The sequence below is a fragment of the Lysobacter soyae genome, from assembly GCF_019551435.1.
GTDB lineage: Bacteria > Pseudomonadota > Gammaproteobacteria > Xanthomonadales > Xanthomonadaceae > Solilutibacter > Solilutibacter soyae.
Genome location: NZ_CP080544.1, coordinates 1,828,647 through 1,885,209, shown reverse-complemented (window position 1 = coordinate 1,885,209; position 56,563 = coordinate 1,828,647). Strand labels below are relative to the sequence as shown.

Below are 56,563 nucleotides of genomic sequence, written 5' to 3'. Positions count from 1 at the left end.
TTGCTGGAAGCCGCCAACTACATTGAAACAATCGAGACACGACAAGGACTTCGTGTGTGCTGTCCAGAGGAGATCGCGTTCAATAACGGTTGGATCAGCGAATCCCAGTTGCTGGAGCTCGCCCGGCCGCTTGCCAAGAATGGCTACGGGCAATATTTGATGCAACTCCCCAACCGGGGTTATGTGCCGTGAAAGTGATCGAAACCGATTTGCCCGGATGCTTGGTGTTTGAGCCCCGCGTGTTCGGCGATGACCGCGGCTATTTCTACGAATCTTTCAACGCGGACAAGTTGTCCCCGCTGGGATTCGATTTGACTTGGAAACAAGGCAATGTGTCATCGTCCACGCGCGGTGTTCTGCGGGGGCTTCACTATCAGTGGCCCAAGCCCCAAGGTAAATTCGTCTCCGTTGTGCAGGGTGAAGTGTGGGACGTGGCGGTGGACATTCGCAGGGGCTCGCCTACTTTCGGCCAATGGACCTCTGAAATCCTGAGTGCAGCAAACAAGAAGCATTTCTGGATTCCGGAAGGGTTCGCGCACGGATTTGTCGTGTTGAGCGATTCCGCTGTATTCACCTATTTGTGTACTGAAACCTACGATGCACAAGCGGACGCCAGCATTGCTTGGAACGACCCCGAATTGGCGATCGATTGGCCACTTCAGGGCTCGGCGCCGGCATTGTCTGAAAAAGATGCCACTGCTCCTTTACTGCGCGACATTTCGACCGAGCGGCTCCCTCGTTTCCTTGGGTGAAGATCGGGTGCTTGCCACGCAAAGCCGCGACAATCGAAGATCTTAAAATCGATTCGCGAGTGGACCAAAGTACGAGGGCGTGTGCGGAAACGACTGCTAGAATCCGAAGTTTGAAGGCGGTCCTCTAGGTTAGACATGCAAACTTCCAAAGTGTTCGAAAATGCCAATGCCGCATTGCAAGGCGCAGTCGCTGATGGTCAGACGCTCGCAGTCGGCGGGTTTGGACTGTGCGGGATTCCTGAGGCCCTGATTACTGCCCTAAGGGATTCGGGCGTTAAGAATTTGACAGCAATCTCCAATAACGCGGGCGTAGACGGCTTTGGGCTCGGCCAACTATTGGAAACGCGCCAAATCAAGAAGATGATCTCCTCTTACGTGGGCGAAAACAAGGAATTCGAGCGCCAATATCTCGGCGGCGAACTGGAACTTGAATTCAACCCGCAAGGAACACTTGCCGAGCGGCTTCGCGCCGGGGGCGCCGGAATTCCGGCTTTCTTCACGGCAACGGGTTTTGGAACCGTGGTTGCGGAAGGCAAGGAAACCCGTGAAATCGACGGTCGCTGGTACGTGTTGGAAACTGCGCTGAAGGCTGACGTATCGCTCGTTAAAGCTTGGAAAGCCGACAAGGCTGGCAATCTCGTGTTCCGCAAAACCGCACGCAACTTCAATCCCGCCTGTGCGATGGCTGGCGATCTCTGCATTGCCGAAGTGGAGGAGTTGGTCGAGATCGGTGATATCGATCCCGACCATGTGCATTTGCCGGGTATTTTTGTCGACCGGATCATTGTCAACGCAACGCCGGAAAAACGCATCGAGCAGCGCACGCTGCGTGCCGAGGAGGCGCAATAATGGCTTGGACGCGTGAAGAGATGGCGCAGCGCGCTGCAAAGGAACTGACCGACGGCGCCTACGTCAATTTGGGTATCGGTTTGCCCACGATGGTGGCGAATTACATTCCCGATGGTATGAACGTTTGGCTGCAAAGCGAAAACGGTCTGCTAGGCATCGGCCCGTTTCCGACCGAGGCAGAATTGGACGCGGATTTGATCAACGCGGGCAAACAAACGGTCACCGCGATGCCCGGCGCGAGCTTTTTCGGCAGTCATGATTCCTTCGCGATGATTCGCGGCGGGCACATCGACCTCGCCATTCTGGGTGCCATGGAAGTCACGGACAAAGGTGATCTCGCCAACTGGATGGTGCCCGGAAAGATGGTGAAAGGCATGGGCGGTGCCATGGATCTGGTCGCCGGCGTCAAGCGCGTTGTCGTTTTGATGGAACACACCACAAAGACGGGTTCGCCGAAAATTTTGCCGGAATGCACTTTGCCGCTCACCGGTGTGGGTGTGGTCAATCGCATCATCACCGAACTCGGCGTGTTCGACATTACGCCGAACGGCTTGGTGGCAACGGAGCTGGCGGAAGGCGTGAGTCTGGAAGAAGTAAAGCAAAAGACCGGGGTATCGCTGGTCGGCGCTTGAAATCCATGCAAACGTCAGTTGTTGTTTGTACACATAACGGCGAGGCGTTCCTACGGGAACAGTTGGACAGCATCTTGCGGCAAACCCGTCCGCCGTCGGAAATCATCATTTCCGATGACGGTTCGACGGACAGCAGCGTGTCAATCATTGAGGCCTTCGCAACGAAGGCCCAAGCTGCCGGGATTGCATGCCAAGTGGTTGCAAATGTGCGCGCACTCGGTGTTACGGGAAACTTTGAATCGGCCTGCCAGCGCGCCAATGGCGAAGTGATCTTTCTTGCCGACCAAGACGATGTTTGGCATACCGATAAGGTGGATCGACTTCTCAAGGTGCTGGCGCAAAATGAGGTCGTCTTGGTGAGCTCAAATGCGGAGATCATCGACGCGGCCGGGCAAAAAACAAACGAAACCCTATTTTCCCGTTTGCGCATTTCCCCAGCGGAACTTTCTTTGCTGCGGAATGGTGATTTGAGCAATTTGATTCTTTACAGGACAGCTTTCACGGGTGCGACTTTCGCATTCAAGAAGTCACTTTTGAAACATGCCTTACCGTTCGACCGGAAGCTTGTCCACGACGAATGGTTGGTGCAGGTGGCGTGGGTCGTTGGTGAGGTGCGTACTGTGCAAGAGTCCCTGATGGACTATCGCTTGCATGCATCCAATACCATTGGTTTGGATGCGCCTGCCGTGGAATCTATTGACGACACTTTTGGGGCTAGGCTGGGAAGTCACTTACAGCGGATCATTGGGAAATTGACACCGCTTGTCGAACGCTTTGAGAACAGCGCGGATGGCGTCACCAACGCCAAACGTCTCCTGTTGAGACGTAAACAACTTGAGCTTGCTTTGGCGAGAGGGCGTTATCCGAAATCGCTGCCTCGTCGTTTGCACGCAGTGTTCAATAACTGGAAATCAAAGCTCTATGCAGTCGAGCCGTCACCGATGCGGACGGCGATGTTGGATATTTTCAGAAACCCCCAAGCGAAGTCGGTGTCATGATCATTCGACTGGTGGACGCGGATTCCGGGAGCACTGCGGAGGTTTCCACGTTTGGCGCCCGTGTGCTGTCGTGGCAATGCCAAGGCCGCGAGCGGATCTTCATGCCTGATATTGGCAAGGACGATCCGCGCGCTGCGCCTCATGGTGGTGTTCCCGTCTTGTTTCCACAGTTCGGGTTTTTCGGGAACGGTCGAAAGCACGGTGTTGTACGGGACATCGACTGGGCCGTGGAGAAGCAGGCCGACGACTTTGTCTTGATGCATTGCCGTTTCGAGAATCCCGAAGCGTTTTCCAAAGCCGAAGTGCGCTTACGCGTCGAATTGGAACGCGATGCATTGGCGATGTACTTTTCGGTCATCAATGCGAGCAACACGGCCATGAGATTTACTTGTGGCTTGCATACCTACCTGCGCGTCGAGGATGTTTCTCAGGTGCGCGTTACGGGGCTAGAGCAGTCTGCTTGGCAAGACGCATTGAACGGACTGCAATCTGTAGCGGCTGCCAAACAAGCTCTGGAAGGGCCGGTCAATGTCGATCGCGTTTATGTCGGCACACCGGAGAAACTAACCTTGGCGGAGGCGCTGTCAGGCGTTTCTATCGAACAAACCGGTTTCGCCGACACGGTCGTTTGGAATCCCGGGCCAGAGTTGGCGTTGGGTCTGAGCGATCTTGGCGACGAAGAATGGCGCAACTTTTTGTGCATCGAGGCCGCACAAATTTCGCCACCCGTTGAACTGCCCGCTTGGGATACTTGGTACGGGCGTCAACGGTTGCAAATCAGGGACATCTAAAAGTCCTGTTTAAAGGTTCTGATAATTCGGCCCGGATCCGCCTTCCGGCGTGGTCCAAGTAATGATCTCGTAAGGATCTTTAATATCGCAGGTCTTGCAGTGCACACAGTTGGCTGCATTGATTTGCAGTCGCTTGCCGTGCGGTTGCGATTCGTCGCTGACCATTTCGTACACGGCCGCCGGACAGAAACGTGTGCACGGATTGTCGTATTCCTCGACACATCGTGTCGCGCAAATATCGGTATCGGCCACCTTCAGGTGAATCGGTTGGTCTTCATCGTGTGAGGTGGCGGCGAAGTAGACGCCTTGCAGACGGTCGCGCGGTGCGAGTGTGCGACTGACATAGTCACGCTTCGGCTCGGCGGTGCCCAAGCGATCCAAGGTGTTCCAATCGGCCTTTTGTTTGAGCGTCCAAGGGGAGGCGCCGCGGGTGACGGTTTCCCAGGCGGCATTGAACATGCCGAACCAGAAGCCTTTCTTGAAGCCCGGCTTGATATTCCGAACCTGCTTCAACTCTGCATAGATTTCCGAGTTGCGCAGTTTGGCATCGAAGCCGATCGCGTTTTCGCCGTTGGATTCGGCCAAATGCTTCGCTGCGAGCATGCCGCTTCGAATCGCTTGGTGCGTGCCTTTGACTTTCGGTACGTTCAAGAGGCCGGCGCAATCACCGATGAACAATGCGCCCGGCAATTCCGTCTTCGGCAACGATTGATAGCCGCCCGTAACAATTGCGCGCGCGCCCGCAGAGACGATGCTGCCGCCTTCAAGCAGCGAGGCTACGAGCGGATGGGCTTTCCATTGCTGGAATGCCTCCCAAGGTTTGTATTCGGGATCTTGATAATCCAAACCGCTGACATAGCCCAAGGCGACGCGTCCGCCTTCGAGGTGGTAGATGAAGCTGCCCGCATAAGTCGCGTTGTCTGCCGGCCAGCCCAAGGTATGGACGATCTTGCCCGGCGTGACACGCGAAGCGTCAACTTGCCAAAGTTCCTTGATACCAATCGAATAGCTTTGCGGGTCGCAATCGGCGTCGAGCTTGAATTGCTTCACCAATTGTTTGCTGATGCTGCCACGCGCACCTTCGGCCAAGACGGTGACCTTCGCATGGATGTCTATGCCGGCCGTATAGCTGGGTTTGTGCGAACCGTCTTTGGCGATGCCCATGTCACCGATGCGAACGCCGATCACTCGGCCGCTGTCATCCACCAAAGCCTCGGAAGCGGCGAATCCGGCAAACACTTCCACGCCGAGCGCTTCCGCCTGCGGTGCGAGCCAAGCGCACATCGCACCGAGGCTGACAATGAAATTGCCTTCGTTGTGCATGCCGGGCGGCAATGGCAACTTGCGCTGTCCCTGTTTCGACAGCAGCCAGAATTCGTCCTCTTTCGCGGGCACGCACACCGGCGGCGGATTGTCGCGCCAACCCGGTAACAGGGTGTCCAGCGGCCCGGGCTCAATCACGGCACCGGAAAGAATATGCGCGCCCACGGTGGCGCCTTTTTCCAGCACACAGACCGAAATGTCGGGCTTCAACTGTTTGAGGTGGATGGCGAACGAAAGGCCGGCCGGGCCTGCGCCCACCACAACCACGTCAAATTCCATCACGTCGCGTTCAATCGCATCCATCATTCAATCCGGCACTTGCTGAAGTGCCCATTGTAGCCAAGCACACCCCGCGGCGTAGTGCGCTAGGGGCTACTGCGGCGGGCGAAGGGTGGCGTCAGCGGGCGTTCTGCAGGGTCCAGCCGGCGATGTCAGCAGATGCTTTGGACAATGCGGTATCGAAGGCCGAGACCACTTGGGCAACGTCAGTGCCCGACGCCGGCGCGGTTGCGCGGAAGACGCGGTTCTCAATCACCCCACTGGCCTCGGCGCGCACCAACTTGGCCGAGATTTCGACGACGGCAACGGGTGTGGCGCCGCCGGAATAGTCAGCTTCGAAGTGGCGGAGATCCATCAACAATTCGTACTCACCCGGTATCCCAGAGCCACGTCGCACCGTCGTGCGCGTGGCCTCGCTGTCCTCCAGCAGTTGCACGACAGCCGATTGGACCAATTCGGGCGCAGAGTCGACCCAAGCCGCGCCGGCATACACCTGAATCTCATTCGCGTTGGGGCGCACGAGAATGCGCGGGCTGTCGATCAGACCCAAGGCGGTGGGACGACGCACGGAGATTTGTGCGTTGGTGTGCGACCAAGAGGGATCCGGTTTTACATTCAATTGCGGGTTGTACAAGGTGATCGCTTGTTTCTCGGGCAAGATCCCGCAGGCGGATACCAGCAACGCGACGGCGATCAGGCCGATGGATTTGAACGGGCTCATTTCGGGGTGAACTCCTTCGGTTGTTGTTGGCGACCCAGGATGTAGCCGGCCGGATTGCGATCGATACCATTGGAGATACGTCGCAAATCGCGAATCAAAACACGCAGCTCAGAGATCGCCGGACTGATCTGTTGCAAGCCGTCGCCGGTAAAGCTCTTGATCGGGCCGCGGTTTTCCGCAATCAGTGCGTTGGCGTTCTTGCCCGCGCTGTCGAACTCGCCGATGGCGTGATCGAGCTTGTCCAGTGTGGCGGGCATTTTTCCAATCACTTCACGATCCAAACGCACGACTGCGCCATCGACTGTGGACAGCGTGGTCTTGAGCTGCTCACTCGCTTGTCGAGCATTGATGAGCAGGGCGCGAATGTCTTCCTTCTGATCACCGATCGCGCCGGTCGCGGCGCGCAGGTTTTCCAAGGTGTCTTCGATGCGTTTGATATTTTCCTCGCTCAACAGTTTGTCCATCCGCGCCACCAGCTTGTTGGCGGTGTCGGCGATGTTTTGCAATGCCGAAGGTTCGGTCTGGATGACCGGCACTTCGCGCTGGTCCACCTTGACCAACATCGGGCTGCTCGGCATGCCGCCGGTCAGTTGGATGAAAGGGCTACCGGTGAGGCCGGCTTGCGACATTTTGGCCTTGGTATCGGTCTTCACAGGCACATCGGCGTTGAGTTTCAAACGCGCCAACACCCGTCGTGGATCAGTGGCATCCAGCTTGAGTTTCTCGACGGTACCGACCGAAATCCCGTTGTACTGCACCGAACTGCCTTCGGTAAGGCCGGTCACCGGCTCGGTGAAAATCACGTCGTAACGCTGCCAGGTGCGGTCTGACGCAAACTTCGCCGCCCACAATGCGAACAACAGTAGGAATATCGAGATGCCGAGCGTGAAGGCCCCGATCAATACGTAGTTGGCCTTGGTTTCCATGGTCAATCCTTCTTTTTGTCTTTCCGCGCGGTGCTTTGCGCAGCACGGGCCCGCGGGCCGTGGAAATATTCTTGCACCCACGGGTGATCGCAGCGTTCAACTTCTTCGATCGGTGCATTGACGAGAACGCGTTTCTCCGCCAGTACGGCGACGCGGTCGCAGATCCGATACAAGGTATCCAGGTCGTGGGTGATCAGGAAAACCGTGAGCCCCAAGGATTCCTGCAGCGTTTCAATCAATTCATCGAACGCCGATGCGCCGATGGGATCCAAGCCGGCGGTCGGCTCATCCAAGAACAGCAAGGGTGGATCGAGTGCCAATGCCCGTGCCAATCCGGCGCGTTTACGCATACCGCCGGATAACTGCGACGGCAGTTTGGAAACGGTTTCACCCGCAAGTCCGGAGAGCTTCACCTTCAAGAGGGCAAGCTCCTCACGCAAGCGATCGGGAATTTCCGGATGGTGTTCCTTCAGTGGAACTTCGACGTTCTCGCCGACCGTCAATGAGGAAAACAACGCGCCATCTTGGAACAGCACACCGGTGTGGGTCTCGATGCCGTGTCGATCCGCAGCGCGGCCGCTGCGCGGATCGAATCCTAGCACGCGTATCTCTCCTTCTTGCGGCGTTTGCAGTCCGAGAATCGAGCGCATCAGCACCGATTTGCCCGTGCCGGAACCACCGACAATGCCTTGGATCTCGCCGCGGCGAACCTCCAAGTCGAGCTTGTCGTGTACAAGCTGGTCGCCGAAGCGGTTGACCAAGCCTGACACTTTGATGATGGCGTCGTTTGTCGGCTGCATCAGAAACCCATGTACATGAACCACATCGCCGCCAAGGCATCGAGCACGATGACCAATGCGATGCATTGAACGACGGCGGAGGTCGTGCGCTCACCTACCGATTGCGCGGTGCCTTCCACCTGCAGGCCCTCCAAACAGCCGATCAAAGCAATGACCATGGCAAAAATCGGTGCCTTGCTCATGCCGACCAGAAAGTGCCGGATTTCCATGGTTTGTTCCATTCGTGCCAAGTAACCCTGTGCGGGAATATCAAGGCTGACCATGCCGACGACCAGGCCGCCCGCCAAGCCCGCCAACATGGCAAGGAAAGTGAGCAAAGGCAGCATCACCAACAGGGCGGAAACTCGCGGAATCACCAGCACGTCCACCGGGTCGAGTCCGATGGTTTGCATGGCATCCACTTCTTCGCGACTCTTCATGGCGCCGATTTGTGCCGTGAACGCACTGGCGGTACGACCGGCCAACACGATCGCCGTCAACAGCACAGCGAACTCGCGCAAGAAGGAGATGCTCACCAGTTCGACCACGAAAATTGTCGCGCCGAAATCACGCAAGACATTCGCGCCCAGAAATGCGATCACCGCGCCGACGAGGAAATTCAACACCACGACGAGCGGGACGGCATCCAAGCCGACCTGCTCCATGTGATACACCGCCGAGGTGGACCGGAAGCGGCGGGGATTGAACAACATGCGCCAGCCTTTGTGCAGCACTTCACCCAGAAAGCTGATGAGGGCAAGCACTTCACCGGCGTTGTCGAGCACGCCGCGTCCCAGCCGGTCGAGCGCGGCAATGAAGCCGAAATTGCGTTTGGCCGGCTGAGGGTCATCGCAGACGTCGGCTACGGATTCGATCAACGGCAAATGAATGTCACGCCATTCCACGGCGTCCAACGTCAAACCTTGCTTCGCCAGAAAACGCATCAATTGCATCACGCCGAGTGTGTCCAGCGATTGGATATCTCGCGCGTCGACGCGGGAGATTTTGTTGCGCGCACCGCTCAGTGCACGAACAATGTCGGCGGAATGCGCCAGGTCCCATTGCCCAACCAAACGCACACCCGTTTCTCCGCTATCGAGCGGCAAAAGGGCAGGGGCGCAATGTGGGTCCGGCGTCGGCTGCGAATTCATTGCTGCTAGCCTACCTTGCCGACGTCATGATGTAGTCGACAATGCGTTTGACGCCTCGCCGTGCCATCCTTTGATCATGCTGAACAACCCCGCCGCCGCACCGATTGATACACGCATCGAGTTCATCTGCGAACTCGCCGCGCGTTTGCACAGTTACGGTACGACCGCGCAACGATTGGAAAATGCGTTGATTGCGGTGGGACGCCAACTCGGAATCGAGTGTGAGCCTTGGTCGAATCCGACCGGCATCATTCTCTCTTTCCGGCCAATCGGCGGAAAAACCAAAGATCCCGAATCAACCCGGGTGATTCGTTTGGCTCTTGGCGAGAACGCACTCGGCAAGCTCGCTGAGACCGACCGGATTGCCGAAGAGGTGTTGAACGGCAACCTCGACATCGTCCAAGGGCACGCCCTATTGATGGCATTGGACGCCCCGGTGTCGCGCCGCACACGATGGACCCAAGTGATGGGTTTCGGTTTGGCCGCCTTCGGCGTGGCCTGTTTGTTCAGGCTGCCCTGGTTGGATATCGCAACCGCAGCGGTGGCAGGGTTGTCGATCGGTGCGATGTTCAATGTGGTCGATCTGAAGTGGGAAGGCCTGAAAGATTCGGAAGAAGTTATCGCTGCGGCCTTGGCGACGCTCATCACGGTCATGGTGGGGACATGGATCGCGCCGTTGAACTTCAACACCGTCATCATTGCGGCGGTGATCGTTTTGCTGCCGGGGATGGGTATTACCAATGCGGTCAATGAACTGACCAGCCAACATCTGGTTTCGGGCACCGCCCGTCTGGCGGGGTCGTTGACGGTCGTCTTGAAGCTGGCGATCGGCACCATGATCATCACGACAGTGACCGGATTGTTGGGAATGCATGCTCAAGTGCGGATGGATCGCTCACAGCCGCTTTGGGTTGAAGCGGTGGGCATTCTCACCGCGGCATTTTCATTTGCGATTTTGTTCCGCGCCCATACGCGCGACTATGCGTTGGTGATGATGTCGGCGAGCACGGGCTATCTCGTCTCGCGCTTGGTCGCGATGTCGCTGGGCAACGTGGCCGGTGTGTTCTTCGCCGCTTTGTGCATGACGATGCTGGGCAACTGCTACGCACGCGTCTTCAAACGCCCGGGTGCGCTGGTGCGTTTGCCGGGGATCATCATGTTGGTGCCCGGCAGCATCAGTTTTCGCGGCGTGATCAATCTGCTGCAGCAGCAAAGCGCCGATGCGGGAAAAATCGCCGCAGTGGATTTGCTGAACATTCTGCTTGCCCTGATTGCCGGCATCTTGCTCGGCAATCTGGTCGTCAGTGCGCGCAGGAGCTTATGAAAGGCCGGCGAGAAAATCGCGCTTGTTGCGCTCGCCCTGTGCGATCGGCGATTGCGGCACAAGGCGGTCGAACAGCGCCTCGCGGCTGAGGTTTTCCGGCTCGGCAGCGGCGCGGTGGCGATATTCAAAGGTGCCGGCTTCCAATCCCCGTCCTGAGACGACGATCCGGTGCGGCACACCGATCAGTTCCATGTCGGCGAACATCGCCCCGGGGCGCAAACCGCGGTCGTCCAACGCTGCATCCACACCGGCCTCGAGCAGCGACGCGTGCAGCGCTTCCGCCGCGGCCGTGATGCTCTCGTCGTTTTTCGGATTGATGACGCAAACAACCGCCTGCCAAGGCGCCATCGGTTCCGGCCAAATGATGCCGGCCTCGTCGTGCCCTTGTTCGATGGCGGCAGCCACGATGCGGGAAATCCCGATGCCGTAGCAGCCCATGTCGGGATGGACGGCTTTGCCTTGGGCGTCAAGCACGGTGCAACCCATGGCTTCCGAATACTTGTTGCCCAAGGCGAACACGTGTCCGACTTCGATGCCGCGCGCAATATGCAAGCGGCCTTGCCCGTCCGGAGACAGGTCGCCTTCCACAACATTGCGGATGTCGGCCACCTCTGCGTCGGGCAAGTCACGTCCCCAATTGACGCCGGCGATATGCTGACCTTCCACATTGGCGCCCACGACAAAATCATTCAGGCAGTCCACCGCGCAATCCGCAATCACCCGAATCGGCTTCACCGTGTTCAAGGGACCGAGGAAGCCCGGTGAGGCGCCGAGGTATTCACGGATTTCCGCTTCCGTGGCAAGGCGGTAGTCGGCCAAACCGGGTTGCTTCGCCAATTTGATTTCATTGACCATGTGGTCACCGCGCACCAGAGCCAGCACGAACTGCGGTGTCTCACCGGTGGTCATGATCGCAATCGATTTGGCGGTGCGCTGCAAGGGGATGCCCATCAAGGCGGCAACTTCTTCGCAGGTCTTTTGCGTGGGGGTATCGATGTGTCGCAAGGCTTCGCCGGCCGCGCCGCGCGCATGCGGCGCAATCGCTTCGGCCAATTCTGTATTCGCGGCGTAGTCCGAGCCATCCGAGAACGCGATGGCGTCTTCGCCCGAATCGGCAAGCACTTGGAACTCGTGGGATGCCGAGCCACCGATGGCGCCGGTGTCGGCGGCCACCGCACGGAACTTCAAGCCCAGGCGATTGAAGATGCGGACATAGGTGTCGTACATGTTGCGGTATTCGTCATTCAATGACGCCGCATCAAGGTGGAAGGAGTAGGCGTCCTTCATGATGAATTCGCGGGCGCGCATGACGCCGAAGCGCGGGCGGATTTCGTCGCGGAATTTCGTTTGGATCTGATAGAGATTGACCGGCAATTGCTTGTAGCTGCCGAGTTCGTTGCGCGCGAAATCCGTCACCGCTTCTTCCGCGGTCGGGCTATAGCAATACTCGGCTTCTTTCCGGTCTTTGATTTTTAGCAGCTGGCCGCCGAACTTCTCCCAACGACCGGTTTCGTCCCACAACTCCCGCGGCTGGATGGTCGGCATCGACATCTCGACGGCTCCCGCCGCGTTCATTTCCTCGCGCACGACGCGTTCAACTTTGCGCAACACGCGAAGTCCCAACGGACTCCAGGTGTAAAGACCGGCGGCGAGCTTGCGGATCATGCCCGCGCGCAGCATCAGTTTGTGGCTGGCGAGCTCGGCCTCGGCGGGGGTCTCTTTTTCAGTGCGAAGGTGGAACTTGGACAGGCGCATCGAGCGGTTTCTTGTGCGTGAAACCGCTTATTCTGCCATGGTCATGCCGGGCGGCATCAGCCGGCGGCGCAGTTGTTCTGCTTCATGAAGTTTTCGGTGTTGCCGATTTCGCGAGCCCGTTGGACCTCGTTCAAGGCAGCTTCGGGCTTGCCGTCGCCATTGCTGTCCATCATGACCTGCCGGCTGCGGTCGTTCAGCGCTTTCAGGTTGTTCCGCGCGGTGGTGCAGAGCGGGTTCTCGCCACTATTACTGGGTTTGGCGGCCGTCACGGCTGCGGCCGGTACCGCGGCGGGCGCTGCCACAGCGGACGGGGCGATGGTGCGCCGTTCGAACTTGCCCGATTTCGGCGGGGTGCTGCTGTAGTGGACGGCACCAGACTTGTCGCGCCACTTGTAGATCTCCTGTTGCGCCGACAGGTCGCCGGCCCAGAACGTGGCCAAGGCGCAGAAAAGGTAAATCGGGCGAATACGTGGCATAGAGGCGCTCCTGAATCGGGAATATTTCAGCAGAACGGGCGTGACCGCAGTATAAAAGCGCCGATACACTGTCCGCATGTCTGAATTCGAACCCGCCAAGCGCCGTCGCGCCGTCTATCTGTTGCCCAACCTGTTCACCACCGGTGGCATGTTTTGCGGCTTCTACGCCATCATCGCCGCCTCACAGCACAAGTTCGAACACGCTTGCGTGGCCATTTTCATCGCGGCCATTCTCGACGGCCTGGATGGCCGCGTGGCGCGACTGACCAATACCCAAAGCGAGTTCGGTGTGCAGTACGACTCGTTGGCCGACCTCGTTAGTTTCGGTATGGCGCCTGCCTTGCTGATTTACCACTGGTCGTTGATCAGCATGCAGTTGGATGGCAAAAGCTTCGGCAAGTTGGGCTGGTCAATCGCCTTTTTGTACGCCGCGTGTGCCGCACTCCGGTTGGCGCGCTTCAACAGTCAAGTCGGCGTTGTCGACAAACGCTGGTTCATCGGCTTGGCAAGTCCTGCGGCCGCCGCAGTAATCAGTAGCTTCGTTTGGGTCTGCTATGACGCAGGTTGGCCGGGCGAAAACATCCGGTATGTGGCATTGGTGCTCACCGCGCTGGTGGGTTTGCTGATGGTCAGTAACGTCCGTTACACGAGTTTCAAAGGCAGCGGCAAAGGCCCGCAGGCCGACCGCGTACCCGTTTACATGCCGGTGCTATTGATCTTGGCCATCATCGCGTTGGTGATCAATCAGCCGAACACCTTGTTGTTTGTCTTCGGGTTGTATTCGTTGTCGGGGCCGATGAATTGGTTGTTGAAGAAGGTCGGAATCAGTAAGTAATGACGCGCTGGAGTCAGACGCAGCGGCAGTACCTGGAGGCGATGGGGTATGCCGTGGTTGAGGTGGTGGGGAACAGGGCTGTGCCTGATATTGCGCCCTCTGAGGTGACGAAAGAATCGCCTCGGGAAAAGACTCAAGATGCGCCTCATCCGGCGCTGCGCGCCACCTTCTCCATCAAAGATGGAGAAGGGAAAGCTGTCCTTCTCCACAACGTGGAGAAGGTGCCCCCAGAGGGGGCGGATGAGGCGCTCTTCACCCCCAAACTCCGCCAATCCCTCTCCCGCGCTGCTAACATGCCCTTCGACACTCTCGCGCAACGCGTTTATCTGCCACCCGACCTCGGCACCAATCCGCATGCCAAGCGCGCGTTCTGGCATGTCCTGAAAGGCTTGCGCAGCTGGTGAGTGCGGCACGTCTGCCGTTCGATGCCGGATTGCGCCCGATGCGCGAAGCGGATCTGGATGGCGTCATGCGCGTGGAGAACCGGGGCTATCCGCATCCTTGGTCGCGCGGCACGATGCGCGATTGCTTGCACGCCGGTTATTCGGCATGGGTGATGGAGCAAGACGGCGAGCTCGTCGCGCACGCCGTCCTGAGTTTCGGGCCGGGTGAAGTGCACTTGCTCAACCTGTGTGTGGATCCGCAGGTGCAATCCAAGGGTTTGGGTCGCCAATTGCTGCGCGCGATGATGCGCATGGCGAAACTTCGCAATGTCGAGCAAATGTTGCTTGAGGTGCGACCGTCAAATACTGCGGCAGTCGCCTTGTATAACTCGGAAGGATTTAACGAAATCGGGCGGCGGCCGCGCTATTACCCGGCGGCCGATGGCGCCCGTGAGGACGCCATCGTGATGGCCATCGAGCTGTCAATTACTTCGCTTTAAGTCTCAGCCCAAGCGCGTCCGTTGTGCGGTCAGCGCCTCGAATTGTGCATTCCATTCGGCCAGCCGGGTGCGTTCTTGTTCGACCACGGCCGCGGGCGCGTTGGCAACAAAGGTTTCGCTGCTGAGCTTGGCTTCTGATTTGGCCCGCTCGATCGACACCTTCTTCAGCTCTTTTTCCAATCGCACGCGTTCGGCGTCCAGATTGACGAGACCTTCGAGGGGCACAAAGACATTCAAATCGCCCACGCGCGCCGCTGCGGATGCCGGGGGTTCCGATTGGATGACGTCGATCGATTCCAAGCGGGTCAGAAAACGCAGTTGGGCATCGAACCGCTGCAAGCGCGCCATCGTTTCGGCGCCGCCGTCGCGCGCGAGCAGCTTCACTTGCTTCGAAGGCGGTACACCCAGCTCGCTTCGGATGCGGCGGATCGCAACGACCATTTGCTTCAGCCATTCGATGTCTTGGCTGGCCTGTGCGTAGCCCGCGGCATCGATGTCAGCCGCTTGCGGGTACGGCTGCGTCATGATCGTCTCGCCGGCAATGCCAAGACGCGGCGCTACGGCCTGCCACAGTTCCTCGGTGACGAAGGGAATAACCGGATGTAGCAAACGCAGCACGGCCTCAATCACATAAAGCAGCGTGTGGCGTGTGCTGTTCGCGGCGGCTTCATCGTTGCCAGACAAGGCGGGTTTGGCCAATTCGAGGAACCAGTCGCAGAGCTCGTTCCAAGCGAATTCGTGCAGGGTTTGCGCCAGCAGGTCGAATCGGTAGTTGGCGAAATGTTCGGCGGCTTCGGCGCTGGTTTTTGCCAGTTGGGCGAGGATCCATTTTTCTGGGTCGGTGATGGGCCAGGTGGAGAGCGCCTCATCCGCCCCCTTCGGAGGCCCCTTCTCCACTGCGTGGAGAAGGGGAGCGGCATTGCCTTCCGTGTTCATCAACACAAACTTCGTCGCGTTCCAAAGCTTGTTGCAGAAGTTCTTGTAGCCTTCCGCGCGCGCCATGTCGAACTTGATGTCGCGGCCTTGACCTGCCAATGCCGTCATCGTGAAGCGCAATGCGTCGGCGCCGTAGGCGGCGATGCCATCGGGGAATTCTTTGCGCGTCGCTTTTTCGATCTTCGGTGCGTCGGTCGGCTTCATCAAACCGGTCGTGCGCTTGCCCACCAAGGCATCGGCACTGATGCCGTCGATGATGTCGAGCGGATCGATGATGTTGCCTTTCGACTTCGACATCTTCTGGCCGTCTTTGTCGCGCACCAGACCGGTGATGTAGACATCGCGGAACGGCACTTGGCCGGTCAGCGCGTCGGTCATCATGATCATGCGCGCCACCCAGAAGAAGATGATGTCGAAACCGGTGACCAACACCGACGTCGGCAGGAACTCCTCAAATCCCCGATCTGCTTGCAGTTCGGTTTTCGGCCAACCCATGGTGCTGAACGGGAACATGGCCGAAGAGAACCACGTTTCCAACACGTCCGGATCCTGACGCAGCTGCGGTCCTTTGCCCGGCGTCAAACCTGCTTGCGCGTAGGCCTCCGCCTCGGTGCGCGCAACGTAAACATTGCCGGCGTCATCAAACCAAGCGGGAATGCGATGGCCCCACCAAAGTTGGCGCGAGATGGTCCAGTCTTGGATGTTCTCCATCCAGTGGCGGTAGGTGTTGATCCAATTCGCCGGCACAAATTTCACCTGACCGGATTCGACCAGTTCCATGCCGCGACGTCCCAGATCATCCATCTTCACGAACCACTGGTCGGTCAGATAGGGTTCGATCACTTGTCCGCTGCGATCACCGAAGGGTTGCATGATCGGTTTCGAATCGACTACCGGCTGGCCGTCCGCATCGGTGACCGCCAAGCCTTCGGATGTGACGGTATCAATAACGCGTTTGCGTGCTTCGTAGCGATCGAGGCCGCGCAATTCGTCGGGCACCAAATTCACTTGCGACACGTCGCCAACGTCATCGCCGCGCGCCGCACGGATCGCAATCGCCGAACTCTCTGCGTAGGACAAGCCGTCCGCGCGCATGCGGGCATCGTCGTCCATCAATGCATACATGGGAATGCCGTGACGCTTGGCGACTTGGTAATCGTTGAAGTCGTGCGCACCGGTGATCTTTACCGCGCCTGAGCCGAAGGCCGGGTCGGGATATTCGTCGGCGATGATCGGAATCAGACGGCGATGCGCCTTCGGTCCCACTGGGATCTCACACAGCTTGCCGACGATCGGCGCATAGCGCGCGTCGTTCGGATGGACAGCCACGGCACCGTCACCCAACATGGTTTCCGGTCGCGTGGTGGCGATCGAGATGTAATCGCGCGTTTCCCGCAAGGTGACGTTGCCCTCCGCGTCACGTTCGATGTATTCGTAGGTTTCGCCACCGGCCAAGGGATATTTGAAATGCCACATGTGGCCCGGCACTTCGCGATTTTCGACTTCCAAATCGGAAATGGCCGTCTTCAAGACCGGGTCCCAGTTCACCAGGCGCTTGCCGCGATAGATCAAACCCTTCTCATGCAGACGCACAAAGGCTTCGGCCACGGCATCCACCGCCATCGGATCCATGGTAAAGGTGGTGCGGGTCCAATCGCCGCTGGCGCCCAAACGGCGCATCTGGCGCTCAATGGTGTCGCCTGATTGACCCTTCCACTCCCACACTTTTTCGATGAATTTTTCGCGGCCCAGGGAATCGCGGGTTTCGCCTTTGCCTTCACTCGCAAGATTGCGGCTCACCACCATTTCTGTCGCGATGCCGGCATGGTCGGTGCCGAGTTGCCACAAAGTGCGATAGCCGCGCATCCGGTGATAGCGGATCAATGCATCTTGCAATGTGTGCTGGAACGCATGACCCATGTGCAGCGTGCCGGTGACATTCGGGGGCGGCAACAAGATCGTGTAAGCAGGACCGTTGCCTTGCGGGGCGAACCAGCCGCCCGCCTCCCATCGCTGATAGATGGGGGTTTCGATGGATGCGGGATCGTAGCTTTGGGCCAGGGTTTTCATGAAAACTCGAATTACATGTCGTGGGAATTGAGGGTGTAGCCGCGCGCCTTGTATTCCTTCCATCGCGCGCGCAGAGGTGCGCGCATGTCGGGATCTGCCGGCACGACTTCCAACACGCGATCGAACGGGCCCGAGGCACAGGCATCACGCAGGTTGATGACCAGCGAACGCGGCGGGGGCGCCATCTCGGGTGTGGCGATCAAAACCGGAATCTCTTCGTCTTCGTCAGTCATTTCCGCATCAAAGATTTGGTGCGGCAGGAATGCGTCGGGGTCGAAGGACCAGAGCAAGTCGTCCAAGGCCTCGGCTTGTTGCACATCGCGCGCCAGAATCAGCACGGGCAAATCGGCGTCGACCGCTTTGCGGACCAATTCGCAAACCAACAGCAAAGGTTGCTCACGAAAACGCGGCTTGTCGATCAGGTAGAAGTCCGCGCGTGACATGCCTCAGTGCTTGCCGGATTCGTTCAAGAGCCATTGGCTCAGCATGCCGACCGGACGGCCGGTGGCCATCCCCAGCTTGCCTTCGCCGTTCGATACGCCAGCGATATCCAAATGCGCCCAGCGCTGACCTTCGGTGAAACGCGACAAGAAGCAACCGGCCGTGATCGCGCCGGCCCAGCGGCCGCCGATGTTGTAGATATCGGCGAAGGCGGAATCCAACGAACCTTGGTACTCATCCCACAACGGCAATTGCCAGCCGCGATCGAAGGTCGCTTCACCGGCGTCGATGATTTCACGCACCAAGTCGTCGTCCTTCTTGGTCATCAGGCCGGTCGCGAACTTGCCGAGTGCCACCACCATGGCGCCGGTCAACGTCGCCACATCGATCAGGGCTTTCGGTTCGAAACGCGTTGCGTAAGTGAGCGCATCACACAAAATCAAACGACCTTCGGCGTCGGTGTTGCCGACTTCGATGGTCTTGCCCGACATTGAAGTCAAAACATCAGAGGGACGATAAGCATTGCCATCCGGCATGTTTTCGACTGCCGCGACCACCGTGATGACGTTGATCGGCAATTGCATGCCGACCGCGGAGACGAAGGTGCCGAGCACGGTGGCGGCACCACACATGTCGTACTTCATTTCTTCGATGCCGCCTTGCGTCTTCAAATTGATGCCGCCGGTATCGAAAGTGATGCCTTTGCCGACCATCACATAAGGTTTGGCCTCACCGCCACCCTGCCATTTCAGGACAATCAACTTGGGGCGGTTGCGCGAACCGCGCGCAACGGCGAGCAAAGAGCCCATGCCGAGCGCTTCCATCTGCGCATCATCCAATACCTCACAACTGACGCCGTCGATCTTGTCGGCGTAGCTTTGCGCTTGTTCGGCCAAATAGGACGGGTTGCAAATGTTCGGCGGCAAGTTGCCGAGCTCACGCGTGAACGCCACGCCGCCGGCGATCGCGATGCCGCGGCTCAGTGCGACGCGGTCGTCGCCTTGCACCACGAATTTCTCAAGGCCGGACTCCTTGCGCTTCTTGTTGCCGGCGCCGAGCGTTGCCAGGTAGCGATAGCAAGCATGATCGGCGGCGATGATCGCTTGTTGGATTGCCCAAGCACTGTCGCGGCCCTTCGGCGCAGTTTCGCTCAGGGTGAACAGCGCCGATTTGATCGCGCCGTTGCGCAAAGCACGCGCCGCGTCGCCGACCGCTTTCAAGTATTGCGGGGTGCCATAGTTGTCGACATCGCCAAGGCCGACCACCAGCACGCGGGAGGCTTTGATGCCGGCCAAGTCGAACAATAGCGCGGTGCTGCCGGTCGCGCCCTTGAGGTCGCCGCGCTCAGCCAGCGCGGAAAGCTTGCCGCCCGAGGCGGCGTCCACAGCCTTGCCGCTCGCGGTGAACGACTTGTCGGAGAATATCCCCAGGATCAGACAATCGACGTCTGTTTCGGTGGCGGGGAGGGTGTTCAAGTCAAATTCAAGCGCCATCAGCAAGATTCCATGTTCGATTTCGTACAATTGCGCGAACGCAGGGACGCAGGCCACAGAAGGCCCGACGGGTCTGCCAGTTTAATTCATACGGGCCCCGTTCCCTCATGCTGAAGCTCGACCGCTACATCGCCAGCGAATTCCTGCAGTCGATTTTCGCTGCGCTCATCATCCTGACCATGGTGATGGTGGGTGGTGCGTTCATGGATGTCTTGAAGGACGTGACCAAAGGCACCATGCCGGCCGGAATGATGCTGGCGCAGCTGGGCCTGGTGATGCTGACTTGGCTGCCGCTCATTCTTCCGCTCGCGCTCATGCTCGGCATCTTGCTCGGGATGAGTCGTTTGTATCGGGATGCCGAAATGCCGGTCTTGGCGTCCATCGGGGTGGGACCCAAGCGTTTGCTGCGTCCGTTGATGATGGTGGTGCTGCCGTGCGTCGCGGTCGTCGCCTTGTGTGCGCTATGGCTGGGGCCTTGGGCCGAACGCTACTCGCGCGGCATGATTCAGGAAGCCAATCGCAACTTGCTGATCACCGGGCTCGAACCCGGTAAATTCGTTGCCATGCCCGGCAACGATGGCGTGGTGTATGTCGCCGGCATGTCGAACGGCGGTAGCGAATTCGATCACGTCTTCATTTATCGTGAGAAGAATGACCGCATCCACGTCACCACGGCGCCCAAGGGCACTTTGAAGGTTGAAGGTCCGAATTCGCGATTCTTGAGTCTCAAAGACGGGTTTGAAGTGGAAGGGCCGCTCGACAACACCCAGTTGAACTACCGCCTGTTGCAATACGAAACCAATGACGTGCGCATGCCGGATCGCGATGACGGCAAAGCCGATGCCGATCTGCGCCGCAAGCCGACCATGGAGTTGCTGAAAATTCCGGGCAAGGAATCCAATGCGCAAGTCCATTGGCGCTTGGCACCCGCATTTTTGGCGCTGGCGTTGGCGCTGCTCGCCGTGCCGCTGGCGCGGAGCCCGCCAAGACAGCAGCGCTACGGCAGGATCGTGGTCGGTTTTCTCGGCTACTTCATCGCGACTGATTTGATGATTCTCGGCACCCAGTGGTTGAGCCGCGGCAAGCTGCCGATGGCCGCGGGTCTGTGGTGGCTCACGCTCCCCCTCTTGGGACTCGCCATCTGGATGTATATGCGCGACGGCAAACTCGGCAAGGTGCGCGCATGATGCCGTTCCCGAAAATCCACGACGTTTATATCGCGCGCGCGATTCTCGGTGCGGTGCTGCTCACTTGGCTGGTGTTGTTGGGCATGGATTTCATGGTCGGCGGCTTAGTCAAAGAAATGCAGCAGGTGGGGCAGGGCAAGTACACCGCTGCCGATGCCTTTGTTACCGTGCTCTACACCTTGCCGTCGCGCGCTTATTTGTTGTTCCCGACGGCTGCCGTCATCGGTTCGCTCATGGGGCTCGGACAACTTGCGGCAAGTTCGGAATTGACCGTGCTGCGCGCCGTGGGTTTGTCGCGCCGTCGCATCAGTGTGGCCGTGGCCGGCACCTTGCTGGTGTTCACCGCCTTGATGGTGGTGAACGGCGAAACGCTGGCGCCGTGGGGCAAGCTTGAGTCCGACAATTACAAAGCCTCGAAAAAATACGACAACCACGTGCTCGCCCGCCAACATGGTTTGTGGGCCTTGGAAGGCAACACCGTCGTCAGTGCGACCGCAGGCGAAACACGCATGGAAGGTGGTCGCCGTTGGTTGGAGCTCACCAACATGCGCTTGTACGAGTTCGAGTCCAACGGCCGCTTGATGTCCATCACCTATGCCGCACGCGCGCAGCACGAGAACGATATGTGGCAGATGCAGGACACCGTCCGCATTGATTTCGGCCAAGACAAAGTGACGCGTACGACCGCGCCGTTGCGGAGTTGGAAATCCACCTTGGACGAAGCGGCGTTGGCTAGCAGCATCGTGCGGGCCGACGCGCTCACCGCGCGTGATTTGTCGAAGAATATTGACTATCGCAAGCGCAACAATCTGGAGACCTCGGAGTTTGAGGACACCTATTGGTCGCGCTGGTTCTATCCGCTGAATGTCTTGGCCTTGTGCCTGGCGGCCATTCCGTTCGCCTTCGGGACACTGCGCAGCGGCGGATTCGGCAAGCGCTTGTTCCTCGGCATCGTATTTGCCCTGGGCTTCTGGATGCTGCAAACGCAATCGGTGAAGCTCGCCAGCGTGTTCAAGGTCGACTTCCGCTTGGCCTACTTGGTGCCGTTGGTGCTGATGCTCTTTATCTCGTGGATATTGTTCAACCGCAAGCCGGCGAGTTGATCAAGCGCCGCGTGCGCCGTCCCTTGCCGGGTCTCGTATCAAACGGGTGCCACTGATTCGATCGTGCCAAGTCAATTTGTCGCGATCGAACAATGCCCACCAGAAGCCGGCGCCTGCGCACAACAACGACACGCTACCGACCAGATAGCGCAGCCACAAATGGCGCAACGACGCGCGGCCGCCATCGGCAGCATCCACGTACAAGTGCCATGGCTTCATGCCGATGGTTTGTCCGCCGCGCCGCCAACTGGCCGTGGCATAAAGGCCGGTGAGGGCGTAAAGGCACGCAAACTCCACCAATCCGAGCCAGCCACCGCGAATACTGTCACCGTGAAGTGCCGTGAAAGTCACGGCGACGACGAACCACAACGCCAGCGCCGGGAAAAAATCATAGACGAGCGCGAGCACGCGCCAGCCCAGGCGGGGGTCGATCGGTGTGAGGGTGTGTGTGCGATCTTGCATGCGCAAGAGAATACCGGACAGGTCATTGTTTAAGCTAAGGACATGAAATCCAACCGTGCCGCCGAACTCCGCGCGCTGACCTTGAGCTTGCCGCCGCCGAACGCTTCGGACCTTGCGAGCATCGAGCAGTTCTTGGATGTCATTTGGGCGGAGAACGGACTGGCGCGCGCCACATTGGCGAGCTATCGGCGTGATTTGGAAGGAGCGGCACGCTGGCTGGCATCGAATTCGCAAGCCTTGGTCGTCGCGCAGCGCGCGCAGCTCAATGAACTGCTCGCCTGGCGGTCGCAAGCGAAATATTCGGCACGCAGCACGACGCGTCTGATTTCCACACTGCGTGCGTTCTTTGCCTGGCAAGTTCGCAGCGGCCGGCGCGCCGACGATCCGGCGGCGCTCTTGGAAACGCCCAAGTTGCCGCGCAGCTTGCCAAAAGCGCTGGGCGAAGGACAAATCGAGATGCTCCTCAATGCGCCGGACGTTGACACGGCGGAAGGCTTGCGTGACAAGGCCATGCTCGAGCTGATGTATGCCAGTGGCCTGCGCGTGAGTGAACTGGTCAACATCGATGCTATTGGCATCAATTTGCGTCAGGGCGTTGTACGGGTGACGGGCAAAGGCAACAAGGAACGTCTGGTCCCCATTGGCGCCGAGGCCCAGCACTGGTTGGAGCGCTACCTCGCTGAAAGTCGGCCCAAATTGCTGGGCAAGCGACAGGTCCGCGCCCTCTTCGTGGATAAGAACGCCGAACCCCCTTCGCGCCAAGCCTTTTGGGGCAGCGTGAAGAAATATGCCGCGGTTGCCGGGCTGGCACCCGAGCGGATCAGTCCGCACGGCTTGCGTCACAGTTTCGCCACCCATTTGCTCAATCACGGCGCCGATTTGCGGGCGCTGCAAATGCTCCTCGGACACAGCGCCTTGTCCACCACGCAGATTTACACGCTGGTCGCGCGCGAGCATTTGAAACGGTTGCATGCGCGCCATCACCCACGGGGCTGAAAGCGGCCGCTCAGGCAAGCCGTGAGACAATGGGGAATCCCGGTACGGAAGTTCGTTTGATGCGCAGTTTGCTGACCCTCTTCGCCCTCGCCACCTTGTCACTCGGCGCGTGTGCCAAACCTGCCGTCGCAGATGCCGAGCAAACCGCCGCGCCCGCCAATCAAGCGCCGCTGTCAGCCGAATTGAAGCCCGCCGCGCCCGCTGCCGGCACACCGGATGCCCGGGCGGTGGCGGCGATCAAAAAAATCAATTCGCAATTGGAAGTGGATCGCGTGGGACCCGCGCCGTTCCCGGGCTATCGCGAGGTGATTGTTGCCGGAACGACGGCGTACGTATCCGACGACGGCAAGTATCTGATGCAAGGGTCGGTCTTTGACATGACGCAGAAGAAGGACTTGAGCGAGCGCAGCATGGACAGCTTCCGCAAGGAACTGCTGGCCACGGCGCCGAAGTCGGAACGCATTGTATTTGCTCCCGCCAATCCCAAATACACGGTCAGTGTGTTCACAGACTACGAATGTGGCTATTGCCGCAAGCTTCACAGCGAGATCGCGGCCTACAACAAGGCCGGGATCGCGGTCGAATATTTGGCGTTCCCGCGCATGGGCATGGCGTCGGAAGACGCCGAAGTCATGGCCAACATTTGGTGTGCACCGAATCGCAACAAAGCACTCACCGATGCGAAGAGCGGCAAGTTGCCGGCAAAAATCCGCTGCACTTCGCCGGTCGCCAAACATTATTCGATGGGGCAGCGCGCCGGTTTGAAGGGCACGCCGATGATCATTGCCGCAAACGGCCAAGCCGCACCGGGCTACCTGAGTCCGAGTGATCTGTTGCAATGGTTGGAGTCTGTCTCGAAGTAAGTCGCAAACGGGTACAATTAGAGGCCCGATTCCGCAAGGGTTTTTGCCCACATGATCGTGCTCGAGGGCCAGTCGGCCCTGTCGCCGTTCCGGCTTGAGAGACTGCAGGCGCGCCTGCAAACCATCCATCCCGACGTCCGTATCCTGGGCGCTTGGCACACGTATTGGGTACTGCGAAAGGATGCGGCCGACGTGTCGCTCCCGGTTCTCGAGCGCATCCTGCAGGCGAAGCCCGAAGCTGAGCCGGCCGCGGCCGATGCCACGTCCTTGTTTGTCACCTCACGTGTCGGCACGATTTCGCCTTGGTCGAGCAAGGCCACCGAACTGCTTCACGGCGCAAATCTCGCGGTGCAACGTGTCGAACGCGGCACCCGTCTGGATCTGTTGAATTGGCCGTCGGATGCGGCGACCCAACAGGCACTGCAAAACGTGCTGCACGACCCCATGACCCAATCCGTGCATGCCAGCGCGGAAGCGGCGATGCGCCTGTTTGAGGTGCCCGAACGCCAGGCCCTGGAGGTTGTTCCCGTAGCAACCATCGAGGCCGCGAATGCGCGCCTTGGTCTGGCGTTGGCGGACGATGAAATCGTCTATTTGAAAGACCGCTTTCAAGCGCTAGGCCGCGATCCGCACGACGTCGAATTGATGATGTTTGCGCAAGCGAATTCCGAGCATTGCCGCCACAAGATTTTCAACGCGACTTGGTCGATCGACGGTCGTGAACAGCCGCAATCGCTGTTCCGCATGATCAAGAACACGCATGCGAAAACGCCTGAGTACACCTTGTCGGCCTACAGCGACAATGCGGCGGTTGTCGAGGGTTACGGAACGCGCAACTTGCGCATCGACGGTGCCAGCGGCGTCTATCACCTGACCGAAATGCAGCCGTCGGCGTTCGCCATCAAGGTGGAAACGCATAACCACCCGACCGCCATTTCACCCTTTGCCGGTGCGGCGACCGGTGCCGGCGGCGAGATTCGCGATGAAGGCGCCACCGGTCGTGGCGGCAAACCCAAGGGCGGCTTGGCCGGATTCTCGGTGTCGCACTTGCGCGTGCCCGGCTTGAAACGCGAATGGGAAGGGGAGCGCGCGTTGAATCCGCGCATGGCCTCTGCATTCGAAATCATGCTCGACGGCCCGATCGGCGCCGCCGCTTTCAATAACGAATTCGGCCGGCCCAATTTGACCGGCTACTTCCGCGCCTTCGAAGTCGTCGAAAAGCCCGGCCTGATCCGCGCCTACGACAAGCCGATCATGCTGGCCGGTGGACTCGGCAGCATTGATCGTGCTTTGGTCGAGAAGCGCCGTCTGTCCCCCGGTGACGCCGTGATCGTGTTGGGCGGGCCGGCCATGTTGATTGGACTTGGCGGCGGTGCGGCCAGTTCGGTCACCTCCGGTGAAAGCAACGAGGCGCTGGACTTCGCGTCGGTGCAGCGCGACAACGCCGAAATGGAGCGTCGCGCGCAAGAAGTGATCGATGCCTGCGTCGCCTTGGGCGCGCGCAATCCGATTCGTTCGGTGCATGACGTCGGTGCCGGCGGATTGTCGAACGCCATCCCCGAGCTGCTGCATGACTCGGGTGTCGGCGGCGTGATCGATCTTGATCATGTCCCGAGTGACGATCCGTCGCTGTCACCCATGCAGTTGTGGTGCAACGAATCACAAGAGCGCTATGTGCTGGGTATTCCAGCCGATCGTGTGGCCGAGTTCGCCGCCATTTGCCATCGCGAGCGTTGTCCGTTCGGCGTCGTGGGTCATGCGACGCAGGAGGAGCGGTTGGTGGTGGGGTATGGGGCTCGGGTTGAGAGCACCTCATCTGGACAGAGCGCCTCATCCGCCCTGCGGGCACCTTCTCCACGGAGTGGAGAAGGGGGTACTGAGTGGGCGATTGACTTGCCGATGGATGTGTTGTTCGGCAAGGCGCCGAAGATGCATCGGGATACGCAATGGCCGGCGGAAACCGCTTGGGCGGTATTGGATACCGGCAAGCTCGACCTGCGCGAAACCGCACTGCGCGTGTTGTCGCATCCGACGGTTGCGTCCAAATCTTTCTTGATCACGATTGGTGATCGCACGGTGGGCGGCCTCACGGCACGTGATCAGATGGTCGGTCCGTGGCAGATGCCGGTTGCCGATTGCGCGATCACTTTTGCCGGCTACGAAGGCAACGCCGGTGAAGTGATGGCGATCGGCGAACGCACGCCGTTGGCGCTGATCAATTCGGCGGCAGCCGCGCGGATGGCGGTCGGTGAAGCGATTACGAATTTGTGTGCCGCACCGGTGTCGGCCTTGAATCGCGTGAAGCTGTCGGCGAACTGGATGGCGGCAGCCGGTCACCCGGGCGAAGACGCACTCCTGTATGACGCCGTGCAAGCTATCGGCATGGCATTGTGCCCCGACCTCGACCTCAGCATTCCCGTCGGCAAGGATTCCTTGTCGATGCAAGCGCAGTGGAGCGATGCGTCGGGGACGCACAATGTGGTCTCACCCGTGTCGCTGATCGTCACCGCGTTCGCGCCGGTCGAGGATGTCCATGCGCAACTCACGCCGTTGCTTGCGAAAGAACCCGAGACCGAACTGTGGTTGATCGGCCTCGGCGCTGGCCAGCGCCGTTTGGGCGGTTCGATTCTTGCCCAAGTGTATGAAGGCTTCGGTGGCTCCGGCACCGAAGATCGCGTTCCCGACGTTGATGACCCTTCGTTGTTGCGCGGTTTCTTCGAATTGATGAATGAAGCGCGTGCGAACAACTTGGTGCTCGCCTATCACGACCGTTCGGATGGTGGTGCGTTCACCGCTTTGTGCGAAATGGCTTTCGCCTCTCATTGCGGCCTCGACATCGATCTCGACGCGTGGACTGACGGCAGCGATGAAGACATCTTCGAAGTCCTGTTCAACGAAGAGCTTGGCGCCATCGTCCAAATCCGCGCGGAAGATCGCGCCGCATTTGCCGACATGGTGGCGCGTCACGGGTTGATCGAATGCGCGCAACGCATTGCCAAGCCGAGCACGTCTGACGACATTCGCGTCGAAGCCGGTGGCAAGACGCTCGCGGAATGGACGTGGGAATCGCTGTTCGACGCTTGGTGGTCGGTGACCCATGCCATGCAAAAGTTGCGCGACAACCCGCAATCGGCCGACGAAGAATTCGACCTCAAGCGCGACTTCACCCGAAAGGGTCTGCGCCCCAAATTGACCTACGATTTGGGCGAAGACGTGGCCGCACCGATGTTGTCGTTGGGCGCGAAGCCGCGTGTTGCCATCTTGCGCGAGCAGGGCGTCAATGGTCATGTCGAAATGGCTTCGGCATTCATGCGTGCCGGCTTCGATGCCGTCGACGTGCACATGAGCGATTTGATAGCCGGGCGTCATGACCTCATCGACTTCAAAGCCATCGCCGCCTGTGGCGGTTTCAGCTATGGCGATGTCTTGGGTGCGGGTCGTGGTTGGGCCACGTCGATTCTCGAACGTCCGGCACTGCGCGACATGTTTGCGCAGTTCTTCGATCGTGATGACACGCTGAGCCTGGGTGCTTGCAATGGCTGCCAAATGCTCTCGCAACTGAAAGACATCATCCCGGGTGCGACGCATTGGCCGGTGCTCTTGCGCAATAAGAGCGAACAGTACGAAGCGCGCTTGGCCCAGGTCGTGATCGAAGCGTCGCAGTCGAAATTCTTTGACGGCATGTCCGGATCGCAACTGCCCATCATCGTGGCGCATGGCGAAGGGCGCATGGCCTTTGCGGATGACACCGCGATGAACTCGGTGGGTGTGGCGCTGCGCTTTGTGGACGGCAATGGCGACGTGGCCACCTTGTTCCCGGAAAATCCGAACGGTTCTCCGGGTGGTATGGCCGGTGTCACCAGCGACGATGGACGTGCCACCATTTTGATGCCGCATCCGGAACGTACGCTGCGCGCCGCCAACTTCTCTTGGTATCCGCCTGAGTGGAAGGACCGTTCGCCTTGGATGCGTATGTTCCAAAACGCACGCAAGGCACTGGCCTGATATGAGTGAACTGCCCATCGTCCTACTGCATGTCGGCACGGACGATGGCGCCTTGGATGCGTGCCTCGGTGCGCTCGACCGGGCGACGCCGGCGGGCACACGGGTTTGGTTGATCGACGATGCGCAGTCCGGCCCGCGCGGCCAATCGGTGATTGAACATTGGCTGGAACGCACGCCCTTGCTCGCCGAGTACACGCGCCGCAATCAGCCGGTGGGTGAAAGTCGGCACATTCACGAAGCGCTGAAGATTTGCGGTGAGTCCGATGTCGTCGTGCTGCCCTCCGATGCCATTCCCTTTGATGGTTGGTTGCAAGCGCTCAAGGATTGCTTCGATCGCGATGCCGCTGTCGCAACCGCCACCCCCTGGAGCAACATCGGGGAGACGGCCTCGTGGCCGCGCGTTGATGATCTGAATCCCTTGCCGGAAAATCCGGAACGTCTCGCGCGCGCGGTGGCAGCGATGCCAGCGCTGCATCCGGAACTTCCGTCGGCCTGCGCGCACACCGTCTTGATTCGTGGCAAAGCCTATGCCCGTGCCGGTGGTGTGGATGAGGCAAGTTTTGCCACATGGCCGGCCGCGTTGTCGGACTTGTCGCTGCGTTTGTCCGGATTGGGCTGGCGCAATGCCCTGTGCGAAACCGCCTTCGTGGCGCGTATCCATGAGCCCGTCGTCGATAGCGACGATCAGGATGCTTTGATCGCGCGATGGCCGGCATGGCATGCGCGCGTCGTCCAGTTCCTGATGGATGATCCGTTGAAGGACACACGCCGGATGGTGCTGCAAAAACTCCTCAATGTGGATGCGCAAGGTCCGCAATCGGATTTGTTCGTATGACGTCGACAGGCATCGCGGCCATCGTCGTCAGTTACCGGAGCGCCGAAACCATTGAGGCCTGTCTTGAGGCTCTGAAAGCCGCAAGCGGGGTTGAAGAAATACGGGTGGTCGATAACGGCTCGGATGACGGCACTATGGATGTGGTGCAGAGTCTGTCGGCACGCGATGCCCGTATCCGCTTCATTGCGAACCCCGACAATCCGGGCTTTGCCACGGCCTGCAATCAAGGTGCGCAAGCGAGTGCGTCGCCGTGGCTCGCATTCGTCAATCCGGATCTGATGGTTGAAAGAGATTCCCTGTTGCGTTTGGCGGAAGCGGCGGCACGCAACGACGCACTGATGGGCGCGGTGCTCGTCGATGAGGCAGGTGTTGAAGATCCCGCATCTCGCCGTCGCGCCCCGGATTTTGCCGCCATGCTGCGCGATGCCTCCGCACGCCGCCTTTCCGTGTTGCCAAATGCCGAGCAATATCAGCGCGTCGAGGCGATATCCGGGGCACTGATGGTGATATCGCGTCGCGTGTTCGACGAAGTGGAGGGTTTTGATGCCGGCTACCGACTCCACGCTGAGGATTTAGACCTGTGTCGCCGGGTAGGTGAGGCAGGTCATGCGGTTTGTATCGACAACGCCGTGCGTGTTCTCCATCTGCGCGGTGTCTCTTCGAAATCCCGACCGGTCTTTGTCGAATGGCACAAACATCGCGGATTGTGGCGCTACTATCGCAAGTTCGACGCGCCGGCACAGGGACGCTTGACCCGGTACGCCGTGTTCGCAATGATTTGGACGCGCTTTGTGTTCTCCGCCATGGGGAAAGCAGTCACGCGTTGAGCTACGGCCAAGGGGAGCCCGCATGCAATTTGAAGACGTTTGCGCAGACTGTGGTGTACGCCCGGTGTTGGAAGTACAAAAATACTGTCACGGTTGCGGCCAAGCGACGCAGGCCACACGTATTGATTGGACCTTTCTTCGTGAGGAAATTCAACACGGTCTGCTTGAGATTGACCGCGGCCTCTTGTTCACACTAAAGCACCTGTTCGTCCGGCCCGGCCATTTTCTGCGCGAATACCTCGCCGGTCGACGCTTGGGACACGTCAAGCCATTGCCCCTCTTATTGTTGACGGCCGCCGTTGCCCTGTTGCTGGGGAAATACTTGATGGGCGGTGAATTGGTGGGAGAAGGGTTCAACGAAGAGGTTTCCGCCGGATTGGCCCGTGGCGACGTTGCGCACTCGGCCGCCGCAGGCGTCCTCAAAGCCAAGTTTGCACAGGCGCAACTTTGGGCCAATCAAAACCTCACTTTCGTCACACTCGTCATGCTGCCGATCGAGGCAGCGGCGATGCGCGTGGCGTTCTTGCGATCGGCAAAACTCAACTATCCAGAGTGGTTGGTGGTGACAACCTATCTGACCATTCAAACATTTGTCATTTGGTCGTTGGTCATCGTTCTTCAGCAGTGGATGCCGGCTGCACGTGCCGCGCTGCTGCCGATTTGTATTGGCATCAATGTGTTCACTGTGGCGCAAATGTTCAACACGCAAGCCAAGTGGAAATCCGTCTTGCGCGCTTTATTCGGCTTTTTGCTTTTTCAGATTGCGTTGACATTGATCATGTTCTGCGGTGCACTAGCGACGACGTTTTGGGTGTTGTCCAACACCTGATCCAGCGCGCAAGTCAGCGATGACGGTTGATCTCATCGCGCAAGCTGCGCGCGGCCTGCGCAGCCGCTTCCGCGAAATCCGCACCCATCGAGGCATACAAGATGCCGCGAGAAGAATTGATCATCAAGCCGGTGCCGTCGGCGGTTTTACCGTTCAATACGGTGGCTTCGACGTCGCCACCTTGTGCGCCAATGCCCGGAATCAACAGGGGCATATCGCCGACCAACGCGCGAATCACTTCGAGTTCTTTCGGGAAGGTCGCACCGACTACCAGGGCGCAATTTCCCGCACTGTTCCAGTCGTTGGCAACGGTGCGTGCCACATGTGTGTACAAGGGCGCACCATCAATCAGCAGCTCTTGGAAATCGCGCGCACCGGCATTCGAGGTGTGACACAGGAAGACACAGCCTTTGTCATTGCGCGCCAAGAACGGATCGGCCGAATCGCGACCCATGTAAGGATTCAAGGTCACCGCATCGGCGCCGAAGCGATCGAATGCCTCCACCGCATACTGCTCCGCGGTCGAACCGATATCGCCGCGTTTGGCATCCAACACCACCGGGATGTCGGGATGGTTGGCATTGATGTGCGCGATCAAACGTTGCAATGCCACTTCGCCACCATTGTGGGCGGCGAAGTAGGCAATTTGCGGCTTGAACGCGCAGGCGTACTCAGCCGTGGCGTCTACAATGGCCGCACAAAAATTGAACAGCGCATCATCGTCGGAAACAAACGCATCGGGAAACTTGGCCGGATCCGGATCCAAGCCGACGCACAACAGTGTGTCGGCCGCTTGCCAACGGTGACGAAGTTTTTCGATGAATTCCGACATCGCGCCGCCGCTTACTTCAATGCCTTGAAGCGCAAACGCTTCGGACCGGCATCGTCACCCATGCGGCGTTTCTTGTCTTCTTCGTACTCGCGATAGTTGCCTTGGAAAAATTCGACGTGCGAATCGCCTTCGAAGGCCAGAATATGCGTCGCGATACGATCGAGGAACCAGCGATCATGGGAAATCACGAAGGCATTGCCGGGGAATTCGAGCAAGGCATCTTCCAGCGCACGCAAGGTTTCGATGTCGAGATCGTTGGACGGTTCGTCGAGCAGCAACACGTTGCCGCCTTGCAACAAAGTCTTGGCCATGTGCAGACGACCGCGCTCACCGCCCGACAAGGAACCGACCAATTTCTGCTGATCTTGACCCTTGAAGTTGAAGCGGCCGATGTAAGCGCGTGACTGGATCTCGATGCCATTGATATTGAGGATGTCGAGTCCGCCCGAAATTTCCTGGAAGACGTTGTGGTTGCCTTCCAACTTGTCGCGGCTTTGGTCCACATAGGCCAGATTGACCGTCGGACCCATGTCAATGCTGCCGGAATCCGGCTTTTCCTGACCGGTAATCATGCGGAACAAAGTCGACTTACCGGCGCCGTTGGGGCCGATGATGCCGACAATTGCGCCTTGCGGTACCACGAAGGAAAGGTCGTCGATCAACAAACGATCGCCGAACTTTTTCGAGACATTCTTGAATTCCATGACCTTCTGGCCGAGTCGTTCGCCCGGCGGAATGAAGATTTCATTGGTTTCGTTGCGCTTTTGGTAGTCGACCGATTGCAACTCTTCCATGCGAGCCAAACGCGCCTTGCCCTTCGAGCGGCCGCCTTTGGCATTTTGGCGCGACCATTCCAATTCTTTCTGGATGGCTTTTTGACGCGCCTTTTCTTGGTTTTCTTCCTGCTTCAGACGTTCGTCTTTTTGCACGAGCCAGTCGGTGTAATTGCCCTTCCACGGAATCCCGCGGCCGCGATCGAGTTCCAAAATCCATTCGGCGGCGTTGTCGAGGAAGTAGCGATCGTGGGTCACCGCCACCACGGTGCCGGTATAGCGCGCGAGGAATTGTTCCAGCCATTCCACCGATTCGGCGTCCAAGTGGTTGGTAGGTTCGTCGAGCAACAACATGTCGGGTTTTTGCAGCAGCAAACGGCAAAGCGCCACGCGACGCTTTTCACCGCCGGACAAGTTGCCGATCTTGGCATCCCACGGCGGCAGGCGCAGGGCATCGGCCGCCACTTCCAATTGGTTTTCCAAGGTGTGCGCATCGCCTGCGGCAAGGATCGCCTCAAGGCGTTCTTGCTCTTTAGCCAAGGCGTCGAAATCCGCGCCGTCTTCGGCATAGGCGGCGTACACCTCATCAAGCTTGGCTTGCGCTTGCAGCACTTCACCCACGCCTTCTTCCACCGCCTCACGCACGGTTTGTTCGGGGTCCAACTGCGGTTCTTGGGGCAGATAGCCGACTTTGGTGCCGGGCTGCGGGCGCGCTTCACCGGTGAAATCGGTATCGACGCCGGCCATGATCTTCAGCACCGTCGATTTGCCCGCACCATTCAAGCCCAGCAAGCCGATTTTGGCGCCCGGGAAGAACGACAATGAGATGTTCTTGATGATCTCGCGCTTGGGCGGAACGACTTTGGACACGCCGTTCATGGTGTAAATGTATTGCGACATTGCGACTCCGGGCCGAAAACTGGCCTCCGCGGCTTTGCGGACGGCACAAAAGGGGATACACAATTATAACGGTGCGGATCGGTCGGCCTGCGGCGTTTTACGAAATGTGAACGGATTCCGAGGGTTCAGGACGAATCCAAGTCTTGTTCAGTTTCAGAAACGCATATTGGTCTCGTGCAAAACGCACCTCTCAGGAGTGTTTAGATGAAAACTTTGAAACTTGCCGCAATTGCCTTGGCCGCATCGGCGTATATCGCAGCGCCGGCGATGGCGAAGGACAATGATCATGGTCACAAGTACAAGAACAAGAACACCCGCGTGGTCGTGATCGACCGCGACCGTGACCACCGCTACTACGGTGAACGCCAGGACGGCCGTCGCTATAGCCGTGACCGGAATGGCCGCGTGATCGTGATCCGCGATGACGACCGCAACCGTCGTTACCACGGCAACGGTCATTGGGACAATGGGCGTCGCGGTGCCCCGTCTTGGGCACGTGGCCGTGACTACCGCAGCTACGGCTATGACCGCGTGGTCTATGTCCGCGACAACGACTACGACCGCTATCGCCTGTACCAACCGCGTCAAGGCTATCGCTGGGTGCGTGACGACATGGGCCACTACATGCTGGTGTCGATCGTTTCCGGCGTGATTGCAGACATCCTGACCCGCGGTCTGTAAGCCTCGGCAATGGTGTGAATCTCGAACGAGATTGGAGTGGGAAGCGCGCCCTGGTGGCGCGCTTTCTTTTTGTCCGGATTATTTCCCCGCATACGCCACCGTTTCAATGACATGGCTCGGGTCGCACCCCTACAATGGGGATTGATTCGACACCCTCTTCCCCCAAACGGAGCTGCCATGTTTTCGCGTGATGTGACGATTGCCAAGTTCGACCCCGACCTCGCCCGCGCCATCGCCGGTGAAAACCAGCGTCAGGAGGATCACGTCGAGCTGATCGCATCGGAAAACTACACCAGCCCCGCGGTGATGGAAGCGCAGGGCAGTCAGCTCACCAACAAGTACGCGGAAGGCTATCCGGGCAAGCGCTACTACGGCGGCTGTGAATTCGTCGACGTCGCCGAACAACTGGCGATCGATCGTCTCAAGGAACTTTACGATTGCGATTACGCGAACGTGCAACCTCACTCCGGTTCGCAAGCCAATCAAGCGGTGTACTTCGCACTGCTGAGCCCCGGCGACACCATCCTCGGCATGAGCTTGGCGCACGGCGGACACCTCACCCACGGCGCCAGCGTCAATATCAGCGGCAAGCTGTTCAACGCGGTGCAATACGGCGTCAACGACCAAGGCCTGATCGACTACGACGAGGTCGAGCGTTTGGCGGTCGAACACAAACCGAAAATGTTGGTGGGCGGATTCTCGGCCTATTCGCAAGTGGTGGATTGGAAGCGCATGCGTGACATCGCCGACAAAGTCGGTGCGATTTTCTTCGTCGATATGGCGCACGTGGCGGGCTTGATCGCCGCCGGTGTCTATCCGAGCCCGGTGCCGCACGCCCATGTCGTCACTTCCACCACGCATAAGACCCTGCGCGGTCCGCGTGGCGGCATCATCATCGCCAAAAACCCGTCCGAAGAGATCGCCAAAAAGCTGCAATCGATTGTATTTCCGGGCATCCAAGGCGGTCCGTTGATGCACGTCATTGCCGCCAAGGCTGTGGCGTTCAAGGAAGCCCTCGATCCGGCTTTCAAGGCTTACCAAACCCAAGTGGTGAAGAACGCCCAAGCCATGGCGAAGGTGATCATTTCGCGCGGCTACAAAATCGTGTCCGGCGGCACGGAAAACCATTTGATGTTGGTGGACATGATCGGTAAAGACGTGAGCGGCAAAGAGGCTGAAGAAGCACTCGGTCGCGCGCATATCACCGTCAACAAGAATTCGGTGCCGAATGATCCGCGCAAGCCCTTTGTCACTTCGGGTCTGCGTTTGGGCACGCCGGCCGTCACCACGCGCGGCTATCTGGAGCCCGATTGCATTGCGTTGGCCAACTGGATCTGCGATGTGCTCGACAACCCGAAAGATGAGAACGTCATCAACGGAGTGCGTGAAAACGTCGAGAAGCAGTGCAAACAATTCCCGGTCTACGGCTGATTCGTGCACTGCCCGTTTTGCCAGCACACCGATAGCCGCGTCATCGATTCGCGTGTCAGCGACGATGGCGCGACGATCCGTCGGCGTCGCGAGTGCGAAGCCTGCGGCGAAAGATTTTCAACGCTGGAAACCGTGGAACTGAAGTTGCCGGTGATCATCAAGACCGATGGCCGCCGTGAACACTTCGACGCCCGCAAACTGCGCTTGAGTTTTGACCGGGCACTGCACAAGCGCCCGGTGTCGGAAGAGCAAATCGAGGCCGCTGTGCGCGGCGTGGTGCACGACTTGCGAATGACCGCCGAACGCGAGTTGCCCTCGCGTCGGGTCGGTGAGTTCGTGATGGCGCAGATGCGCAAGCTCGACCAGGTCGCTTTCGTGCGCTTTGCCTCTGTGTATCGCAAGTTTGAAGACGCTGCGGACTTCCGCGAGGAGCTCGACCGGCTCGAACGCGAATTGCCCGGCGAAGGCCAGCTGCAGCTGCTGGAAATCAAGGACGCGGGTCGAAAGAACCGTTGAGTCGGCGGGCGCGGGCGGCTGTCCGGCCCGGCATGCGAAAATAGGCGGTTCCAAAGCCGCACTCCGGGATCCCGATGAGCGAATTCAGCGCATTTGACCACCAGATGATGACGCACGCCCTGCGCTTGGCAGAGCGCGGCGCGTTCACCGCCAAACCCAACCCGATGGTGGGTTGCGTCATCAGCAAAGGCGGACTCGTGGTGGGCGAAGGCTGGCATGTGCGCGCCGGCGAAGCGCATGCGGAAGTGATTGCCTTGCAAGCGGCCGGCGATGCCGCCAAGGGCGCCACGGCCTACGTCACCTTGGAGCCTTGTGCGCATACGGGCAAAACCGGCCCCTGTGCCGATGCGCTGATCGCCGCCGGCGTCAAACGCGTCGTGGCAGCCATGCGCGATCCGTTCCCGCAAGTGGACGGCGCGGGCTTTGAAAAATTGCGCGCGGCAGGGATTGAAGTACAAAGCGGTTTGATGGAAGCGCAGGCGCAGCGATTGAATCGCGCCTTTATCACTCGAGTGACACGCGGGCGCCCTTGGGTGCGTGTGAAGTTGGCCGTGAGTTTGGACGGACGCACCGCATTGGCGAACGGCGAGTCGCAATGGATCAGCGGTGAGGAGTCCCGGGAAGACGTGCATCGCTGGCGCGCGCGCTGTGGTGCATTGATCACCGGCGCCGGCACGATTTTGAAAGACGACCCGCAGCTCACTGTTCGCTTGCCGGCGGAAGAGGCGTTCGTTGCGCCACTGCGCGTTGTGCTCGATCCCGGTCTTGCCACCATCGCCCGCGGCCGCGTGCGCGAAGGTGACGCGCCCACGCTTTACATCCACGGCGAAACCACCAAAGTGCCGCGCGGATTCACTGCCGATATTGCCGCCGTGCCGGAAATTCAATCGCGTTTGGATTTGCACCGGGTGCTGACGCTGTTGGCAGAACGCGGCGTCAACGAAGTACAACTGGAAGCCGGCGCCACGCTCACCGGCGGTTTTCTCTCGCAAGGTTTGGTCGATGAATTGCTCGTCTATATCGCGCCGGTGATCATGGGCGATGCCGCCCGTCCGATGTTCGACGGTTTGCGCATCGAGCACATGTCCGAACGCGTGCGCTTCAAACAGATTGATCTTCGCAAATTCGGCGACGACACACGCGTCTTACTTGAACCCGTCCCGCTCGAAGCGAGGGAGCAACGCTGATGTTTACCGGTTTGATCCAAGGGGTGGGGCAGGTGTCGCGTCTGGAAGATTTGGGTGGCGATGTGCGCATCCACATTGATGTCGGCAGCCTTCCGTTCGACGCGGTGGACCTCGGTGAAAGTATTGCGGTGAACGGCACGTGCCTCACCGTGATCGCCTTTGACGCGCACAGCTTCGCGGCGGATGCCTCCAACGAAACCTTGGCACTCACCACGCTGGGCCGACTCAAAGCGGGCAGCCAGGTCAATTTGGAACGCGCCTTGCGTGCGAACGATCGCATGGGCGGTCATTTGGTCAGTGGTCATGTCGACGGCGTGGGAACCGTCACCGACATTCGTGAGGACGCCCGCGCGCAACGCTGGCACTTCCAAGTGCCGTCGGCACTGTCGCGCTATATCGCGAAAAAAGGATCGATTTGCGTTGACGGCGTCAGCCTGACCGTCAACGAAGCGGACGCGAACAGCTTTGAAGTCGCGCTCATTCCGCACACGGTTGAACACACCGCCTTCAAAACGACGTGCGTCGGCGACGCGGTCAATATCGAAGTGGATCTTGTCGCTCGTTATGTCGAGCGTCTGTTATCGGACAAGGAACAATAATGAGTTTCGCGCCTATCCCGGAGTTGCTGGAAGAATTGCGTCAAGGGCGCATGGTGGTCATCGTCGATGACGAAGACCGCGAAAACGAAGGCGATTTGATCATGGTGGCCGAACTCGTCAAACCGAGCGACATCAACTTCATGGTCACCCATGCACGCGGCTTGGTCTGTTTATCGCTCACCCGTGAACGCTGCAAACAACTGGGCCTGCCGCCGATGGTGCGGGACAATACCTCGCAGCACCACACTAACTTCACGGTGAGTATTGAAGCCGCCGAGGGCGTGACCACCGGCATCAGTGCCTATGATCGCGCGCACACGATTCGCACCGCGGTCCGTCCCGATACCAAACCCCAGGATTTGTCGCAGCCAGGTCACATCTTTCCCTTGCAGGCGCAGCCCGCGGGGGTGTTGGCGCGTGCGGGGCACACCGAAGCGGCCAGTGATCTCGCCATGTTGGCGGGATTCGAGCCGGCCGGTGTGTTGGTGGAAATCTTGAATGCGGACGGCACCATGGCGCGTCGCCCGGAGCTCGAAGTGTTCGCGCGCGAGCATGGTTTGAAAATGGGCTCGATCGAAGCCCTGATTCGCCATCGCTTGGAAACCGAACACACGGTGGAGCGTATCGAATCGCGTCCGATTGACACGCCCGCCGGCGAATTCATGCTGCATGTCTATCGTGATCGCGTTGATCACCAACTGCACTTCGCACTGCAAAAAGGTGAGGCGGTACGGGACCGTCCGAGCTTGGTGCGCGTGCACACGCGCAACACCCTGGCGGATGCCTTGCATTGGCGTCGCGGTGATTTCGGTGTGCCGAGCCTGGAGGCCTTGCGATGCATTGCCGAGGCGGGTCATGGCGCTTTGGTCGTCCTAGGTGAAACGGAGTCCACCGATGCTTTGTTGGCCCGTCTTCGTCAGGAGCCGATGCCCGAAACCAAGAAGGGAAACGCGGCTACGGCGGGCTGGCGCCAAAACGGCACGGGCAGCCAGATCCTCGCTGACCTCGGCTACGGCAAGCTGCGCGTGCTCGGTACGGCACGCAAGCAAGTGGGCATGGCAGGCTATGGCCTCGAGATCGTGGAAAACGTGCCGGTCCCGAACGGTTAAAATGGCAGCCCACCAAGGAGCACCCCATGCCGATTTTTGAAGGCGAGCTGCGCGCCCACCCGGATGCCCGGTTTGCAATCGTTGCCAGCCGCTGGAATTCGAAGATCACCGAAACCCTGATTGAAGGCGCGCGTTCCGCATTGACCGGCAATGGCGTGTCCGAAGCCATGATCGACGTGATTCGCGTGCCCGGCGCATGGGAGCTTCCGGTCGTGTGCGCCACGCTCGCAAAAGCGGGCGCGCATTCGGGCATCGTCGCCTTGGGCTGCGTCATTCGCGGCGACACGCGTCATTACGAACAAGTGGCCGACGGTGCATCCAACGGCCTTATGCAGGTACAAATCGACACGGGCGTGCCGGTGGCCAACGGTGTCCTCGCGGTCGAACAGTTTGAAGACGCCGAAGCACGCGCCGGCGGATCCCATGGCAACAAGGGTGAAGAAGCTGCGTTTGTGGTGCTTGAAATGGCCAATTTGCTGGAGCGTTTCCAATGAGTCGTACCCCCCATGGCGTTGATCCCGTTCTCCGTACGCGTGCGCGCCGGCGTGCGATGCAAGCCGTTTACGCATGGCAAATGTCGGGTGGGGAGGCACGTTCTGTCATTGCGCAATTCGCTCACGAGCAAGCACGAGAACAAGCCGATCTGATCTATTTCGAAGATCTGGTGCGCGGCGTAATCGAACACCAAGCCACACTCGATACCGCGCTCAACAAGTATCTCGATCGTGATGTGGACCAAGTCGATGGCGTCGAACGCGCTGTGCTGCGTATCGCCACCTACGAATTGCGTCATCGCATTGACGTTCCCTATCGCGTCGTGATCAATGAAGCGATTGAAACCGCCAAACGCTTCGGCGCCGAGCACGGCCACACCTTCGTCAACGGGGTGCTCGACCAAGCCGCGCTCGAATGGCGTGCGGTGGAAACCCAAGCGGGCAAACACAAATGAAGTCCGCGGGTGAGTTCGATTTGATCGAATTCATTCGCACACAACAAAGTGTGGTTCGCCCCGACGTGCTGTTGGGCATCGGTGATGATGCGGCCATGCTTCAGGCCCCCGCCGATCATGCATTGGTGATGTGCAGTGACACCCTGAATGAAGGTGTCCACTTCCCGGTCGGGACAGATCCCGAAGCCATCGGATGGAAATCCCTCGCGGTCAACCTCTCCGATCTTGCCGCGATGGGTGCATGCCCGTCGTGGTGCCTGCTCAATCTATGTCTGCCCGAATCCGACACCCGTTGGCTCGAGCGATTCACCAATGGGTTCTTCGAACTGGCGGCGGCACACGATGTGGTCTTGGTCGGCGGAGACACGACACGCGGACCGCTCTCCATTTCCGTGACGGCCTGTGGCTTCGTGCCCAGAGAACTGGCGCTGACACGTTCGGGCGCGAAAGTCGGTGATGACATTTGGGTGAGCGGCACTTTGGGCGACGCGGCACTCGCACTTCGTCGAATGCTGGCGGGTGAATCCGTGCCGGCTGAACTGATGGATGCGTTGGACCGACCGACACCCAGAGTGGCGCTTGGCAGCGCACTACGCGGATTTGCATCCTCCTGTATCGATGTCAGCGACGGCGTGCTGCAAGACTTGGGGCATGTGTGTGCCGCGAGCGGACTCGCCGCGGAAGTGGCGGGTGATTGGCTCCCGGTATCGGATGCCTTCGATGCTCTGGCTCCTCGCGAAGCGCGCCTTCAGCTGCAATCCTCTGGTGACGATTACGAACTCTGCTTCAGCGCGGCTCCGGGTTACCGCAACCTGCTCGTCGATTTGGCCGAAAAACTGGATCTGCGATTGACGCGGATCGGGAGCTTCACCTCAGGACAGGGCGTGCATCTGACGCAAGCAGGACGCCTGTCCGCTTTGGAAAAACGCGGCCACGCGCATTTTTGATTGCGCGCTCCGCCAGTCGACACCCGACAACTAGCGATACACATCATCCACGCGAAACGCATCACGGACGTGGAGAAAATCCAGTGAATCCATATCGCCCTTCACGCAGACCACATCAAAACGACAAGGACGCTGCGCGAGCCGCGGGTGGCGCAAGAGGAACATCTCAGCGGCGCGGATGAGCTTGCGTTGCTTATGCCAATCGACGGACGCCAGTGCGCCGCCATGGGTGTCGCGAGCGCGATAGCGCACTTCGACAAACACCAGTGCCTCGCCGTCGAACATCACAAGATCGATTTCGCCGACGCGCGCGTGGGCATTCTCCTTGAATGGTGTCAGTCCTTTCCCACACAAGAAAAAACGCGCAGACCTTTCGATCTGCGCGCCTTGGGCACGACGGTCGTTACGTTCAGCGCCCGGTGGAAACCGGTACGCCATTGCGGTACACCGACCATTCCGGATCGCGCACGATCAAACCGGTGTTGTTCAAGCCGAGTTTGCCGGTAGCGCCATTCAAGCGGAACTCGCCGGACGCGATGCGTCCGAGGAAAGCGGTGATCAACCAAGCGTCACTGCCGAAGTCGCGCAGGCGCGACGCGGCCTTGCCTGCACCTTGGCTTTCCACGTCGTAATCGAGCGGGAATTGAATGCCGTCCAGCAGCGCCATGTTGGTCGCGCCGGCGTTGCCCAGTTGGATTTGCGAGGTCGCCATACGCGGCGCAGTGGCCACGGCCGTGCCTGCCAGCAGCGGAATCACCGCGCGGACCACGTCACCGCGTGCGGAGAAAAACACGCCGTCAATTTTTCCGCCGGCTTGCGTCTCGGCGGCAATCGCGGCGGCAAGATCCGCTTGCAAGGTATCGGATTTCGGGTTCACCAAAACCGGTGCGCTGGCGTGCGCATTTTGCAGCTTGTATTGCGCGGAAAATGCGTTGGCCGCACGTCGTTGCGTCGCGTCGGAAGAGGTGAACACCAACACATGCTTCAAGTTGGCGGTGCGCATGGCATTGGCAACGGCGATGGCTTCATCTTCCGGCGTCAATGCAAAGCTCAGGCTGCCTGCGGGTGTCGCTGCTTGCGCGCGATTGAGTGCCAACACCGGCACCGTCAATTCGGCATCGGGCTTGGCAAACAGCGAAGACACCTCGTCCTTCAACAACGGACCGACCACATAGTCGGAACCATCCGCGACGGCTTTGGCATAGGCGGCGGACACCCCTTGCGCGGTGTCGTAAAACTTCACCGGCGGGCGGGCGCGTTTTTCGTTGTAGTAAGCGGCGAGGAATCCGTCACGCACCGGTTTGGCGGCGGTGGCGGCGCTGCCCGACAAGGGCAGAAGCACTGCCAATTTGTTCGGCGGTTGGTAGCCGTCACGGTCCGCGGGCGCGCGCTTGCTCATGTCGTACAAGGTGGTGTTGCGAACGACATCCGCCGCTTTCGGAGCGATATTCACGGTACGGGTGCCGGCACACGCACCCAATAGCATGGTGGCGGCGATCACGGCGCTCAACTTCAAGGTCACGGGGCGCATGCGGTCCTCCATCGGTCAAGGTTAGGATTCTACCTTTCCCCGCATGTGAATCCCGGTGATGAAGTCTGAAAATGGTGTCCTCCATGTGGTGGCCACACCGATCGGCAATTTGGGCGATATCAGCGAGCGGGCGCTGTCCGTACTGCGCTCGGTGGATCTGATTTGCGCCGAAGACACACGTCACACCCGTCCCTTGCTCGCGCATTTCGGCATAGACAAACCGCTCTTCGCCTTGCACGACCACAATGAAGAAGCGGCATCGGCGCTCATCATCGAGCGCATGCAATCCGGCGCATCGGTGGCCTTGGTGTCGGATGCGGGCACGCCGTTGGTCAGTGATCCGGGTTTTCGACTGGTACGCGCAACGCGCGAGGCGGGCATCAAAGTCACGCCGGTTCCGGGTGCATCGGCATTGATCGCGGCGCTGAGCGTGGCAGGCTTGCCCAGCGATAAGTTCGTCTTCGAAGGGTTCCTGTCGAACAAGGCTTCGGCGCGCAGAGAACGCATGCAACAACTCGCGGTCGAGCCCCGCACCCTCATTTTTTATGAGTCTTCGCACCGCATCGTCGATCACTTGGAAGATGCATTGGCGGCATTCGGCGCCGAGCGGCATATCGTGATTGCACGTGAACTCACCAAACTGTTCGAAACCGTGCTCGACGGATCAATCGAACAAGTGCTCGCCCGCGTCAAGGCGGACAGCAACCAACAAAAAGGCGAATTCGTGGTCTTGGTGTCGGGTGCCCCCGCCGCGGCGGATTCGAAATTGCACGAGGGCATGCGCATCTATAAGGCACTCACAGCCCATCTCAAACCGTCGGTTGCCGCCAAGATCGCCGCTGAATTGAGCGGTGCACCGCGAAAAGCCCTGTATGGCGGCAGCGCGGAAGCGTGAGACAATGCCGGCGCGGAGTCGGCCAGGCAATCGCGGCGCGCAAGCGTCGAGGAAAGTCCGGGCTCCATAGGGCGCGATGCCAGGTAACGCCTGGGCGGTGAAAGCCGACGGAAAGTGCAACAGAAAGATACCGCCTAAGTCTGTTTCGGCAGAACGGTAAGGGTGAAATGGTGCGGTAAGAGCGCACCGCGAGCCGGGCAACCGGCCGGTACGGCAAACCCCATCGGGAGCAAGACCAAATAGGGAGGCTATGCTGCGGCCCGCAGTGTCTCCGGGTAGGTTGCTTGAGTTTTGTGGTGACACAAAGCCTAGACGAATGATTGTCCACGACAGAACCCGGCTTATCGGCCGGCTCCGCACTCTCCTGTATGTTGCGTCGCAACATAAATGGCAAGCGCCGATTTTCGACCCTCTTGAACCTGAACAGGGCTATATCGAAAATGGCCAATCTCAATATTTGAGACAAAACAAATGCTTGTGGATAAACCTTGAACAACTTTCTAAAGTCGTTCGCAAGTCATTGACTGGATTGATGATTCGACGAAAAAACGCTTGTTGACATCTTTTGGTCAACTGCTAAGGTGGGCGTCAGTGGGAAGCCGTGGGATTCTGTGGTTTCCAGTGGAAAGACCCATTCGCCCTTCGAGTCGTAGAACCTCCAGACCATGTTCCAAGGTGAGACCTCCATCACGGTAGACGACAAGGGCAGGCTGGCCATTCCGGCGGTCTATCGCGATGCCGTGGCCGAGCAGGGCAACCGTTTGGTCTTCACCTACAACCCCTACGAAAACGGCTCGCTGTTCATCTACCCGGTCGCGGTCTATGAAAAGGTTCGCGAGCAAGTCGCCAAGCTGCCCAATTCCTCGAACAAGCATCGTCAGCTGCAACGCAAGTTGATCGGTTCGGCCGCCGTTGTCGACGTGGATGGTAGCGGCCGCATCAGCATCCCGCAAAGCATGCGTTTGACCCTCGGTATCGAGAAAAAAACCATCTTGCTCGGCATGGATGATCGCTTCGAACTCTGGACGGAAAAAGCGCATCAAGCGCAAATCGAACAAACGGTGGGCGACGACATCACGCCCGAAATGCTGGAGCTGAGGATTTAACGTGGCAGCGGTAGACGCGAATACGCGCGCCGAACACCTGCCAGTGATGTTTGCAGAAGTGATCGAGGCACTGCGGGTGAAAGAAGACGGTACCTATTTGGATGGCACGTTCGGACGCGGAGGTCACGCGCGCGGTGTGTTGTCGAAATTGGGTGCCAACGGTCGCTTGCTGCTGATGGACAAGGATCCGACGGCAATTGCCGAAGCGCAAAAAAACTTCGCCGGCGACGCGCGTGTCGCGATCTATCAAGGTAGCTTCGCAGATCTGGCCGAGTGGGACGCCACCGCCGAAGGTCTGGATGGCATCTTGTTCGATTTGGGCGTGTCCTCGCCGCAGTTGGATGTGGCTGAGCGCGGCTTCAGCTTCAGCAAGGACGGTCCGCTCGACATGCGCATGGATACCACGCGCAGCCCGAGTGCCGCGGAATGGATCGCTGAAGCATCTGAAAAAGACATCGCCGATGTGCTCTTTCTGTACGGTGAAGAGCGCCAAAGCCGCCGCATTGCACGCGCGATTGTGGAAAAGCGTGCGATCGCGCCGATTGTGCGTACCGCCGAATTGGCGAGCCTGATCGCGCAGGTCATGCCGCGCGGTCGTGACGGTATTCATCCGGCCACGCGCAGCTTTCAAGCCATTCGCATCTTCATCAATCGCGAGCTCGAAGACTTGAAGCTCGGCTTGAATGCCGCCCACGCGCGTCTGCGTCCGGAAGGGCGCCTTGCCGTGATCAGCTTCCATTCCCTCGAAGATCGCATCGTCAAGCAATTCATCGCGCAGCATGCCAAGGCCCCGGCCGGCAACCGCCGTATGCCCGAAATCAAAGCGGCGCCGCTCACGCTGCGTGAAATCGGCAAGGCGGCAAAAGCAGGCGCGGAAGAAGTGTCGATGAATCCGCGCGCACGCAGTGCTGTGTTGCGCGTGGCCGAGCGCACGATGGAGGTGGCGGCATGATGCGCTGGTTCATTTTTGCCGTGCTGTTGGTCGCCAATGTGGCAACCGGTTTGTCGGTGGCCTATGACCGTTTTCGCCACCGCCAACTGTTCGCGGAACTGCGCAAACTGGAAAAAGCGCGCGATGAATTGGATCTTCAATTCAGTCAGCTGCAACTCGAACAGGCCACGATGGCTGAGCCGACGTTGATTGATCGCGCGGCGCGCGAGCATCTCGGGATGATCAATCCGACGCCGCAAGACACCGTGGCGGTGCGTCCATGAACTTTCGTTCCAACCGCGGCAACAACAACCGTGGCAACGGCGCACCGCGCGTGGCGCGCTCGCGCTATGACGTGCGCAAGCGCTTGATGATTGTCGGCGGTTTGCTCGGCTTGTCCTCGTTTGCATTGCTTGCTTTCGCGGTCGATCGCCAAATCATCCACTCCGATTTCTATCGCAAAGAAGGCAACGAGCGGTATCAGCGCGATGTGGAGATTCCGACCAATCGCGGCATGATCACCGATCGCCATGGCGAGCCTCTAGCCGTGTCCACGCCGGTGATGTCGTTGTGGGTCAATCCGCAAGACATTGCCAACAATCCGCGTGAGATCGACCGCCTGGCCGATGCCTTGCAATATCCGCGCGCGGAGATGGCGCGCATGATCTCCGAAAAGTCGAAGAAAGAATTCCTCTGGCTGCGTCGTCGGATTAATCCGGCTGCCGCGCAGAAAGTGCTGGCCTTGCGTATTCCCGGTGTTTACGGGCAGCGCGAGTTCAAGCGCTTCTACCCGCAAGGTGAAGCAATTGCCCACGTGCTCGGTTTTACCAATATTGACGACCACGGTCAGGAAGGCATGGAGTTGGCCTTTGACGAATGGTTGAGTGGTAAGCCGGGCAAGCAACGCGTCTTGCGTGATCGTCGCGGTCGCGCGGTGGAAAGTGTCGATCTGTTGAAAGCAGCGGAGCCCGGAAAGGATTTGGCGCTCAGCATCGATCGTCGTATCCAGTACCTGACCTATCGCGAACTGAACAAGGCGGTGGAAGAAAGCGGCGCCATCAGTGGCACCGCCGTCGTGTTGGATATCCGCACCGGCGAAGTGCTGGCCATGGCCAATGTGCCGTCGTTCAATCCGAATGCCGTCAGCGGCAGCAAGCAAGACGCCCATCGCAATCGCGCGGTGACCGACTTGTTCGAGCCCGGCTCCACCATCAAGCCGTTGACGGTTGCGGCTGCCTTGGAAGCGGGCAAGATCACGCCGAACACCTTGTGGAACACGTCGCCGGGTTGGATCGCCAACGGCCGTTACCAAACGAAAGATACGCATAATTACGGCACGCTGACGACCACCGGGCTCATCACCAAGAGCTCGAACGTCGGCATGTCGTTGGTGGTGCGTCGACTGAGCGATCGCCAGTTCTACGACTTCATTCGCAAGATGGGCTACGGCCAGCGCACCAATAGCGGTTTCCCGGGCGAAGGTGCGGGCATTCTCGCCGATCCTTCGCGTTGGGACGGAACGCAAAAGCAAACGATGTCCTACGGCTACAGCTTGTCGGTGACGCCACTGCAAGTGGCGCGCGCCTATGCCACCTTGGCCAACAACGGCACCGCACATACCCCGACCTTCCTCAAGGGCGGTAGCGACGAAGGCAAGGAAGTGCTCTCGCCAAAAGTCGCGCACGAAGTCATGAAGATGATGCAAACCGTGACGGAGCCGGGCGGCACCGCCACGCAGGCATCGATTCTCGGCTATCACGTTGCCGGTAAAACCGGTACGGCTCGCATTGCCAGCGGTGGCGGTTATTCACGTCGCTATTTCGCCTTTTTTGCTGGTGTGGCGCCGGTCGACAATCCGCGCTTTTCCATGGTGGTGGTGCTGAACAGTCCCGACGCGTCGAAGAAGGGTTACTACGGCGGCACGGTTTCCGCCCCGGTGTTCCGCAACGTGATTGAAGGCGCGCTGCGCTTGGACGATGTCCCGCCGGATGATTTGCAAAGCTGGCTCGCCGCCAACAGCAAGACCAAGGCACCTGCAGCCGCTGCCAAGGTGGTGACGCCATGAGCGCAGCCATGTCCTTGTCCACACTGCTTGAAGGCTTTGCTTCGGTCTCCAATGACGTGTCGGTGCGCGGATTGAAACAAGACAGCCGCTTGATCCGGCAAGGTGACGTTTTCGTTGCCATCCTGCCGCCGCGTGGCGAAGGCAGCCAACACGGCCTGCGTTTTGCCGACGCCGCGCGCGCCAACGGTGCCGTCGCCATCGTTTATGAGGGTCCGGTCGCGGAAGGCATCGACATTCCGGCGGATGCGATTGAAGTCAAAGGGCTCAGCACGCATTTGGCCGTTCTCGCCAATCGCCTTTATGGCGACGTCACCGAATCGATGGAAATCGTGGGTGTGACCGGCACCAACGGCAAAACCTCGACTACGCAACTCATTGCACAAGCCTGGAGCCGGCTTGGCGAAACCGTGGGCACCATCGGCACGTTGGGTGCCGGCCTGCACGGCAAAGAAGTCGCCACCGGGTTCACCACGCCGTTGGTGTTGGAAACCCATGCATTGATTGCCGACATGCGCGCGCAGGGCGCAAGCGCCTTGGTGATGGAAGTCAGTTCCCATGCTCTCGATCAAGGTCGTGTGGATGGCATCGCATTCGATATTGCCGTTTTCAGCAATCTGACACGTGACCATCTCGATTACCACGGCAGCATGGAAGAATACGGCGCGGCAAAACGTCGCCTGTTCCAATGGCCGACACTGTCGCATGCCGTGATCAACGTGGACGATGCGTTCGGCGCGACGCTGGTGGCGGATCTTGCGCCGAACGTGCAAGTTATCCGCACCAGCGCCGAAGGTGCGTCGGAAGCAGACGTTCGCGCCAAAAACCTGCGCTTCAACACCGACGGCATCCATTTCGATTTGTATATCGCTAACGAGATGCACGCGGTGCATTCGTCCTTGCTCGGTCGTTTCAACGTCGACAACCTGCTCGCCGTTGCCGGCGTGCTGCGCGCGCAAAACCATGGTGGCAAAGACATCGCCGGTGCATTGGGCGCACTGCGTCCCATCCACGGACGCATGAACAAATTGGGCGGCGGCGATCAGCCGCTGGTGGTGATCGACTACGCACACACCCCGGACGCCCTCGAACAAGCATTGAAAACCTTGCGCATCCACACCGACACCCAACTCATTTGTGTCTTCGGCTGCGGTGGCGACCGCGATACCGGCAAGCGGCCGCAGATGGGCGCGATTGCCGAACGATTGGCGGATGTCGCCATCGTGACCGATGACAATCCGCGCACTGAAGACGGCGATGTCATCGTTGCCCAGATTCTCGAAGGCATGCAATCACCCGCCAATGTCGAAGTCATTCGCGATCGCGCGCATGCCATCAAGACAGCCATCCAAACTGCGCGTGCCGGCGACGTGGTGCTCATTGCCGGGAAGGGGCATGAGGACTATCAAGAAGTCAACGGCGAACGCCATCACTTTGATGACACCGAAGTGGCGCGGGCGGTCCTGAGCTATCCGTTCCCGGACGGCAATGTGCAATTGGGGGGCGCGCAATGAAGTCACTCCAATTGGCAGATATCGCACGCATGAGTGGCGGTCGGTTGTTCCAAACCGATGACGCCAATGCGTCGATTGATGCTGTCTCCATCGATACCCGCACGCTCGCCACGCAAGACGGCCGCATTCTGTTTATTGCCTTGAAGGGTGAAAACTTCGACGGCCATGACCACTTGGCGCGCGCAGTGGAAGCGGGCGCTGTCGCGGTGTTGGTATCGCGTCAGTTCGCCGATCTCGCCGTACCGCAAATCGTTGTGGCCAACACGGAATTGGCGCTCGCCGCCTGGGCTGGCGCGATGCAAGCCGCGCGTGCCACGCGCGTTGCGGCCCTGACCGGCAGCAACGGCAAAACCAGTGTGAAAACGCTGCTGCTGTCGATCTTGAATGAAGCCGGTGGTGCCTACGCCAATCCCGGCAACCTCAATAACGAAATCGGCCTGCCGTTGTCAGTCCTTGCGGCACCCGAAGAGGCTGCCATCGCCGTCTATGAAATGGGCGCGGGCAAACCGGGTGACATTGCCTACCTGACACGTGTGGCAGCGCCTGATGTGGCGCTCGTCAACAACATCGCACCCGCACACTTGGAGCGCATGGGCAGTTTGCTGGGCGTCGCCGATACCAAGGCCGCCATCTACGACGCGCTGAAAATCAACGGTACCGCCGTCATCAACGCCGATGACGCGTTTGCGGGCTATTTTGCTGAGCGAGCCCAAGGTCGCCGTGTGCTGCGCTTCGCGCTCGACGCCAGCGCGGATGTGATCGCCACAAGTATCCGCTGCGACGCCGACCAATCGCAATTCGACTTGCATATGCCAATCGGCAACGCCGGGGTCGTGTTGAAAATGCCGGGTCGACACAATGTTGCCAATGCATTGGCTGCGGCGTCGATGGCAATGGCATTGGATGTGCCTTTCGCGCAAATCGTCGCGGGGCTGGAAAACGCTGAACAAGTGAAAGGTCGCTTGTTGCCGCATCGCTTGTCGAACGGTTCTGTCCTGATCGACGACAGCTACAACGCCAACCCGGGTTCGCTCGCCGCCGCGATAGACACTCTGGCGGCCGCGAAAGGCGAGCGTTGGCTGGTGCTGGGTGACATGCGCGAACTCGGCGACGATGCCGTAGCCCTGCATGCGGAAAGCGGCCGTCGCGCCAAAGCGGCGGGAATCCAACGTCTTTACACCTTGGGCGAGTTGAGCGCAGCAGCCGCTGCCGCGTTCGGCGAAGGCGCCTACAGATTTGAAAGCCATGCCGCCTTGGCTGCACAACTGGTCGCCGACCTGACGTCGCCGGTACGGATTTTGGTCAAAGGCTCACGGAGCAGTGCGATGGATCGCATCGTCAACGCATTGCTGGAGGGGGAAGATCATGCTGCTTGAATTGTTTCGCTATCTTGAATCGATGCAGCGCCACTTCGGCCTGTTCAATTACCTGACCTTCCGCGCGATCCTCGCCGCGCTCACCTCACTCGCGTTGTCGCTGTGGTGGGGTCCGGTCGTCATTCGCTATTTGGCCAGTCTGAAAAGCGGCGGCCAACCGATCCGCACCGACGGCCCGCAATCGCATTTCTCAAAGGCGGGCACGCCGACCATGGGCGGTGTGTTGATCCTGCTCACCATCTTGGCCACCGTGTTGTTGTGGGGTGATCTGCGCAACAAATACGTCTGGATTGTGTTGTTTGCGATGGTTGCCTACGGCGCGATCGGCTGGTGGGACGATTGGATCAAGATCGTCAAGCGCGATCCCAACGGGATGAAGTCGCGTTGGAAATATTTGCTGCAATCCCTGTTCGGTCTGGCGATCGGCATTTACTTGTGGAAGTTCGCCAGTGTGCCGGCGGCGACCACCTTCTATGTGCCTTTGTTCAAGTCGGTGGCTTTGCCGCTCGCGGGCATTGGCTTTGTCGCCATTGCCTATTTTTGGGTGGTGGGCTTCTCCAACGCGGTGAATCTCACCGATGGCCTCGATGGCCTCGCGATCATGCCGTCAGTATTAGTTGCTTGTGGCCTGGGTGTGTTTGCTTATGCCTCGGGCCATGCCGAGTTCTCCAAGTACCTGCAAATTCCGCAAGTGCCGGGCGCTGGTGAATTGCTCATCGTCTGCACCGCGATTGCCGGTGCCGGCCTTGGCTTCCTGTGGTTCAACACCTATCCCGCGATGGTGTTCATGGGCGACATCGGCGCCTTGGCTTTGGGTGCAGTGCTCGGCACCGTCGCCGTGATCGTGCGTCAGGAATTGGTGCTGGTGATCATGGGCGGCATTTTCGTGATCGAAACCCTGTCGGTGATGATCCAAGTCGCCTCGTTCAAGCTGACCGGCAAGCGCGTCTTCCGTATGGCACCGATCCATCACCATTTCGAATTGAAAGGTTGGCCGGAGCCGCGCGTGATCGTGCGTTTCTGGATCATCTCGGTGGTGCTGGTCTTGATCGGTCTCGCGACCCTGAAGGTGCGCTGATGGCCGCAGTGATGAACCGTCCGTTTTCGCATCAGGCCACGCGCGTGGATGCCATCGGTGGGCACTACGACACCTGGCTGTTGCTCTGCATCACCTCACTGCTGGCCTTCGGCACGGTCATGGTGGGCTCGGCGTCATTCCCCGAAGCGGTGGATAACGGCGGTGGTCCTTTCGCCTTTCTCATCAAACACGTGGTGTTTTTAGTCGCGGGTCTCGCTGCCGCTTACCTTGTCATGCGCACCGAGCTCAAAGACATCGAACGTTACAGCCATTGGTTCCCGATCGTCGCTGCGGTACTGCTGTTGTTGGTGTTGGTGCCGGGGCTCGGTATCACCGTCAAAGGTGCGCGCCGCTGGATCGGCTACGGTCCCGCGCGCTTCCAACCGGTGGAAGCCGCGAAACTGTTGATGATCGTTTGGCTCTCCAGCTATCTGGTGCGCTTCCGCGATGAGGTCGGCGGCACTTGGGCGGCCATGTTGAAGGCATTGGGCGTGGCTTTGTTCCTTGGTGCGATTCTGCTGTCGGTGCAAAAGGATTTCGGCTCGACGGCATTGCTGCTCGCGCTCACCGCCGGCATGTTGGTGATGGGCGGCGTGCAATTGAAGCGCTTGATCCTGCCCTTGTTGATTTTGCTGCCGGCTGCGGCGCTGATGATCATCATTGAACCGTATCGCGTGCGCCGCCTGACCTCCTACATGGATCCGTGGAGCGATCCGCAAGGGTCCGGCTATCAGCTGACCAACGCGCTGATGGCCATCGGCCGCGGTGAATTCTGGGGCGTGGGTTTGGGCGGCTCCGTGCAAAAACTCAGTTACCTGCCGGAAGCACACACCGACTTCATCATGTCGGTGATTTCAGAAGAGCTCGGATTCGTCGGCGTCTGCTGTTTGATGCTGGTTTACGGCCTTTTGGTCGGCCGCGCGTTCTGGGTTGGCTTGAAGTGCGTTGAAATGGGTCGCTACTTCTCCGGCTTCTGTGCCTTCGGCATCGGTTTGTGGATCGCGATCCAAAGCTTCGTCTCAATGGGCGTCAATGTCGGCTTGCTTCCGACCAAGGGTCTGACCTTGCCGTTGATTTCCTACGGTGGTTCCAGCTTGACGATCGGTTGCATCGCCATGGGTTTGCTGCTGCGCGTGTCTTTCGAGCTCAACAAAGCCATGCGTCAACGTCATGTGTTGCGCGGTGACAACAGCCGTGATGAAGCGCCGATGCCGGCGGTCGCAGACGCGGAACGTCTGCAGTTGCGTGATGTGTTGCCGCCGCTCAGCAATGTCGCCGATCGCGTCGCCAGCCTGCTGCGCCGGACGGAAAAGGACGCCGCCGTCGGTGGTGCGCGTCGTGTTGAACCGGTGATGCAGTCGGAGAGCCGACGATGAGCAAGCAGGGCCCGGTCATGATTCTGGCAGGCGGAACCGGTGGGCACATTTTCCCCGGTCTCGCTGTGGCGCAGGTGTTGCGTGCCCGTGGTGTGGACGTGCGCTGGATGGGCGCGCGTGATGCCATGGAAACCCGTCTCGTGCCGCAAAACGACATTGCCATCGACACTATTCCGGTGAAGGGCGTGCGTGGCAAAGGGCTCGCCGCGTTGGCCACCATGCCGTTCAAACTGTTGCGCGCGATTATCGGCGCCCGCCAAATTCTGGCGCGTCATCGCCCGCGTGCGGTCATCAGCTTCGGCGGTTACGCTGCCGGTCCGGGTGGCATCGCGGCACGTTGGTTGGGCATTCCGTTGTTGGTGCATGAACAAAATCGTGCGGCCGGCATGACCAACAAGACCTTGGCAAAATTTGCAAAAGTCGTGATGACCGGATTTCCGGATACGTTCGAAGAAGAAACCGTGGTCGGCAATCCGGTGCGCGACGTGATCGCCAATATCGAATCGCCCGCCACGCGTTTGAATCGCGGTCAACACACCCTGCGTTTGCTCGTGTTGGGCGGCAGTCAAGGCGCCCGCGCTTTAAACGACGCGGTGCCGGTGGCCATCGCCAAGAGCGGATTGACTGTGGAAGTGCGGCATCAATGCGGCGAACGCCAAGCCGACGAAGCGCGTGCGGCCTATGCCGCTGCCGGCGTTGAGGCCAGCGTCGAGCCGTTCATCACCGACATGGCGCAAGCCTATGCTTGGGCGGATTTGTTGGTGTGCCGCGCCGGTGCACTCACCTTGGCGGAAGTGTGTGCCGCCGGTGTGGCCAGCGTCCTGGTGCCGTTCCCGCAAGCTGTGGATGATCATCAAACGCGCAATGCCCGTTACCTGGTGGATCACGGTGCCGCCGTGTTGCTGGCACAAGGTGACAGCCTTGCCGAAAACCTGACCGGTGTTTTGCGCGATCTCGGCAATGACGAGCGACGCCGCTTGGCCATGTCCTTGTGCGCACGCACGCTCGCGAAACCCGATGCCGCCAATCGTGTCGCGGATCTTGCACTGGAGGCCGCCGCATGACTTCGACCATTCATCAGCGCCGCCTGCAAAATGCGGGGGATCTTTCCAAGCAATTCCGTCGCGTGCACTTCGTCGGCATCGGCGGCGTCGGCATGAGCGGCATTGCCGAAGTCTTGTGCACGCTAGGCTATCAAGTGTCGGGCTCGGACCAATCCGAAAATGCCGCGACCTTGCGTTTGCAACAGGCCGGCGCCGAAATTTTCAAGGGTCACGCTGCGGCCAATGTCTTGGGCGCGGATTGCATCGTGGTGTCTTCGGCGATTCGCAAAGACAATCCCGAGTTGATGGAAGCGCGTGCACAACGCATCCCGGTCGTGCCGCGCGCGGAAATGTTGGCCGAGCTGATGCGTTTCCGTCGTGGCATCGCGATCGCCGGCACGCATGGCAAGACCACCACCACCTCACTGACCGCCAGCGTGCTTTATGAAGGCGGCTTGGATCCGACCTTCGTCATCGGTGGCAAATTGCTGGCCGCGGGCTCGAATGCCAAGTTGGGCGACAGCCATTGGTTGGTGGCGGAAGCGGACGAAAGCGATGGCAGCTTCTTGCGCCTCAATCCGTTGATTGCCGTCATCACCAACATCGATGCCGATCACTTGGAAAACTACGGTGGCGATTTCGCCAACGTGCGTTCCGCTTTCGAAGAATTTCTGCATCGTCTGCCGTTCTACGGCTTGGCCGTGCTTTGCATCGACGATGACAACGTGGCTGCGCTCGCCGAGAAAACCCTGCGTCACGTGGTGACCTACGGTTTCCATGAAGATGCCGATGTGCGTGCCGACAGCGTCAGCCAAGTCGGTGGGGCGATGCATTTCGACCTGTGCTTGCCTGATGGCACCTGCACAGCGGTGAAGTTGGCTTTGCCGGGTCGCCACAACGTGCAAAACGCGTTGGCTGCGTCTGCGGTCGCTTGGCAGTTGGGCGTCCAACCACAGAAGATCGCCGCGGCCTTGGAAAAATTCAAAGGCATCGGCCGTCGCTTCAACGAGCTGGGGACCCTGCAGCTGGCCAACGGCGGCGAAGCCACGTTGGTGGACGACTACGGCCATCACCCGAAGGAATTGCAAGCGGTGTTCCAAGCGGCGCGTGGCGGCTGGCCGGAGCGTCGCTTGGTCGTCGCTTTCCAACCCCACCGCTACAGCCGAACGCGCGACCAGTTCGACGATTTCGCCATGGTGCTCTCGGAAGTCGATGCGCTGTTGCTGACCGAAGTCTATCCGGCCGGTGAGGCACCGATTGCCGGCGCCGACAGCAAATCGCTCGCCCGTGCCATCCGTACGCGTGGTCGCGTCGAACCGGTGGTCGTCGAGCGTGCCGCCGATTTGCGCGCCGCCTTGGCGGATGTGCTGCAGGACGGCGATCTGGTTCTGATGATGGGCGCCGGTGACATCGGCGCCGCCGCACAAAACATTGCACGCGATGGCCTCGCGGCAAACGAAGGAGACAGCAACGCATGAACGTGCCGGCACAGCGCACGCAAAACCCCTCGGACTTCGGCAATGTCGCCGTGCTGATGGGTGGTACTTCGTCGGAACGCGAAGTGTCATTGAATTCCGGCGCGAACGTCCTTGAGGCGCTCACGTCAAAAGGCGTGAACGCCTTCGCGGTGGATGGCATTCCGGCGTTGGTGCAAGCGATCCAAACCGGCAAGGTCGATCGCGTCTTCAACATTCTGCACGGCAATCACGGCGGCGGCGAAGACGGTGTCTTGCAAGGCCTGCTCGATGCACTGGGAGTGCCTTACACCGGCCCCGGCGTGTTGGGTTCCGCACTGACCATGGACAAGATCCGCACCAAACAAGTGTGGATTGCCGAAGGCCTGTCCACGCCGCGCTATGTGCGCCTCAATCGCGGTGACGATGTGCGTGAAGCCGCGAAGTCCTTGCAATTGCCGGTGTTCGTCAAGCCTTCTTGCGAAGGTTCGAGCGTCGGCGTCTCCCGCGTGTTGGAAGACAAGGACTTGGACGACGCCGTGCGCGTCGCCCAAGAGTACGACGGTGAAATGCTCATGGAGCAACTCGTTGTGGGCGACGAGCTGACTGTTGGGATTCTGGGCGACATCGCCTTGCCGTCCATCCGCATCGTGCCCAAAGGCGAGTGGTATGACTACCACGCGAAATACATCGCTGACGACACGCAATACCTTTGCCCGGGTCTGGAAGGCGAAGACGAAGCGGCCATTCGCGCGCTGGCTTTGAAGGCCTTCAAGGCCGCCGGTTGCACCGGTTGGGGCCGGGTCGATGTGATGCGCAACCGCGCCGACAACAAGCTCTACTTGTTGGAAGTAAACACCGCGCCCGGCATGACCAGCCACTCGTTGGTGCCGAAGGCCGCGCAACAGATCGGCATCAGCTTCGAGAATCTTTGCTGGCGCATCCTTGAGATGACGCTGCCTGAGGAGGTCGCTGCTTGAACGCACCGGCGCGCCTGACCGTGGGACTGATTGCGATCGCCTTGATCGCAATGCCGCTGCTGCTCGTCTTGAGCGGTGTCGTCGGCAGCTCACGTTTTCCGCTGCGCACGCTGCGCGTGGAAGGTCAGGTCACGCGCGAACATGCGCTCGAGTTGCAGCGCGCTTTGGCACCCCATGCCAAGAAAGGGTTCTTCGCCATCCGTGTGCCCGAAACGCAGCAAGATGTCGCGCGATTGCCGTGGATCGACAAGGTGGAAGTGCGCAAGCGCTGGCCGGATGTGATTGAAGTCCAGATCACCGAGAACAATCCCTTCGCCTTCTGGGGCAAGGACCAATTGGTCTCGACACGCGGCACGCTTTATCCGCGCTCCAAGGGCATTGCTTTGCCGAAGGGCATGCCGCAGTTGGATGGCGATCCGCGTTACGTCGGCGCCGCGCTCGCGTTGTACGCCAAATCACAAGATCTCTTCGCGGCCACCGGCAATCGCGTACGTGCATTGAACGCCGATGCACGCGGCAGCTGGTCGTTGACCTTGCAAAACGGTGTGCAGGTGGTGGTCGGCCGTCACGACGCCGAATCACGCATCGCACGCTTCGCCGGCATTTTGCCCAAGCTCGCCGCCGAACAACCCAACCGTGTGCTCGAGCGCGCGGACCTCCGCTATACAAACGGCTTTGCCCTGCGTTGGGGATCGCAGGTCAAGCCCACAGAAAAAACACAGGATCCGGCATGACCCGCAAAGGCGACAAATCCCTCATCGTTGGTTTGGAC

The 56,563-nt window shown here is 59.5% G+C and carries 56 protein-coding genes and 1 other RNA gene (2 of these 57 only partly in view); 42 read left to right on the top strand and 15 right to left on the bottom strand.

Annotation, left to right across the window (positions count from 1 at the left end; genetic code table 11):
• From rfbA to H8L67_RS09065, 6 genes are all read left to right on the top strand, one after another.
• Positions 1–192: the end of a glucose-1-phosphate thymidylyltransferase RfbA gene (gene rfbA, locus H8L67_RS09090; RefSeq protein ID WP_220380805.1), read on the top strand. Its footprint begins 693 nt before the window's first position; 192 of the gene's 885 nt are visible here — the last part of the coding sequence; its start codon lies off the left edge, out of view; it ends in the stop codon at positions 190–192.
• Positions 189–752 (top strand): dTDP-4-dehydrorhamnose 3,5-epimerase, encoded by a 564-nt coding sequence (rfbC, locus tag H8L67_RS09085; protein WP_220379509.1) that lies wholly within the window; start codon positions 189–191, stop codon positions 750–752. Before rfbA ends, rfbC begins: the two co-directional genes overlap by 4 nt.
• Positions 753–887: 135 nt before the next feature.
• Positions 888–1,601 (top strand): CoA transferase subunit A, encoded by a 714-nt coding sequence (locus tag H8L67_RS09080; RefSeq protein WP_220379508.1) that lies wholly within the window; start codon positions 888–890, stop codon positions 1,599–1,601.
• A complete protein-coding gene (locus H8L67_RS09075; protein ID WP_220379507.1) occupies positions 1,601–2,233 on the top strand; it encodes a CoA transferase subunit B in 633 nt (210 codons plus the stop codon). The genes H8L67_RS09080 and H8L67_RS09075 overlap by 1 nt, the downstream gene beginning before the upstream one ends.
• Before the next feature lie 5 nt (positions 2,234–2,238).
• Entirely contained in the window at positions 2,239–3,231 is a 993-nt protein-coding gene (locus tag H8L67_RS09070) for a glycosyltransferase family 2 protein (protein WP_220379506.1), read from the top strand.
• The gene (locus H8L67_RS09065) at positions 3,228–4,022 is read left to right on the top strand and encodes an aldose epimerase family protein (protein ID WP_220379505.1); all 795 of its coding nucleotides are present in this window, start codon (positions 3,228–3,230) and stop codon (positions 4,020–4,022) included. Before H8L67_RS09070 ends, H8L67_RS09065 begins: the two co-directional genes overlap by 4 nt.
• 9 nt (positions 4,023–4,031) lie before the next feature.
• On the opposite strand, the gene H8L67_RS09060 is transcribed toward H8L67_RS09065, so the two are convergent.
• The 5 genes from H8L67_RS09060 to H8L67_RS09040 all read right to left on the bottom strand — a co-directional run bounded on the left by H8L67_RS09060 (position 4,032) and on the right by H8L67_RS09040 (position 9,201).
• Positions 4,032–5,648 (bottom strand): electron transfer flavoprotein-ubiquinone oxidoreductase, encoded by a 1,617-nt coding sequence (locus H8L67_RS09060; RefSeq protein ID WP_255555959.1) that lies wholly within the window; start codon positions 5,646–5,648, stop codon positions 4,032–4,034.
• A gap of 94 nt (positions 5,649–5,742) precedes the next feature.
• Positions 5,743–6,345 (bottom strand): ABC-type transport auxiliary lipoprotein family protein, encoded by a 603-nt coding sequence (locus tag H8L67_RS09055; protein ID WP_220379503.1) that lies wholly within the window; start codon positions 6,343–6,345, stop codon positions 5,743–5,745.
• Entirely contained in the window at positions 6,342–7,271 is a 930-nt protein-coding gene (locus H8L67_RS09050) for an MlaD family protein (protein WP_220379502.1), read from the bottom strand. Before H8L67_RS09050 ends, H8L67_RS09055 begins: the two co-directional genes overlap by 4 nt.
• A gap of 2 nt (positions 7,272–7,273) precedes the next feature.
• Positions 7,274–8,071 (bottom strand): ABC transporter ATP-binding protein, encoded by a 798-nt coding sequence (locus tag H8L67_RS09045; protein WP_220379501.1) that lies wholly within the window; start codon positions 8,069–8,071, stop codon positions 7,274–7,276.
• Positions 8,071–9,201, bottom strand: a complete 1,131-nt coding sequence (locus tag H8L67_RS09040; protein ID WP_220379500.1) for an MlaE family ABC transporter permease — start codon at positions 9,199–9,201, stop codon at positions 8,071–8,073. The genes H8L67_RS09045 and H8L67_RS09040 overlap by 1 nt, the downstream gene beginning before the upstream one ends.
• A gap of 76 nt (positions 9,202–9,277) precedes the next feature.
• On the opposite strand from H8L67_RS09040, the gene H8L67_RS09035 reads away from it, so the two are divergent.
• Positions 9,278–10,525, top strand: coding sequence for a threonine/serine exporter family protein (locus H8L67_RS09035; protein ID WP_220379499.1), 1,248 nt, complete (start codon positions 9,278–9,280; stop codon positions 10,523–10,525).
• Here H8L67_RS09035 and H8L67_RS09030 read toward each other — a convergent pair.
• Complete coding sequence (locus tag H8L67_RS09030) at positions 10,520–12,280, bottom strand: proline--tRNA ligase (RefSeq protein WP_220379498.1); 1,761 nt, start codon at positions 12,278–12,280, stop codon at positions 10,520–10,522. The two genes, H8L67_RS09035 and H8L67_RS09030, sit on opposite strands and share 6 nt — an antisense overlap.
• A 56-nt stretch (positions 12,281–12,336) precedes the next feature.
• Positions 12,337–12,756 carry a DUF4124 domain-containing protein gene (locus tag H8L67_RS09025; RefSeq protein WP_220379497.1) on the bottom strand — a complete coding sequence of 140 codons (420 nt, stop codon included), beginning with the start codon at positions 12,754–12,756 and terminating at the stop codon, positions 12,337–12,339.
• Positions 12,757–12,832: 76 nt separating this feature from the next.
• Between H8L67_RS09025 and pssA the strand changes: the two genes are divergently transcribed.
• Genes pssA through rimI form a run of 3 tightly spaced genes read left to right on the top strand, consistent with a single transcriptional unit; the run spans position 12,833 to position 14,474 of the window.
• On the top strand, positions 12,833–13,591 hold the full coding sequence (gene pssA / locus H8L67_RS09020) for a CDP-diacylglycerol--serine O-phosphatidyltransferase (RefSeq protein ID WP_220379496.1): 759 nt from the start codon (positions 12,833–12,835) through the stop codon (positions 13,589–13,591).
• The gene (locus H8L67_RS09015) at positions 13,591–13,995 is read left to right on the top strand and encodes a hypothetical protein (RefSeq protein ID WP_220379495.1); all 405 of its coding nucleotides are present in this window, start codon (positions 13,591–13,593) and stop codon (positions 13,993–13,995) included. Before pssA ends, H8L67_RS09015 begins: the two co-directional genes overlap by 1 nt.
• On the top strand, positions 13,992–14,474 hold the full coding sequence (rimI, locus tag H8L67_RS09010) for a ribosomal protein S18-alanine N-acetyltransferase (protein WP_434063399.1): 483 nt from the start codon (positions 13,992–13,994) through the stop codon (positions 14,472–14,474). The genes H8L67_RS09015 and rimI overlap by 4 nt, the downstream gene beginning before the upstream one ends.
• Before the next feature lie 3 nt (positions 14,475–14,477).
• Here the strand turns inward: rimI and H8L67_RS09005 are convergent, their stop codons facing one another.
• Genes H8L67_RS09005 through H8L67_RS08995 form a run of 3 tightly spaced genes read right to left on the bottom strand, consistent with a single transcriptional unit; the run spans position 14,478 to position 19,414 of the window.
• A complete protein-coding gene (locus H8L67_RS09005) occupies positions 14,478–17,480 on the bottom strand; it encodes a valine--tRNA ligase (RefSeq protein ID WP_220379494.1) in 3,003 nt (1,000 codons plus the stop codon).
• Positions 17,481–17,491: 11 nt separating this feature from the next.
• Positions 17,492–17,923: a DNA polymerase III subunit chi gene (locus H8L67_RS09000; protein WP_220379493.1), complete on the bottom strand. Its 432-nt coding sequence runs from the start codon at positions 17,921–17,923 to the stop codon at positions 17,492–17,494.
• Positions 17,924–17,926: 3 nt separating this feature from the next.
• The gene (locus H8L67_RS08995; protein WP_220379492.1) at positions 17,927–19,414 is read right to left on the bottom strand and encodes a leucyl aminopeptidase; all 1,488 of its coding nucleotides are present in this window, start codon (positions 19,412–19,414) and stop codon (positions 17,927–17,929) included.
• A gap of 107 nt (positions 19,415–19,521) precedes the next feature.
• On the opposite strand from H8L67_RS08995, the gene lptF reads away from it, so the two are divergent.
• Together lptF and lptG are read left to right on the top strand one after the other, a co-directional pair.
• Positions 19,522–20,601 carry an LPS export ABC transporter permease LptF gene (gene lptF / locus H8L67_RS08990; RefSeq protein WP_220379491.1) on the top strand — a complete coding sequence of 360 codons (1,080 nt, stop codon included), beginning with the start codon at positions 19,522–19,524 and terminating at the stop codon, positions 20,599–20,601.
• Positions 20,598–21,704: an LPS export ABC transporter permease LptG gene (gene lptG / locus H8L67_RS08985; protein WP_220379490.1), complete on the top strand. Its 1,107-nt coding sequence runs from the start codon at positions 20,598–20,600 to the stop codon at positions 21,702–21,704. The genes lptF and lptG overlap by 4 nt, the downstream gene beginning before the upstream one ends.
• On the opposite strand, the gene H8L67_RS08980 is transcribed toward lptG, so the two are convergent.
• On the bottom strand, positions 21,705–22,166 hold the full coding sequence (locus H8L67_RS08980) for an RDD family protein (protein WP_220379489.1): 462 nt from the start codon (positions 22,164–22,166) through the stop codon (positions 21,705–21,707).
• Positions 22,167–22,208: 42 nt separating this feature from the next.
• On the opposite strand from H8L67_RS08980, the gene xerD reads away from it, so the two are divergent.
• From xerD to H8L67_RS08950, 6 genes are all read left to right on the top strand, one after another.
• Positions 22,209–23,162: a site-specific tyrosine recombinase XerD gene (xerD, locus tag H8L67_RS08975; protein ID WP_220379488.1), complete on the top strand. Its 954-nt coding sequence runs from the start codon at positions 22,209–22,211 to the stop codon at positions 23,160–23,162.
• 71 nt (positions 23,163–23,233) lie between these two features.
• Positions 23,234–24,025, top strand: a complete 792-nt coding sequence (locus tag H8L67_RS08970; RefSeq protein WP_220380803.1) for a DsbC family protein — start codon at positions 23,234–23,236, stop codon at positions 24,023–24,025.
• Between the two features lie 51 nt (positions 24,026–24,076).
• Positions 24,077–28,030, top strand: a complete 3,954-nt coding sequence (gene purL, locus H8L67_RS08965) for a phosphoribosylformylglycinamidine synthase (RefSeq protein WP_220379487.1) — start codon at positions 24,077–24,079, stop codon at positions 28,028–28,030.
• A 1-nt stretch (position 28,031) separates the two neighbouring features.
• Positions 28,032–28,865 (top strand): glycosyltransferase family 2 protein, encoded by an 834-nt coding sequence (locus H8L67_RS08960; RefSeq protein ID WP_220379486.1) that lies wholly within the window; start codon positions 28,032–28,034, stop codon positions 28,863–28,865.
• Positions 28,862–29,692, top strand: a complete 831-nt coding sequence (locus H8L67_RS08955) for a glycosyltransferase family 2 protein (protein ID WP_220379485.1) — start codon at positions 28,862–28,864, stop codon at positions 29,690–29,692. The genes H8L67_RS08960 and H8L67_RS08955 overlap by 4 nt, the downstream gene beginning before the upstream one ends.
• A gap of 22 nt (positions 29,693–29,714) precedes the next feature.
• Positions 29,715–30,521, top strand: coding sequence for a DUF3667 domain-containing protein (locus tag H8L67_RS08950; protein WP_220379484.1), 807 nt, complete (start codon positions 29,715–29,717; stop codon positions 30,519–30,521).
• 13 nt (positions 30,522–30,534) lie between these two features.
• On the opposite strand, the gene pyrF is transcribed toward H8L67_RS08950, so the two are convergent.
• Positions 30,535–31,353, bottom strand: a complete 819-nt coding sequence (gene pyrF, locus H8L67_RS08945) for an orotidine-5'-phosphate decarboxylase (RefSeq protein ID WP_220379483.1) — start codon at positions 31,351–31,353, stop codon at positions 30,535–30,537.
• An 11-nt stretch (positions 31,354–31,364) separates the two neighbouring features.
• Positions 31,365–33,026: an energy-dependent translational throttle protein EttA gene (ettA, locus tag H8L67_RS08940; protein ID WP_220379482.1), complete on the bottom strand. Its 1,662-nt coding sequence runs from the start codon at positions 33,024–33,026 to the stop codon at positions 31,365–31,367.
• Between the two features lie 204 nt (positions 33,027–33,230).
• Here ettA and H8L67_RS08935 point away from each other — a divergent pair, with 204 nt between their 5' ends.
• The 9 genes from H8L67_RS08935 to thiL all read left to right on the top strand — a co-directional run bounded on the left by H8L67_RS08935 (position 33,231) and on the right by thiL (position 40,445).
• Positions 33,231–33,707, top strand: a complete 477-nt coding sequence (locus H8L67_RS08935; protein ID WP_220379481.1) for an RcnB family protein — start codon at positions 33,231–33,233, stop codon at positions 33,705–33,707.
• A gap of 177 nt (positions 33,708–33,884) precedes the next feature.
• Complete coding sequence (glyA, locus tag H8L67_RS08930; RefSeq protein ID WP_220379480.1) at positions 33,885–35,138, top strand: serine hydroxymethyltransferase; 1,254 nt, start codon at positions 33,885–33,887, stop codon at positions 35,136–35,138.
• A gap of 3 nt (positions 35,139–35,141) precedes the next feature.
• Positions 35,142–35,654, top strand: a complete 513-nt coding sequence (gene nrdR / locus H8L67_RS08925; protein WP_220379479.1) for a transcriptional regulator NrdR — start codon at positions 35,142–35,144, stop codon at positions 35,652–35,654.
• A gap of 74 nt (positions 35,655–35,728) precedes the next feature.
• Positions 35,729–36,841, top strand: coding sequence for a bifunctional diaminohydroxyphosphoribosylaminopyrimidine deaminase/5-amino-6-(5-phosphoribosylamino)uracil reductase RibD (ribD, locus tag H8L67_RS08920; protein ID WP_220379478.1), 1,113 nt, complete (start codon positions 35,729–35,731; stop codon positions 36,839–36,841).
• Positions 36,841–37,440 (top strand): riboflavin synthase, encoded by a 600-nt coding sequence (locus H8L67_RS08915; RefSeq protein ID WP_220379477.1) that lies wholly within the window; start codon positions 36,841–36,843, stop codon positions 37,438–37,440. Before ribD ends, H8L67_RS08915 begins: the two co-directional genes overlap by 1 nt.
• Positions 37,440–38,549 (top strand): 3,4-dihydroxy-2-butanone-4-phosphate synthase, encoded by a 1,110-nt coding sequence (ribB, locus tag H8L67_RS08910; protein WP_220379476.1) that lies wholly within the window; start codon positions 37,440–37,442, stop codon positions 38,547–38,549. Before H8L67_RS08915 ends, ribB begins: the two co-directional genes overlap by 1 nt.
• A 26-nt stretch (positions 38,550–38,575) precedes the next feature.
• Positions 38,576–39,043: a 6,7-dimethyl-8-ribityllumazine synthase gene (ribH, locus tag H8L67_RS08905; RefSeq protein ID WP_220379475.1), complete on the top strand. Its 468-nt coding sequence runs from the start codon at positions 38,576–38,578 to the stop codon at positions 39,041–39,043.
• Positions 39,040–39,498, top strand: a complete 459-nt coding sequence (nusB, locus tag H8L67_RS08900; RefSeq protein WP_220379474.1) for a transcription antitermination factor NusB — start codon at positions 39,040–39,042, stop codon at positions 39,496–39,498. The genes ribH and nusB overlap by 4 nt, the downstream gene beginning before the upstream one ends.
• Positions 39,495–40,445: a thiamine-phosphate kinase gene (gene thiL, locus H8L67_RS08895; RefSeq protein ID WP_220379473.1), complete on the top strand. Its 951-nt coding sequence runs from the start codon at positions 39,495–39,497 to the stop codon at positions 40,443–40,445. Before nusB ends, thiL begins: the two co-directional genes overlap by 4 nt.
• Positions 40,446–40,475: 30 nt before the next feature.
• Here thiL and H8L67_RS08890 read toward each other — a convergent pair whose 3' ends face one another.
• Both H8L67_RS08890 and H8L67_RS08885 read right to left on the bottom strand, forming a co-directional pair.
• A complete protein-coding gene (locus H8L67_RS08890) occupies positions 40,476–40,883 on the bottom strand; it encodes a YraN family protein (protein WP_220379472.1) in 408 nt (135 codons plus the stop codon).
• Positions 40,855–41,976, bottom strand: coding sequence for a penicillin-binding protein activator (locus tag H8L67_RS08885; RefSeq protein ID WP_220379471.1), 1,122 nt, complete (start codon positions 41,974–41,976; stop codon positions 40,855–40,857). The genes H8L67_RS08890 and H8L67_RS08885 overlap by 29 nt, the downstream gene beginning before the upstream one ends.
• A gap of 58 nt (positions 41,977–42,034) precedes the next feature.
• On the opposite strand from H8L67_RS08885, the gene rsmI reads away from it, so the two are divergent.
• The 15 genes from rsmI to ftsA all read left to right on the top strand — a co-directional run.
• On the top strand, positions 42,035–42,871 hold the full coding sequence (rsmI, locus tag H8L67_RS08880; protein WP_220379470.1) for a 16S rRNA (cytidine(1402)-2'-O)-methyltransferase: 837 nt from the start codon (positions 42,035–42,037) through the stop codon (positions 42,869–42,871).
• A 14-nt stretch (positions 42,872–42,885) separates the two neighbouring features.
• An RNA gene (gene rnpB, locus H8L67_RS08875) (RNase P RNA component class A) lies at positions 42,886–43,231 on the top strand.
• Positions 43,232–43,536: 305 nt separating this feature from the next.
• On the top strand, positions 43,537–43,977 hold the full coding sequence (mraZ, locus tag H8L67_RS08870; RefSeq protein WP_220379469.1) for a division/cell wall cluster transcriptional repressor MraZ: 441 nt from the start codon (positions 43,537–43,539) through the stop codon (positions 43,975–43,977).
• A gap of 1 nt (position 43,978) precedes the next feature.
• A complete protein-coding gene (gene rsmH / locus H8L67_RS08865; protein ID WP_255555956.1) occupies positions 43,979–44,929 on the top strand; it encodes a 16S rRNA (cytosine(1402)-N(4))-methyltransferase RsmH in 951 nt (316 codons plus the stop codon).
• Entirely contained in the window at positions 44,926–45,192 is a 267-nt protein-coding gene (gene ftsL / locus H8L67_RS08860) for a cell division protein FtsL (protein WP_434063398.1), read from the top strand. The genes rsmH and ftsL overlap by 4 nt, the downstream gene beginning before the upstream one ends.
• Positions 45,189–46,973, top strand: coding sequence for a peptidoglycan D,D-transpeptidase FtsI family protein (locus H8L67_RS08855; protein WP_220379468.1), 1,785 nt, complete (start codon positions 45,189–45,191; stop codon positions 46,971–46,973). Before ftsL ends, H8L67_RS08855 begins: the two co-directional genes overlap by 4 nt.
• Positions 46,974–46,981: 8 nt before the next feature.
• Positions 46,982–48,484 (top strand): UDP-N-acetylmuramoyl-L-alanyl-D-glutamate--2,6-diaminopimelate ligase, encoded by a 1,503-nt coding sequence (locus H8L67_RS08850; protein WP_220380800.1) that lies wholly within the window; start codon positions 46,982–46,984, stop codon positions 48,482–48,484.
• The gene (locus H8L67_RS08845) at positions 48,481–49,860 is read left to right on the top strand and encodes a UDP-N-acetylmuramoyl-tripeptide--D-alanyl-D-alanine ligase (RefSeq protein WP_220379467.1); all 1,380 of its coding nucleotides are present in this window, start codon (positions 48,481–48,483) and stop codon (positions 49,858–49,860) included. Before H8L67_RS08850 ends, H8L67_RS08845 begins: the two co-directional genes overlap by 4 nt.
• Entirely contained in the window at positions 49,850–50,938 is a 1,089-nt protein-coding gene (mraY, locus tag H8L67_RS08840) for a phospho-N-acetylmuramoyl-pentapeptide-transferase (protein WP_220379466.1), read from the top strand. The genes H8L67_RS08845 and mraY overlap by 11 nt, the downstream gene beginning before the upstream one ends.
• Positions 50,939–50,949: 11 nt before the next feature.
• Positions 50,950–52,314 (top strand): putative lipid II flippase FtsW, encoded by a 1,365-nt coding sequence (ftsW, locus tag H8L67_RS08835; RefSeq protein WP_220380799.1) that lies wholly within the window; start codon positions 50,950–50,952, stop codon positions 52,312–52,314.
• Positions 52,311–53,378 (top strand): undecaprenyldiphospho-muramoylpentapeptide beta-N-acetylglucosaminyltransferase, encoded by a 1,068-nt coding sequence (gene murG / locus H8L67_RS08830; RefSeq protein WP_220379465.1) that lies wholly within the window; start codon positions 52,311–52,313, stop codon positions 53,376–53,378. Before ftsW ends, murG begins: the two co-directional genes overlap by 4 nt.
• Positions 53,375–54,835 (top strand): UDP-N-acetylmuramate--L-alanine ligase, encoded by a 1,461-nt coding sequence (murC, locus tag H8L67_RS08825; RefSeq protein WP_220379464.1) that lies wholly within the window; start codon positions 53,375–53,377, stop codon positions 54,833–54,835. Before murG ends, murC begins: the two co-directional genes overlap by 4 nt.
• Positions 54,832–55,791, top strand: coding sequence for a D-alanine--D-alanine ligase (locus H8L67_RS08820; protein WP_220379463.1), 960 nt, complete (start codon positions 54,832–54,834; stop codon positions 55,789–55,791). The genes murC and H8L67_RS08820 overlap by 4 nt, the downstream gene beginning before the upstream one ends.
• Complete coding sequence (locus H8L67_RS08815) at positions 55,788–56,525, top strand: cell division protein FtsQ/DivIB (RefSeq protein ID WP_220379462.1); 738 nt, start codon at positions 55,788–55,790, stop codon at positions 56,523–56,525. Before H8L67_RS08820 ends, H8L67_RS08815 begins: the two co-directional genes overlap by 4 nt.
• Positions 56,522–56,563, top strand: partial view of a cell division protein FtsA gene (gene ftsA, locus H8L67_RS08810; protein ID WP_220379461.1) — the start only. Its footprint extends 1,227 nt past the window's final position; the window shows 42 of its 1,269 coding nt (coding positions 1–42); it begins with the start codon at positions 56,522–56,524; its stop codon lies off the right edge, out of view. The genes H8L67_RS08815 and ftsA overlap by 4 nt, the downstream gene beginning before the upstream one ends.

Bases quoted from the DNA above. Each gene is read 5' to 3' on its own strand.
- purL (WP_220379487.1), top strand. From the start codon at position 24,077: ATGATCGTGCTCGAGGGCCAGTCGGCCCTGTCGCCGTTCCGGCTTGAG.
- H8L67_RS09040 (WP_220379500.1), bottom strand. From the start codon at position 9,201: ATGAATTCGCAGCCGACGCCGGACCCACATTGCGCCCCTGCCCTTTTG.
- H8L67_RS09070 (WP_220379506.1), top strand. From the start codon at position 2,239: ATGCAAACGTCAGTTGTTGTTTGTACACATAACGGCGAGGCGTTCCTA.
- H8L67_RS08955 (WP_220379485.1), top strand. From the start codon at position 28,862: ATGACGTCGACAGGCATCGCGGCCATCGTCGTCAGTTACCGGAGCGCC.
- H8L67_RS09065 (WP_220379505.1), top strand. From the start codon at position 3,228: ATGATCATTCGACTGGTGGACGCGGATTCCGGGAGCACTGCGGAGGTT.
- H8L67_RS08845 (WP_220379467.1), top strand. From the start codon at position 48,481: ATGAAGTCACTCCAATTGGCAGATATCGCACGCATGAGTGGCGGTCGG.
- ftsL (WP_434063398.1), top strand. From the start codon at position 44,926: ATGATGCGCTGGTTCATTTTTGCCGTGCTGTTGGTCGCCAATGTGGCA.
- murG (WP_220379465.1), top strand. From the start codon at position 52,311: ATGAGCAAGCAGGGCCCGGTCATGATTCTGGCAGGCGGAACCGGTGGG.
- ribB (WP_220379476.1), top strand. From the start codon at position 37,440: ATGAGTTTCGCGCCTATCCCGGAGTTGCTGGAAGAATTGCGTCAAGGG.
- H8L67_RS09060 (WP_255555959.1), bottom strand. From the start codon at position 5,648: ATGGATGCGATTGAACGCGACGTGATGGAATTTGACGTGGTTGTGGTG.
- xerD (WP_220379488.1), top strand. From the start codon at position 22,209: ATGAAATCCAACCGTGCCGCCGAACTCCGCGCGCTGACCTTGAGCTTG.
- pssA (WP_220379496.1), top strand. From the start codon at position 12,833: ATGTCTGAATTCGAACCCGCCAAGCGCCGTCGCGCCGTCTATCTGTTG.
- H8L67_RS09080 (WP_220379508.1), top strand. From the start codon at position 888: ATGCAAACTTCCAAAGTGTTCGAAAATGCCAATGCCGCATTGCAAGGC.
- H8L67_RS09035 (WP_220379499.1), top strand. From the start codon at position 9,278: ATGCTGAACAACCCCGCCGCCGCACCGATTGATACACGCATCGAGTTC.
- H8L67_RS08890 (WP_220379472.1), bottom strand. From the start codon at position 40,883: ATGGCGTACCGGTTTCCACCGGGCGCTGAACGTAACGACCGTCGTGCC.
- H8L67_RS08995 (WP_220379492.1), bottom strand. From the start codon at position 19,414: ATGGCGCTTGAATTTGACTTGAACACCCTCCCCGCCACCGAAACAGAC.
- ettA (WP_220379482.1), bottom strand. From the start codon at position 33,026: ATGTCGCAATACATTTACACCATGAACGGCGTGTCCAAAGTCGTTCCG.
- nusB (WP_220379474.1), top strand. From the start codon at position 39,040: ATGAGTCGTACCCCCCATGGCGTTGATCCCGTTCTCCGTACGCGTGCG.
- H8L67_RS08850 (WP_220380800.1), top strand. From the start codon at position 46,982: ATGTCCTTGTCCACACTGCTTGAAGGCTTTGCTTCGGTCTCCAATGAC.
- H8L67_RS09015 (WP_220379495.1), top strand. From the start codon at position 13,591: ATGACGCGCTGGAGTCAGACGCAGCGGCAGTACCTGGAGGCGATGGGG.
- H8L67_RS09050 (WP_220379502.1), bottom strand. From the start codon at position 7,271: ATGGAAACCAAGGCCAACTACGTATTGATCGGGGCCTTCACGCTCGGC.
- ribH (WP_220379475.1), top strand. From the start codon at position 38,576: ATGCCGATTTTTGAAGGCGAGCTGCGCGCCCACCCGGATGCCCGGTTT.
- rsmI (WP_220379470.1), top strand. From the start codon at position 42,035: ATGAAGTCTGAAAATGGTGTCCTCCATGTGGTGGCCACACCGATCGGC.
- H8L67_RS08915 (WP_220379477.1), top strand. From the start codon at position 36,841: ATGTTTACCGGTTTGATCCAAGGGGTGGGGCAGGTGTCGCGTCTGGAA.
- ftsW (WP_220380799.1), top strand. From the start codon at position 50,950: ATGAACCGTCCGTTTTCGCATCAGGCCACGCGCGTGGATGCCATCGGT.
- H8L67_RS09025 (WP_220379497.1), bottom strand. From the start codon at position 12,756: ATGCCACGTATTCGCCCGATTTACCTTTTCTGCGCCTTGGCCACGTTC.
- H8L67_RS09045 (WP_220379501.1), bottom strand. From the start codon at position 8,071: ATGCAGCCGACAAACGACGCCATCATCAAAGTGTCAGGCTTGGTCAAC.
- H8L67_RS08935 (WP_220379481.1), top strand. From the start codon at position 33,231: ATGAAAACTTTGAAACTTGCCGCAATTGCCTTGGCCGCATCGGCGTAT.
- H8L67_RS08885 (WP_220379471.1), bottom strand. From the start codon at position 41,976: ATGCGCCCCGTGACCTTGAAGTTGAGCGCCGTGATCGCCGCCACCATG.
- mraY (WP_220379466.1), top strand. From the start codon at position 49,850: ATGCTGCTTGAATTGTTTCGCTATCTTGAATCGATGCAGCGCCACTTC.
- lptF (WP_220379491.1), top strand. From the start codon at position 19,522: ATGCTGAAGCTCGACCGCTACATCGCCAGCGAATTCCTGCAGTCGATT.
- thiL (WP_220379473.1), top strand. From the start codon at position 39,495: ATGAAGTCCGCGGGTGAGTTCGATTTGATCGAATTCATTCGCACACAA.
- H8L67_RS09055 (WP_220379503.1), bottom strand. From the start codon at position 6,345: ATGAGCCCGTTCAAATCCATCGGCCTGATCGCCGTCGCGTTGCTGGTA.
- glyA (WP_220379480.1), top strand. From the start codon at position 33,885: ATGTTTTCGCGTGATGTGACGATTGCCAAGTTCGACCCCGACCTCGCC.
- lptG (WP_220379490.1), top strand. From the start codon at position 20,598: ATGATGCCGTTCCCGAAAATCCACGACGTTTATATCGCGCGCGCGATT.
- mraZ (WP_220379469.1), top strand. From the start codon at position 43,537: ATGTTCCAAGGTGAGACCTCCATCACGGTAGACGACAAGGGCAGGCTG.
- H8L67_RS08855 (WP_220379468.1), top strand. From the start codon at position 45,189: ATGAACTTTCGTTCCAACCGCGGCAACAACAACCGTGGCAACGGCGCA.
- H8L67_RS09005 (WP_220379494.1), bottom strand. From the start codon at position 17,480: ATGAAAACCCTGGCCCAAAGCTACGATCCCGCATCCATCGAAACCCCC.
- H8L67_RS09000 (WP_220379493.1), bottom strand. From the start codon at position 17,923: ATGTCACGCGCGGACTTCTACCTGATCGACAAGCCGCGTTTTCGTGAG.
- H8L67_RS08980 (WP_220379489.1), bottom strand. From the start codon at position 22,166: ATGCAAGATCGCACACACACCCTCACACCGATCGACCCCCGCCTGGGC.
- pyrF (WP_220379483.1), bottom strand. From the start codon at position 31,353: ATGTCGGAATTCATCGAAAAACTTCGTCACCGTTGGCAAGCGGCCGAC.
- murC (WP_220379464.1), top strand. From the start codon at position 53,375: ATGACTTCGACCATTCATCAGCGCCGCCTGCAAAATGCGGGGGATCTT.
- H8L67_RS09030 (WP_220379498.1), bottom strand. From the start codon at position 12,280: ATGCGCCTGTCCAAGTTCCACCTTCGCACTGAAAAAGAGACCCCCGCC.
- H8L67_RS09075 (WP_220379507.1), top strand. From the start codon at position 1,601: ATGGCTTGGACGCGTGAAGAGATGGCGCAGCGCGCTGCAAAGGAACTG.
- ribD (WP_220379478.1), top strand. From the start codon at position 35,729: ATGAGCGAATTCAGCGCATTTGACCACCAGATGATGACGCACGCCCTG.
- H8L67_RS08950 (WP_220379484.1), top strand. From the start codon at position 29,715: ATGCAATTTGAAGACGTTTGCGCAGACTGTGGTGTACGCCCGGTGTTG.
- H8L67_RS08960 (WP_220379486.1), top strand. From the start codon at position 28,032: ATGAGTGAACTGCCCATCGTCCTACTGCATGTCGGCACGGACGATGGC.
- H8L67_RS08820 (WP_220379463.1), top strand. From the start codon at position 54,832: ATGAACGTGCCGGCACAGCGCACGCAAAACCCCTCGGACTTCGGCAAT.